The sequence below is a fragment of the Bradyrhizobium shewense genome (assembly GCF_900094605.1).
In the GTDB taxonomy this organism is placed as follows: domain Bacteria; phylum Pseudomonadota; class Alphaproteobacteria; order Rhizobiales; family Xanthobacteraceae; genus Bradyrhizobium; species Bradyrhizobium shewense.
Genome location: NZ_FMAI01000002.1, coordinates 1 through 55,807, shown reverse-complemented (window position 1 = coordinate 55,807; position 55,807 = coordinate 1). Strand labels below are relative to the sequence as shown.

General features: G+C 64.1%; 57 protein-coding genes and 1 pseudogene (1 of these 58 cut by a window edge). 25 read left to right on the top strand and 33 right to left on the bottom strand.

The features are described 5' to 3' along the window. From GA0061098_RS04430 to GA0061098_RS04410, 5 genes are all read left to right on the top strand, one after another. Positions 1-206: the 3' portion of an acyl carrier protein gene (locus GA0061098_RS04430; protein WP_007592476.1), read on the top strand. Its footprint begins 82 nt before the window's first position; the window shows 206 of its 288 coding nt (coding positions 83-288); its start codon lies beyond the left edge, outside the window; the stop codon is at positions 204-206. A 10-nt stretch (positions 207-216) separates the two neighbouring features. Then, positions 217-687, top strand: coding sequence for a 3-hydroxyacyl-ACP dehydratase FabZ family protein (locus GA0061098_RS04425; RefSeq protein ID WP_091954096.1), 471 nt, complete (start codon positions 217-219; stop codon positions 685-687). Then, positions 684-1,889, top strand: a complete 1,206-nt coding sequence (locus GA0061098_RS04420; RefSeq protein ID WP_091954093.1) for a beta-ketoacyl-ACP synthase — start codon at positions 684-686, stop codon at positions 1,887-1,889. The genes GA0061098_RS04425 and GA0061098_RS04420 overlap by 4 nt, the downstream gene beginning before the upstream one ends. 101 nt (positions 1,890-1,990) lie before the next feature. Further along, entirely contained in the window at positions 1,991-3,268 is a 1,278-nt protein-coding gene (locus tag GA0061098_RS04415) for a beta-ketoacyl-ACP synthase (RefSeq protein ID WP_091954090.1), read from the top strand. Between the two features lie 8 nt (positions 3,269-3,276). Further along, positions 3,277-4,209: a lipid A biosynthesis lauroyl acyltransferase gene (locus tag GA0061098_RS04410; RefSeq protein ID WP_091954087.1), complete on the top strand. Its 933-nt coding sequence runs from the start codon at positions 3,277-3,279 to the stop codon at positions 4,207-4,209. A 39-nt stretch (positions 4,210-4,248) separates the two neighbouring features. Here GA0061098_RS04410 and GA0061098_RS04405 read toward each other — a convergent pair whose 3' ends face one another. The 8 genes from GA0061098_RS04405 to GA0061098_RS04370 form a co-directional block, all read right to left on the bottom strand. Continuing rightward, a complete protein-coding gene (locus GA0061098_RS04405) occupies positions 4,249-5,373 on the bottom strand; it encodes a polyamine ABC transporter substrate-binding protein (RefSeq protein ID WP_091954084.1) in 1,125 nt (374 codons plus the stop codon). A 2-nt stretch (positions 5,374-5,375) separates the two neighbouring features. Further along, positions 5,376-6,557, bottom strand: a complete 1,182-nt coding sequence (locus tag GA0061098_RS04400; protein ID WP_091954081.1) for an aminotransferase — start codon at positions 6,555-6,557, stop codon at positions 5,376-5,378. A 7-nt stretch (positions 6,558-6,564) separates the two neighbouring features. Continuing rightward, positions 6,565-6,891 carry a rhodanese-like domain-containing protein gene (locus GA0061098_RS04395; protein WP_026202463.1) on the bottom strand — a complete coding sequence of 109 codons (327 nt, stop codon included), beginning with the start codon at positions 6,889-6,891 and terminating at the stop codon, positions 6,565-6,567. A gap of 157 nt (positions 6,892-7,048) precedes the next feature. Next, on the bottom strand, positions 7,049-8,977 hold the full coding sequence (locus GA0061098_RS04390; RefSeq protein ID WP_091954077.1) for a potassium transporter Kup: 1,929 nt from the start codon (positions 8,975-8,977) through the stop codon (positions 7,049-7,051). Positions 8,978-9,117: 140 nt separating this feature from the next. Next, complete coding sequence (locus GA0061098_RS04385; protein WP_165637159.1) at positions 9,118-11,016, bottom strand: potassium transporter Kup; 1,899 nt, start codon at positions 11,014-11,016, stop codon at positions 9,118-9,120. A gap of 173 nt (positions 11,017-11,189) precedes the next feature. Beyond that, complete coding sequence (locus tag GA0061098_RS04380) at positions 11,190-12,020, bottom strand: OmpA/MotB family protein (RefSeq protein WP_018320942.1); 831 nt, start codon at positions 12,018-12,020, stop codon at positions 11,190-11,192. Positions 12,021-12,043: 23 nt separating this feature from the next. Beyond that, positions 12,044-12,817, bottom strand: coding sequence for a motility protein A (locus GA0061098_RS04375; RefSeq protein WP_091954071.1), 774 nt, complete (start codon positions 12,815-12,817; stop codon positions 12,044-12,046). 213 nt (positions 12,818-13,030) lie between these two features. Continuing rightward, positions 13,031-13,855: an SDR family NAD(P)-dependent oxidoreductase gene (locus tag GA0061098_RS04370; RefSeq protein ID WP_091954068.1), complete on the bottom strand. Its 825-nt coding sequence runs from the start codon at positions 13,853-13,855 to the stop codon at positions 13,031-13,033. Positions 13,856-13,956: 101 nt separating this feature from the next. Between GA0061098_RS04370 and GA0061098_RS04365 the strand changes: the two genes are divergently transcribed. Next, entirely contained in the window at positions 13,957-14,250 is a 294-nt protein-coding gene (locus GA0061098_RS04365; RefSeq protein WP_018320938.1) for a hypothetical protein, read from the top strand. Positions 14,251-14,266: 16 nt separating this feature from the next. Here the strand turns inward: GA0061098_RS04365 and GA0061098_RS04360 are convergent, their stop codons facing one another. From GA0061098_RS04360 to GA0061098_RS04345, 4 genes are all read right to left on the bottom strand, one after another. Continuing rightward, the gene (locus tag GA0061098_RS04360) at positions 14,267-14,986 is read right to left on the bottom strand and encodes an RraA family protein (RefSeq protein WP_091954065.1); all 720 of its coding nucleotides are present in this window, start codon (positions 14,984-14,986) and stop codon (positions 14,267-14,269) included. Between the two features lie 122 nt (positions 14,987-15,108). Beyond that, on the bottom strand, positions 15,109-15,993 hold the full coding sequence (locus GA0061098_RS04355; protein WP_091954062.1) for a CDP-alcohol phosphatidyltransferase family protein: 885 nt from the start codon (positions 15,991-15,993) through the stop codon (positions 15,109-15,111). Positions 15,994-16,080: 87 nt separating this feature from the next. Continuing rightward, complete coding sequence (locus GA0061098_RS04350) at positions 16,081-16,803, bottom strand: phosphatidylserine decarboxylase (protein WP_283807982.1); 723 nt, start codon at positions 16,801-16,803, stop codon at positions 16,081-16,083. Positions 16,804-16,857: 54 nt separating this feature from the next. Beyond that, the gene (locus GA0061098_RS04345; RefSeq protein WP_091954056.1) at positions 16,858-18,816 is read right to left on the bottom strand and encodes an ABCB family ABC transporter ATP-binding protein/permease; all 1,959 of its coding nucleotides are present in this window, start codon (positions 18,814-18,816) and stop codon (positions 16,858-16,860) included. A 201-nt stretch (positions 18,817-19,017) separates the two neighbouring features. On the opposite strand from GA0061098_RS04345, the gene GA0061098_RS04340 reads away from it, so the two are divergent. After that, complete coding sequence (locus GA0061098_RS04340; protein WP_165637158.1) at positions 19,018-19,623, top strand: LOG family protein; 606 nt, start codon at positions 19,018-19,020, stop codon at positions 19,621-19,623. Positions 19,624-19,627: 4 nt separating this feature from the next. Here the strand turns inward: GA0061098_RS04340 and GA0061098_RS04335 are convergent, their stop codons facing one another. The 4 genes from GA0061098_RS04335 to cysS form a co-directional block, all read right to left on the bottom strand. Continuing rightward, positions 19,628-20,005, bottom strand: a complete 378-nt coding sequence (locus GA0061098_RS04335) for a VOC family protein (RefSeq protein ID WP_028145268.1) — start codon at positions 20,003-20,005, stop codon at positions 19,628-19,630. Between the two features lie 112 nt (positions 20,006-20,117). Further along, entirely contained in the window at positions 20,118-21,716 is a 1,599-nt protein-coding gene (cimA, locus tag GA0061098_RS04330; RefSeq protein ID WP_091954050.1) for a citramalate synthase, read from the bottom strand. Next, positions 21,713-22,204: a GNAT family N-acetyltransferase gene (locus tag GA0061098_RS04325; protein WP_165637157.1), complete on the bottom strand. Its 492-nt coding sequence runs from the start codon at positions 22,202-22,204 to the stop codon at positions 21,713-21,715. Before GA0061098_RS04325 ends, cimA begins: the two co-directional genes overlap by 4 nt. 115 nt (positions 22,205-22,319) lie before the next feature. Next, positions 22,320-23,702: a cysteine--tRNA ligase gene (gene cysS / locus GA0061098_RS04320; protein ID WP_091954044.1), complete on the bottom strand. Its 1,383-nt coding sequence runs from the start codon at positions 23,700-23,702 to the stop codon at positions 22,320-22,322. Positions 23,703-23,993: 291 nt separating this feature from the next. Here cysS and GA0061098_RS04315 point away from each other — a divergent pair, with 291 nt between their 5' ends. Next, complete coding sequence (locus GA0061098_RS04315) at positions 23,994-24,299, top strand: hypothetical protein (protein ID WP_165637156.1); 306 nt, start codon at positions 23,994-23,996, stop codon at positions 24,297-24,299. A 162-nt stretch (positions 24,300-24,461) separates the two neighbouring features. Continuing rightward, entirely contained in the window at positions 24,462-25,646 is a 1,185-nt protein-coding gene (locus tag GA0061098_RS04310; RefSeq protein WP_091954037.1) for a DUF2865 domain-containing protein, read from the top strand. A 215-nt stretch (positions 25,647-25,861) separates the two neighbouring features. On the opposite strand, the gene GA0061098_RS04305 is transcribed toward GA0061098_RS04310, so the two are convergent. Further along, entirely contained in the window at positions 25,862-26,767 is a 906-nt protein-coding gene (locus GA0061098_RS04305; protein ID WP_091954034.1) for a DUF2189 domain-containing protein, read from the bottom strand. A gap of 532 nt (positions 26,768-27,299) precedes the next feature. Between GA0061098_RS04305 and GA0061098_RS04300 the strand changes: the two genes are divergently transcribed. The 5 genes from GA0061098_RS04300 (at position 27,300) to GA0061098_RS04280 (ending at position 31,831) form a co-directional block, all read left to right on the top strand. Next, positions 27,300-28,133, top strand: a complete 834-nt coding sequence (locus GA0061098_RS04300; RefSeq protein ID WP_091954031.1) for a cytochrome c oxidase subunit II — start codon at positions 27,300-27,302, stop codon at positions 28,131-28,133. A gap of 79 nt (positions 28,134-28,212) precedes the next feature. Continuing rightward, positions 28,213-29,991 carry a cbb3-type cytochrome c oxidase subunit I gene (locus tag GA0061098_RS04295; RefSeq protein ID WP_091954028.1) on the top strand — a complete coding sequence of 593 codons (1,779 nt, stop codon included), beginning with the start codon at positions 28,213-28,215 and terminating at the stop codon, positions 29,989-29,991. After that, positions 29,988-30,692, top strand: a complete 705-nt coding sequence (locus tag GA0061098_RS04290) for a cytochrome c oxidase subunit 3 (RefSeq protein ID WP_091954025.1) — start codon at positions 29,988-29,990, stop codon at positions 30,690-30,692. Before GA0061098_RS04295 ends, GA0061098_RS04290 begins: the two co-directional genes overlap by 4 nt. Positions 30,693-30,706: 14 nt before the next feature. Further along, complete coding sequence (locus GA0061098_RS04285; protein ID WP_091954023.1) at positions 30,707-31,429, top strand: heme-copper oxidase subunit III family protein; 723 nt, start codon at positions 30,707-30,709, stop codon at positions 31,427-31,429. A gap of 9 nt (positions 31,430-31,438) precedes the next feature. Beyond that, positions 31,439-31,831, top strand: coding sequence for a cytochrome C oxidase subunit IV family protein (locus tag GA0061098_RS04280; RefSeq protein ID WP_165637155.1), 393 nt, complete (start codon positions 31,439-31,441; stop codon positions 31,829-31,831). Positions 31,832-31,879: 48 nt separating this feature from the next. On the opposite strand, the gene GA0061098_RS04275 is transcribed toward GA0061098_RS04280, so the two are convergent. From GA0061098_RS04275 to GA0061098_RS04260, 4 genes are all read right to left on the bottom strand, one after another. Further along, the gene (locus GA0061098_RS04275) at positions 31,880-32,413 is read right to left on the bottom strand and encodes a putative immunity protein (protein WP_091954017.1); all 534 of its coding nucleotides are present in this window, start codon (positions 32,411-32,413) and stop codon (positions 31,880-31,882) included. Positions 32,414-32,565: 152 nt separating this feature from the next. Next, on the bottom strand, positions 32,566-34,323 hold the full coding sequence (locus tag GA0061098_RS04270; RefSeq protein WP_091954014.1) for an NAD+ synthase: 1,758 nt from the start codon (positions 34,321-34,323) through the stop codon (positions 32,566-32,568). A gap of 16 nt (positions 34,324-34,339) precedes the next feature. Further along, positions 34,340-34,693 (bottom strand): diacylglycerol kinase, encoded by a 354-nt coding sequence (locus GA0061098_RS04265; protein WP_028145281.1) that lies wholly within the window; start codon positions 34,691-34,693, stop codon positions 34,340-34,342. A gap of 4 nt (positions 34,694-34,697) precedes the next feature. Then, positions 34,698-36,086 carry a class II 3-deoxy-7-phosphoheptulonate synthase gene (locus tag GA0061098_RS04260; RefSeq protein WP_091954011.1) on the bottom strand — a complete coding sequence of 463 codons (1,389 nt, stop codon included), beginning with the start codon at positions 36,084-36,086 and terminating at the stop codon, positions 34,698-34,700. 179 nt (positions 36,087-36,265) lie between these two features. Here GA0061098_RS04260 and GA0061098_RS04255 point away from each other — a divergent pair, with 179 nt between their 5' ends. Next, positions 36,266-37,162, top strand: a complete 897-nt coding sequence (locus tag GA0061098_RS04255; RefSeq protein ID WP_091954008.1) for an alpha/beta hydrolase family protein — start codon at positions 36,266-36,268, stop codon at positions 37,160-37,162. Positions 37,163-38,006: 844 nt separating this feature from the next. Here GA0061098_RS04255 and GA0061098_RS04245 read toward each other — a convergent pair. From GA0061098_RS04245 to GA0061098_RS04215, 7 genes and pseudogenes are all read right to left on the bottom strand, one after another. Then, complete coding sequence (locus GA0061098_RS04245) at positions 38,007-38,423, bottom strand: RidA family protein (protein ID WP_091955146.1); 417 nt, start codon at positions 38,421-38,423, stop codon at positions 38,007-38,009. A gap of 178 nt (positions 38,424-38,601) precedes the next feature. After that, complete coding sequence (locus tag GA0061098_RS04240; protein WP_091954003.1) at positions 38,602-38,865, bottom strand: hypothetical protein; 264 nt, start codon at positions 38,863-38,865, stop codon at positions 38,602-38,604. A 202-nt stretch (positions 38,866-39,067) separates the two neighbouring features. Further along, entirely contained in the window at positions 39,068-39,649 is a 582-nt protein-coding gene (locus GA0061098_RS04235; protein WP_091954000.1) for a TIGR00645 family protein, read from the bottom strand. Between the two features lie 33 nt (positions 39,650-39,682). Further along, positions 39,683-40,315 carry a TerC family protein gene (locus tag GA0061098_RS04230; RefSeq protein WP_091953997.1) on the bottom strand — a complete coding sequence of 211 codons (633 nt, stop codon included), beginning with the start codon at positions 40,313-40,315 and terminating at the stop codon, positions 39,683-39,685. Further along, complete coding sequence (locus GA0061098_RS04225) at positions 40,312-40,674, bottom strand: hypothetical protein (RefSeq protein WP_091953994.1); 363 nt, start codon at positions 40,672-40,674, stop codon at positions 40,312-40,314. The genes GA0061098_RS04230 and GA0061098_RS04225 overlap by 4 nt, the downstream gene beginning before the upstream one ends. Before the next feature lie 2 nt (positions 40,675-40,676). After that, positions 40,677-41,150 carry a tellurite resistance TerB family protein gene (locus GA0061098_RS04220; RefSeq protein ID WP_091955142.1) on the bottom strand — a complete coding sequence of 158 codons (474 nt, stop codon included), beginning with the start codon at positions 41,148-41,150 and terminating at the stop codon, positions 40,677-40,679. A gap of 427 nt (positions 41,151-41,577) precedes the next feature. Then, a pseudogene (locus tag GA0061098_RS04215) lies at positions 41,578-41,957 on the bottom strand (nuclear transport factor 2 family protein). Between the two features lie 137 nt (positions 41,958-42,094). Here GA0061098_RS04215 and GA0061098_RS04210 point away from each other — a divergent pair. From GA0061098_RS04210 to GA0061098_RS04200, 3 genes are all read left to right on the top strand, one after another. Then, positions 42,095-42,922 carry a class II glutamine amidotransferase gene (locus tag GA0061098_RS04210; protein ID WP_091953990.1) on the top strand — a complete coding sequence of 276 codons (828 nt, stop codon included), beginning with the start codon at positions 42,095-42,097 and terminating at the stop codon, positions 42,920-42,922. Between the two features lie 19 nt (positions 42,923-42,941). Next, the gene (locus GA0061098_RS04205; protein ID WP_129590808.1) at positions 42,942-44,171 is read left to right on the top strand and encodes a carboxylate-amine ligase; all 1,230 of its coding nucleotides are present in this window, start codon (positions 42,942-42,944) and stop codon (positions 44,169-44,171) included. Between the two features lie 63 nt (positions 44,172-44,234). After that, complete coding sequence (locus tag GA0061098_RS04200) at positions 44,235-44,420, top strand: hypothetical protein (RefSeq protein WP_091953987.1); 186 nt, start codon at positions 44,235-44,237, stop codon at positions 44,418-44,420. Positions 44,421-44,433: 13 nt separating this feature from the next. On the opposite strand, the gene GA0061098_RS44730 is transcribed toward GA0061098_RS04200, so the two are convergent. Then, positions 44,434-44,742 carry a hypothetical protein gene (locus GA0061098_RS44730; protein WP_245323152.1) on the bottom strand — a complete coding sequence of 103 codons (309 nt, stop codon included), beginning with the start codon at positions 44,740-44,742 and terminating at the stop codon, positions 44,434-44,436. Positions 44,743-45,118: 376 nt separating this feature from the next. On the opposite strand from GA0061098_RS44730, the gene GA0061098_RS04190 reads away from it, so the two are divergent. Then, complete coding sequence (locus tag GA0061098_RS04190) at positions 45,119-46,258, top strand: hypothetical protein (RefSeq protein ID WP_091953984.1); 1,140 nt, start codon at positions 45,119-45,121, stop codon at positions 46,256-46,258. Positions 46,259-46,266: 8 nt separating this feature from the next. On the opposite strand, the gene gor is transcribed toward GA0061098_RS04190, so the two are convergent. Genes gor through rpiA form a run of 3 tightly spaced genes read right to left on the bottom strand, consistent with a single transcriptional unit; the run spans position 46,267 to position 48,972 of the window. Next, positions 46,267-47,655 carry a glutathione-disulfide reductase gene (gene gor, locus GA0061098_RS04185; protein WP_091953981.1) on the bottom strand — a complete coding sequence of 463 codons (1,389 nt, stop codon included), beginning with the start codon at positions 47,653-47,655 and terminating at the stop codon, positions 46,267-46,269. A gap of 46 nt (positions 47,656-47,701) precedes the next feature. Next, entirely contained in the window at positions 47,702-48,244 is a 543-nt protein-coding gene (locus GA0061098_RS04180; protein ID WP_091953978.1) for a DUF2059 domain-containing protein, read from the bottom strand. Between the two features lie 2 nt (positions 48,245-48,246). Continuing rightward, positions 48,247-48,972 carry a ribose-5-phosphate isomerase RpiA gene (gene rpiA / locus GA0061098_RS04175; protein WP_091955138.1) on the bottom strand — a complete coding sequence of 242 codons (726 nt, stop codon included), beginning with the start codon at positions 48,970-48,972 and terminating at the stop codon, positions 48,247-48,249. 168 nt (positions 48,973-49,140) lie between these two features. On the opposite strand from rpiA, the gene GA0061098_RS04170 reads away from it, so the two are divergent. The 6 genes from GA0061098_RS04170 to GA0061098_RS04145 all read left to right on the top strand — a co-directional run bounded on the left by GA0061098_RS04170 (position 49,141) and on the right by GA0061098_RS04145 (position 55,432). Further along, positions 49,141-49,815, top strand: a complete 675-nt coding sequence (locus GA0061098_RS04170) for an HAD family hydrolase (protein ID WP_091953975.1) — start codon at positions 49,141-49,143, stop codon at positions 49,813-49,815. A 155-nt stretch (positions 49,816-49,970) separates the two neighbouring features. After that, complete coding sequence (locus GA0061098_RS04165) at positions 49,971-50,465, top strand: hypothetical protein (RefSeq protein WP_091953971.1); 495 nt, start codon at positions 49,971-49,973, stop codon at positions 50,463-50,465. A gap of 108 nt (positions 50,466-50,573) precedes the next feature. Next, positions 50,574-51,593, top strand: a complete 1,020-nt coding sequence (moaA, locus tag GA0061098_RS04160; protein ID WP_091953967.1) for a GTP 3',8-cyclase MoaA — start codon at positions 50,574-50,576, stop codon at positions 51,591-51,593. 170 nt (positions 51,594-51,763) lie between these two features. After that, positions 51,764-52,345, top strand: a complete 582-nt coding sequence (locus tag GA0061098_RS04155; RefSeq protein ID WP_091953964.1) for a TRAP transporter small permease subunit — start codon at positions 51,764-51,766, stop codon at positions 52,343-52,345. A 26-nt stretch (positions 52,346-52,371) separates the two neighbouring features. Then, a complete protein-coding gene (locus tag GA0061098_RS04150) occupies positions 52,372-54,027 on the top strand; it encodes a TRAP transporter large permease (protein ID WP_091953961.1) in 1,656 nt (551 codons plus the stop codon). Between the two features lie 118 nt (positions 54,028-54,145). Then, a complete protein-coding gene (locus tag GA0061098_RS04145) occupies positions 54,146-55,432 on the top strand; it encodes a M20/M25/M40 family metallo-hydrolase (RefSeq protein WP_091953958.1) in 1,287 nt (428 codons plus the stop codon). Positions 55,433-55,566: 134 nt separating this feature from the next. On the opposite strand, the gene GA0061098_RS04140 is transcribed toward GA0061098_RS04145, so the two are convergent. After that, positions 55,567-55,807: transposase (locus tag GA0061098_RS04140; RefSeq protein ID WP_165637154.1), on the bottom strand; the 241-nt coding region annotated here is incomplete at its 5' end.

The following is a 55,807-nucleotide window of genomic DNA, read 5'->3' as shown; positions in this document are numbered from 1 at the left end:
ATGCCATTGACGATCTCGGCATCGACAGCCTCGATTTCCTTGATATCGCGTTTGCGATCGACAAGCAGTTCGGCATCAAGCTCCCGCTGGAAAAGTGGACCCAGGAGGTCAACGACGGCAAGGCGACCACCGAGCAGTATTTCGTGCTGAAGAATCTGTGCGCCCGCATCGACGAACTGGTTGCGGCCAAGGGCGCGAGCGCCTAAGCGCGCGGTCATGCAACTCGAATACTTCCACATGATCGATCGCATCGTCGACCTCAAGGTCGACGAGAAGACGATCGTCGTCGAAGCGCAGGTCCCGCAGGAGAGCACCATCTTCGAGGGGCACTTCCCGGGTTACCCCTTGATGCCCGGCGTGCTCCTGATCGAATCGATGGCGCAGGCCTCGGGCTGGCTTCAGCTCGGCGTGTTCAAGTTTGAACGCATGCCGATCCTTGCCGCCGTGAAGGAGGCCAAGGTCCGCGGCTCGGTCTTCCCCGGCGATCTCATGAGCATCGAAGCGAGCCTCACCCATGAAGGCTCCGGCTATGCCATGACCGAAGCCAAGATCAGGGTCGGCGGCAAGCTGCGCGCGAATTCGGCGCTGACCTTCACGCTGATCCCCTTCCCCAATGCGGATATGCGCGGCTACATGGCGAAAGTCGCCGAGCGCGTCGGCTTTCCGCAACAGGCCGTATCGCCATGACTGACACTGCTTCGAAGCCCGGCCAGACCGAAGTCTGGATCACCGGCATTGGACTCGCGACCTCGCTCGGCGAGGGCCTGGACGCCAACTGGGGCGCGCTTCAGGAGAAGCGCATCAATGTCGACGAGAAGGGCTTTGCGCCCTACGTCGTGCATCCCTTGACGCCTGTTAGCTTCGACAGCCAGATCCCGAAGAAGGGCGACCAGCGCCAGATGGAAGCCTGGCAGCGCATCGGCACCTATGCCGCCGGCCTTGCGCTCGATTCCGCCGGGATCAAGGGCAACAAGGACATCCTGTCGAAGATCGACATGGTGGTGGCAGCAGGCGGCGGCGAGCGCGATCTCAACGTCGACACCGGCGTCTTGACGGCCGAGGCCAAGGGCGCGAACGCGCCCGGCTTCCTCAACGAGCGCTTGATGAGCGATCTCAGGCCGACGCTGTTCCTGGCGCAGCTCTCCAACCTGCTCGCCGGCAACATCGCCATCGTGCACGGACTTGGCGGCACCTCGCGCACCTTCATGGGCGAAGAGGTTGCCGGCGCCGATGCCGCCCGCATTGCGCTTGCGCGCATCGCCTCGGGCGAGAGCGACATCGCGCTGGTCGGCGGCTCGCACAATGGCGAGCGCAAGGACTTGCTCGTCCTCTACGAATTCGGCGATTTCAACCTCAAGGACAAGTTCACTCCTGTCTGGGCGCGCAAGGACCACGCCGGCTTCGCACTCGGCTCGGCCGGCGCCTTCCTGGTGCTGGAGTCGAAAGCGCATGCGCAAGCGCGCGGGGCAAAGCCGTTCGCAAGACTGTCGAGCGTCGTCGCCGACCTCGCCCGGCGCAAGCAGCCCGGCGACATGGCCGCGACGCTGGAGCAGCTGTGGGCCAAGCTGCCCAGGTGCGAAGGCAAGGGCGCGATCATCTCGGGCGCGACCGGTGCAGAGCCCGCCACAAGCGAAGAGCGCGACTTCCTGAAGGGCCATGCCGACTTCCCGGTGCGTTCGACCGGCACGATGTTCGGCCACACGATGGAGACGCAATTCCCGCTCGGCATCGCGCTCGCCGCGCTCTCGATCTCGCGCGGTGCGCTGTTCCCGCCGAACGATTCCACGGGCACCGAGATTGAAATGCAGGGAGCGCCCACCCAGATTGTGGTGGTGGGGGCCGGACACTGGCGCGGCGAAGGCATGGCGCTGGTCGAGGCAGTTAGCTAAAACGCGTCGCGCTTTAGCGAGTTAATGTTTGGAGCATGATCTTTCCGGAAAACCGCGTCACACTTTTCCGGATCATGCTCTAGGTCTATCGGGGGATCAACATGACTGCACCACGCGACAAACTCGGGCGTCCCGTCGTCGTCGTCACCGGCATGGGCATCATGACCTCGCTCGGTGCCGGCAAGGCCGACAATTGGGCCAAGCTCGTCGCCGGCGAATCCGGCATCCGCACCATCACGCGCTTTCCGGTCGACGGCCTGAAGACCACGATGGCCGGCACCGTCGATTTCGTCAGCGTCGATCCGTTCTCCTCCACCGCCCTGTCCGAGCGGATGGCTGAGCTCGTGACGGAGGAAGCGCTCGAGCAGGCCGGCATCGGCGCCAAGGCCGATTTCCCGGGACCCCTGTTCCTCGCGGTTGCGCCGGTCGAAGTCGAATGGCCGCAGCGCCGCGAGCTCGGCCGCGCCGTCGGTGCGCTCGACTTCAACTATGACGATCTCTTGCGCATCTCCGGCGGCGGCAAGTACAGCGCCTATCATCACCGCTTCATGTTCGGCTCGGTGGCCGCGCATCTCGCCGAGACCTTTGGCACCAAGGGCTCGCCGATCTCGCTGTCGACGGCCTGCGCGTCCGGAGCCACCTCGATCCAGCTCGGCGTCGAGGCGATCCGCCGCGGCGAGACCGATGCTGCGCTGTGCGTCGCGACCGACGGCACCGTGAACCCCGAGGCCCTCGTGCGCTTCTCGCTGCTCTCGGCGCTGTCGACCCAGAACGATCCGCCGCAAGCGGCCTCCCGCCCCTTCTCCAAGAACCGCGACGGCTTCGTCATGGCCGAAGGCGCCGGCGCGCTCGTGCTGGAAAGCTACGAGGCCGCCACCGCGCGCGGCGCAAAGATCCTCGGCGTGATCGCCGGCTGCGGCGAGCTCACCGATTCCTTCCATCGCACCCGCTCTTCGCCCGATGGCAAGCCGATCATCGGCTGCATGAACAAGACGCTGGCCGATGCCGGCATGACGCCGGACCAGATCGACCACATCAACGCGCACGGCACGGCGACGCCCGAGAACGACAAGATGGAGTTCAACACGACATCGGCCGTGTTCGGCGAGCTCGCGCAGAAGATTCCGGTGACCTCCAACAAGTCGATGGTCGGCCACACCATCTCGGCGGCAGGCGCGGTCGAGGCGATCTTCTCGCTGCTCACGCTCGAGCATCAGCGCATCCCGCCGACGATCAATTACGAGACGCCGGATCCCACGATCCTGTTCAACGTCGTCGGCAACAAGGCACGCGACGCCCGCGTCACCGCGGTGATGTCGAACTCGTTCGGCTTCGGCGGCCAGAACGCCTCGCTGATCCTGACCCGCGAACCGGCCTGACCGGACGCATGGCGCTGCTTCCTGCGAGGACGAAGGCCCGCGCGCGGGAGGCTGCGAAATCGATCGGCGGCAGCCTGATCGGCGCCGCTACCGTGGGCATGCTGCGCACCACGCGCTATTTCGATCCGGCCAAGACCTCGGACTTTTTCGCGCGCGTGGTGAAGCTGATCGGCCCGCGCCTGCGCGAGCACCGCATCGGCCGCGCCAACCTCACCGCAGCGTTTCCGGAGAAGTCGCCCGAAGAGATCGAACAGATCCTGATGGGCGTCTGGGACAATCTCGGCCGCGTCGGCGCCGAATTCGCCCATATGGATCAGGTCTGGGATTACGAGCGCGACGATCCCGAAAACAGCCGCATCGAACTCCCGGCGCGCAGCATCGAGCTGTTCGACCAGATCCGCGACGACGGCAAGCCGGCGCTGATCTTCGCCGCGCATCTGGCCAATTGGGAATTGCCGGCGCTCGCCGCCGTCTCGCATGGCCTCGATGCCGCGATCCTCTACCGCCGGCCCAACATTGCCTCTGCCGACCGCATCATCCAGGAGATGCGCCAGGTCAACATGGGCACGTTGATCCCGGCCGGGCGGGACGCGCCGCTGCGCCTCGCGCAGGCGCTGAAGGACGGCAAGCATGTCGCCATGCTGATCGACCAGTATCTGACCGGCGGCGTCGAGGTCACCTTCTTCGGCCGCAAGACCCGCGCCAACCCGATGCTGGCCCGCCTGCTGCGCCAGGTCGAATGCCCGATCCACGGCGTCCGCATCATCCGCCTGCCGGGCGGCCGCTTCACCGCCGAGATCACCGAGGAGATCCAGCCGGTGCGCGATGCCGACGGCAAGATCGACATCCAGGGCACCACCCAGGCGATCACCAGCGTGGTGGAGAGCTGGGTGCGCGAGCATCCCGAGCAGTGGCTCTGGCTGCATCGCAGGTGGCGGTAGTTACGCCGTCATTGCGAAGAGCGGAGCGACGAATGCCCCTCACCGCCCCGTCTTCACCTTGGTCCAGAGCCGGTTGATGATGCGCTGGGTCGCCGGCTCGCGCGCCGTGATGACGAACAGTTTTGAAAGCGTCGCCTCGTCCGGATAGATGTTCTTGTCACCAAGGATCTTTGGATCGACCAGCTTCTGGCTGGCGAGGTTGCCGCTCGCGTAGGACAGGAAGTCCGAGTTCTTGGCGGCGACGTCGGGGCGGTAGAGATAGTTGATCAGCTCGTAGGCTTCCCTCACGTTCTTGGCGTCCGCGGGGATCGCAAGATTGTCGAAGAACATCTGCGCGCCCTCCTTCGGAATGGCGTAGCCGATCTCGACGCCGCTGCTGTTGTCTTTCTTGGCCTCCGCCGCACGGGCGCGGGCCTGCATGATGTCGCCGGACCAGCCGACCACGAAGCAGATCTCGCCGGTCGCGAGCGCGCTGAGATATTCGGAGGAGTGGAATTTGCGCACGGAGGGGCGGACTTTCGCGACGACATCGGCGGCCTTCTCGAGGTCAGCCTGCTTGGTCGAGTTCGGATCGAGCCCCAGATAGTTCAGCGCCGCCGGAAAGATGTCGTCGGCGGAGTCGAGCATGTGGACGCCGCAATCTCTAAATTTGGCCAGGTTCTCCGGCTTGAAGACGATCTCCCAGCTGTCGATCTTGGCATCCGCCCCGAGGATCTGCTTCACCTTGGCGACGTTGTAGCCGATGCCCGTCGTGCCCCACATATAGTTGGCGGCGTAGTTGTTGCCGGGATCGTAGGTCGCAAGGTTCTTGGTCACCATCGGCCAGGCATTTTCCAGATTCGGCAGCTTCGACTTGTCGAGCTTCTGGAAGATGTTGGCCTTGATCTGGCGCTGCAGGAAATAGGCCGTGGGCACCACGACGTCGTAGCCGGACTTGCCGGCCATCAGGCGCGTCTCCAGCGTCTCGTTGGCATCGAAGGTGTCGTAGACCACCTTGATGCCGGTCTCCTTGGTGAAGGCCTCGAGGACGTCTGGCGCCATATAGTTGGACCAGTTGTAGAAATTGACGACCCGCTCCTCGGCCCTGACAGGGGCGGAAAGCAAATTCAGCGCGGCGGCGATCGCAAGGCCAAGGCCAAATCCGCAGCGGCCGACATCCGTCATCTCTACCTCTTGCGTCCGCGCACCGCGTCCGACAGCCGCTCCAGCGCGGTGTCGAGCGTCTCGTCCTTCTTGGCGAAGCAGAAGCGCACCACCGAGGTCACCGGGTCCTGCTCGTAGAAGGCCGACACCGGGATCGCCGCGACCTTGTAGTCCTTCACGATCCGCCAGCAGAACTCGGTATCGCTTTCGTTGAGCCCGAGCGGCGACAGGTCGACGGTGAGGAAGTAGGTGCCTTGCGACTTCAGCACGGGGAAGCCGAGGCTCTCCAGCCCCTTGGTCAGGCGATCCCTGCTCCGCATCAGGTCCTTGCGCATCGACAGGAAATACTCGTCGGGCTTGCCGAGGCCGTAGGCGACGGCGGCCTGCAGGTTCGGCGCCGTGGTGAAGGTCAGGAACTGGTGCACCTTGGCGGCGACGCGCAGGAGCGGCGGCGCGGCGCAGACGAAGCCGATCTTCCAGCCCGTCAGCGAGAAGATCTTGCCGGCCGAGCCGACCTTGATGGTGCGCTCGCGCATGCCGGGAATCGTGATCAGCGGGATGTGCTTGTGCTCGTCGAAGGTGACGTGCTCCCAGACCTCGTCACAGATCGCGATGACGTCGAACTCCTGGCAGTAGCGCGCCAAGAGTTCGAGATCCTCGCGCGGGAAAACCACCGCGCTAGGATTCAAGGGGTTGTTGAACAGCACCGCCTTGGTCTTTGAATTGAAGACGCTTTTCAGCATGTCCTCATTCAAGCGCCAGTGCGGCGGCTCCAGCCGCACGAGGCGCGGAATGCCGCCGGCCTGGCGGATGATCGGCAGATAGGAATCATAGACCGGCTGGAAGCAGACCACCTCGTCGCCGGGCTGGACCACCGCGAGGATCGCGGAGGTCAGCGCCTCGGTACCGCCGGAGGTCACCATCACCTCGCTCATCGGATCGAGCTTGAGGCCGTGCCAATGGCCGTAATGGGTCGCGATCGCCTGGCGCAGCTCCGGCAGGCCCATCATCGAGGGGTATTGGTTGTAGCCGTTCAGCGAGGCCTCGGCCGCGGCGCGGCGGATGTCCTCCGGACCCGGATCGTCGGGAAAGCCCTGGCCGAGATTGATGGCGGCATTGTCGCGCGCGGCCTGCGACATCGCCTCGAAGATGGTAACGGGAAGGTCGGCGAAGACCTTGTTCAGCGAGGAGCTCTTGGACGTCATCGCGGGGTCAGCCACCGACCTTGCTGGGAAGCCCCGCCGCCTTCCAGCCGAGCATGCCGCCGGCCAGATGCTTGTCGTAAGGCAGGCCCGCCGCCTGCGCCGCGAGCGAGGCCGTCACCGAGCGTTTGCCCGAGCGGCAGGCGAACACGACGTCCTTGCCTTGGGGATCGGGGATCGCCTTGGGATCGAAGGTCGAGAGCGGCACCACGACGCCGTAGGGATAGGCCTCGGCTTCGACCTCGTTCGGCTCGCGCACGTCGACGAGGAGATAGCGGCCCTCCGCGACACCCTTGGAGACCTCGTCCGGGGTCAGATCCTGCACCTGGTTTGCCACATCATCCTCCAACGTCGCACGTGCCAGCCGGACCTATCCCGGCCGGCGGCAACCTCGCCTCTCGGCTCACGAAAATCAAGCGCTACAAAGGCTTGAGCCGCGCGGCGCAAGTTAAAGCTAAATCGCAGCGACTTGAAGTGCGGGTTTGGCTGGCCGCCTAGATCGTCACCTGCGTTCCGACCTCGACCACGCGGCCAGAGGGGATCTGGAAATAGTCGGTGGCATCGTTGGCGGAGCGGCTGAGCGAGATGAACAGCCGGTCCTGCCAGCGCGGCATGCCGGAATGGACGGCGGGCTTGAGCGCTCTGCGCGACAGGAAGAACGAGGTCGACATGATGTCGAACTGCCAGCCGAGCTTGCGGGCGATCGCCAGCGCCTTCGGCACGTTGGGCGATTCCATGAAGCCGAACTTCAGCGTCACCTTGGAGAAGGTCGGGCTGATCTGCTCCAGCTTGACGCGCTCGGCTGGATCGATCCGTGGGGTCTGCGCCGTCTCGATGGTGAGAATGACATTCTTCTCATGCAGGACTTTGTAGTGCTTCAGACTATGCATCAGCGCGGTCGGCGCGCTGAGCGGGTCCGAGGTCAGGAACACGGCCGTGCCGGGCACCCGCTGCGGCGGTCGCTTCTCCAGCATCGCCACCAGATCGGCGAGCGGGAACTCGAGCTTGCGCGACTTCTCAAACAGCAGCCGGCTGCCGCGCCGCCACGTGTACATCAGGATGATCATGACCGCGCCGAGCGCCAGCGGCACCCAGCCGCCCTCGAACACCTTGAGCAGGTTGGCGGCCAGGAATGTGAGGTCGAGGAACAGGAATGGCGCAATCAGCGCCCCGGCCGCGAGCGGCGACCAGCGCCAGACCTTCCAGATCACGACGAAGCCCATCATCGCCGTGACCACCATGGTCCCGGTGACGGAGATGCCGTAGGCGGACGCGAGCGCACTGGAGGAGCGGAACAAAAGCACCAGCAGCACCACCGCGACGAGCAGCAGCTGGTTGATGCGCGGGATGAAGATCTGGCCGGAATGGGCTTCCGACGTATGACGAATTTCGAAGCGGGGCAGCAGGCCGAGCTGAATTGCCTGGCGCGTCAGCGAATAGGCGCCGGTAATGACCGCTTGGCTGGCGATGACGGTCGCCATGGTGGCGAGCACGACCATGCAGCCGCGGAAGAAGCCTTGCGGGAAGAGCTGGAAGAAGGGGCTGACGATGGCGCCGGGATCGCCGAGCACGAGCGCGCCCTGCCCGAGATAGTTCAGCGCCAGCGACGGCAGCACGATGAATAGCCACGCGGTCTGGATCGGCCGTTTGCCGAAATGGCCGAGATCGGCATAGAGCGCCTCGGCCCCGGTGACCGCGAGGAACACCGCGCCCAGCGTGACGAAGCCGATGATGCCGTGATGGAACATGAAAGAGACCGCATAGAGCGGGTTCAGCGCATACAGCACTTGCGGCTGCTGGATGATCGGATGGATCGCCGCCGCCGCGAGGACCGCAAACCAGACGCACATGATCGGGCCGAAGAAGGCGGCGACGCGGGCGGTTCCGCGCGACTGCACGGCGAACAGGCAGACCAGGATCACCACGGTCAGCGGCACGATATAGGGCTCGAACCGCAACGTGACGTCCTTCATGCCCTCGATCGCCGACAGCACCGACAGCGCAGGCGTGATCACGGCATCGCCGTAGAACAGCGCGCCGGAAATGATGCCGAGCAGGACGACGGTCGCCCCGCCGGTGCCGACCGCGCGCTGGGCCAGCGCCATCAGCGCCAGCGTGCCGCCCTCGCCATTGTTGTCGGCCCGGAGCAGGATCACGACGTATTTGAGCGTCACCACGACGATGAGTGCCCACAGGATCAGCGAGACCACGCCGAGCACCGCCGCCGGGGTCGGCAGCCCCTCTGCGCCAGAGGCGGCCATCACCGCTTCGCGGAACGCGTAGAGCGGGCTGGTGCCGATATCGCCGTAGACGACGCCGATGCTGCCGAGGGTCAGCGCACCGAAACGGGCGGTGGTATGGGCCTCGCCATGCCCATTGGCCGCCGCCGTTTCCGGGGCGGAAATCACTACATCGCTTGTCATGGGAGAGCCCAGTGGCCTCTAAAATGCTTCACTGCACAACGGCGGAAGAGCGCGCGGCTTATAGTCCTGCGCTGCCGGCATAGCCTAGCCCGATTTCGGGGCTTAGCCATGCAGATTCGCATGGCTATGGCAGATGGGTTCTAGATGGTGACTTGGGTTCCGACTTCAACCACCCGTCCCGTGGGGATCTGGAAATAATCCGTGGCGTCGTTGGCGGACCGGCTGAGCGCAATGAACAAATGGTCCTGCCACAGCGGCATGCCCGACTGCGCCGAAGCCTTCAGCGACCTCCGGGACACGAAGAACGACGTCGACATGATGTCGAACTGCCAGCCCTGCTTGCGCGCGATCGCGAGCGCCTTGGGCACGTTCGGCTGCTCCATGTAGCCGAAGCGCAGGCGGACTTTCGAAAACTTCTCGCTGATCTTCTCCATGCGGAAACGTTCCGCCAGGTCGACCCGGGGCGTATGCGCGGTCTCGATGGTCAGGATCACGTTGTGCTCGTGCAGCACCTTGTTGTGCTTGAGATTGTGCAGCAGCGCGGTCGGCACAAAGGAGGGATCGCTGGTCAGGAACACCGCGGTGCCCTTGACGATGTGCGGGGGCCGCTTCTCCAGGCTGCGGATCAGATCGTCCAGCGGCACCTCGATCCGGCGCGTCTTCTGGATCAGGATTCCGGAGCCCTTCCGCCAGGTCCAGATCGTTCCCGCCATGGCCACGCCGAACAGCAGCGGCACCCAGGCGCCCTCAAGCAGCTTCAAGAGATTGGCGCTGAAGAAGCTCAGATCGACGACGACGAAGGGCATGATCACGGCCGCAGCCGTGGCAGCGCGCCAGTTCCACAATTTCCAGATCACGATGAAGCCCATGATGCCGTCGGCGACCATGGTGGTGGAGACCGCGATGCCGTAGGCCGAGGCCAGATTGCTGGGGGTGTGGAACAACAGCACCAGCAGCATCACGCCGATCAGCAGCAGCCGGTTCACCCGCGGCAGGTAGATCTGCCCGGCGTGAGTCTCGGAGGTGTAGCGGACCTCGAAGCGCGGCAAGAGGCCGAGCTGTACCGCCTGATAGACCAGCGAATAGGCGCCGGTGATCACCGCCTGGCTCGCGATCACGGTCGCGGCGGTCGCAAGCCCGACCAGCGGCAGCACCAGGCTCTCGGGCACCATGCGATAGAACGAGTGTTCGATCGCGCTGGGATCAGACAGCACCAGCGCGCCCTGCCCGAAATAGTTGATCAAGAGCGCGGGCAGCACGAAGAACATCCAGGCCGACTGGATTGGCTTGCGCCCGAAATGGCCGAGATCGGCATAGAGCGCCTCGCCCCCGGTCACCGCCAGGAACACGGCGCCGAGGGTAACAAGACCAATCGTGCCGTGCGACAGCACGAACTGCACGGCGTAATAGGGATTGATCGCCGCCATTACGGACGGATCGTCGGCGATGTGGACGGCTCCCATCACGGCGATGACGGTGAACCAGATCACCATCACCGGCCCGAAGGCCGAGGCCACCAGCGCCGTGCCCTTGCTCTGGACCGCGAACAGCAGCGCCAGGATGAAGACGGTCAGCGGCACGACGTAATGCTCGAGCGCGGGGGTTGCGAGCTTCAGGCCTTCGACCGCCGATAGCACCGAGATCGCCGGCGTGATCATGGAATCGCCGATGAACATGGAGGCACCGACCACGCCGAGTGCGAGCAGGAACCAGCTCCGCCGCCCGAGCGCGCGCTGGCCGAGCGCCATCAGCGAGAGCGTGCCGCCCTCCCCGTTGTTGTCGGCGCGCAGCAGCAGCAGGACGTATTTGGCGGTGACGACGATCAGCAGCGCCCACAGAATCAGCGACAGCACGCCGAGCACCATGACTCGTGAGACCGGCTCGCCATGGGCCGCGCCCTTGACAGCCTCGTGGAATGCGTAGAGCGGCGAAGTGCCGATATCGCCGAAGACGACGCCGATGCTCCCGAGCGTAAGGGACCAAAAGCCCGAGGTGACCGGCCCGTCCTGGGTCTCGGCCTGTGTGATGCTCGCCGTCATGAGGGTGGAAAACGCTTCTTCCCTGGAATTGATCCGGCGCCTTTTGACGCTTCCTGCGCGCCTGTCAATCGGCGCACCACCATAGCAGGCGCCGAGCTGGATGCTGTGACGCCGCAGCCACGCTCATCGCCAGCGCGACGACATGCCTCAGGTAAGATGGTAGCGCAAGAGGGTTAGGGCTTGAGATTCGGCGGCAGCGGCGGATCTTCGCGCATCAGGGTGATGGTCACCCGCCGGTTGGCCGCGAGCGAAGGATCGTCCGGAAACAGCGGCTGGGTGTCCGCCTTGCCGGAGACGGCGAAGATGTGCGACGGCGGCAGGCCCTCGCGTTCGAGGATCTGGCGCACGGCATTGGCACGGTCGGCCGACAGATCGAAGGCGCCGTAGTCGCTGCGGGTCGGCACGAAGCCGGCCGCAGTGTGGCCGGCGATGGAGACGCGCAGCGGCGTGGCCTTGAGCGGGATCGCGAGCTTCTCGACCAGGCGGCGGGTGCGATCATAGGGCACCTTGGAGCCGTCGGCGAACATCGAGCGGCCGTCCTGGTCGACGATCTCCAGATTGAGACCCTGCTTGGTCTCCTCGAACATGATGTGCTTGGACATCTCGGTCAGCTCCGGCATGTCCTGCAACGCCTGGCGCAGCGAGGCTGCGGCGAGCGCGAAATTGCGGTCGACCTTGATCTTCGCGCCCGACGTGCGGTCGCGATCCTCCTGGTCCGGCGTCGGCGTGTTGGAGGCATCCTCGGGCTGGATATGGTCGACGTTCTTCAGCCGCGGGCGGGTCGGCAAACCGTCGGACTCGACGATGCCGGCATACCGCGCCTCGCTCTGCACGCCGAAGGCGTCGCGCATCGATCCCGCGACGATCTTCAGCTTGTTGGCGTCCTGCGTCGAGAACGCCACGAGCATCACGAAGAAGCTCATCATCAGGCCCATGAGGTCGGCGAAGGTCACGAACCAGCCGTGACCGCCTCCATGGGCATCGCCGCGTTTCTTCTTGGCCATGTCTCAAATCCCGGCGGGCGTGCTTACGCCGGCACCGGCTCGCCCTCGGCGTTGCGATGCTTCTCCGGCAGGTAGGCCAGCAGCATTTCGCGCACCAGGGTCGGGCTCTTGGAGTCGCGGATCATCAGGATGCCGTCGATGATCAGCGTGCGGTTGGTCTCCTCGTCCAGCAGCTTGCCGTGCAGCTTGTCGGCGATCGGCAGACAGAACAGGTTCGCGACCAGCGCGCCGTAGAGCGTGGCGAGCAGTGCGGTCGCCATGAACGGGCCGAGCTTGGAAGGGTCGGTCATGTTGGCGAACATCTGCACCATGCCGATCAGGGTGCCGATCATGCCGAAGGCCGGAGCGCAATCGCCGATGGCGCGATAGATCTTGCTACCCTCGTCGAGGTGCATGAGGAAGTTGTCGCGGTCACGCTCGAGATTGTCGCGGATGAAGTCGAGGTCGTAGCCGTCGGCGACGTAGCGGATGCCCTTGGCGAGGAAGGGCTCGTCGGTCTCGACCTTTTCCAGACCCACCGGGCCCTGCTTGCGGGCGATCTCGGCGATGCGGGCGAGCTCGTCGACGAGGTCGTGTGCCGACAGGCGGCTCATGGTGAAGGCGAACTTGGCGCCGAGCGGAAGGCCGTGCAGGAGTGCCGAGAGCGGAAAGCGGATCATGGTGGCGGAGATCGAGCCGCCGAAGATGATGATCATGGCATGTTCGGAGATGAACATGTGAAGGTCGCCGCCCATGAAGATCATCATCGTGATGACGATGATGCCCGCAATGAGCCCGACGCTCGTCATGATATCCATGGGATACTCCAACGCGTACGCAACAACGGCCGTCCTGGCCGCTGGCGCGGCCCAACCCCGAACCGCATCGGAAACCCTAGAGTGCCGCCCTTAAAGCCGCGTAAAGGTTAAGTTGAGCCGGCACGCCAGACCGGCGCAGCGCATCGGGATGAGGCCGGCTTTGCCGATGGCCGACACGAATTTCAACACTTTGCTAACCATGATTGCGGCGCGCTAGCGTGCCAGGCCCGTCAGCTTCAGGCTCAGTTCGCGCAGGCGCTTGCGGGCAACTGCATCGTAGGCCTGCGGATTGGCACGTGCCTCGTTCATGCCGTTGAAGAACAGCCCGCTCTTGCCTGCGACATCATCGCCCTCGACGAGGCGCAGGATCGCCGCGCCGCCCTGCTCCACCGTCGAGATCGGCGTGACGCCGCCGGCACGCACCATCGTGGTGTTCATGTAGGTCGCAGGATGCAGCGAGTTGACCGTGATACCGGCCCCTCTCAGTTCGTCCGCGAAATCGATGGTGAACATGATCTGGGAGAGCTTGCTCTGTGCATAGGCACGCGAGCCGCTGTAGCCCTGCGTGATCATGACGTCGTCGAAGTCGATCGGATGCTGACCGAGGGAGGCGACGTTGACGATCCGCGACGGCGCCGCAGCCTTGAGCAGCGGCAGCAACAGATGGGCCAGCAGGAAACCCGAGAGATAGTTCACGGCAAAGCGCAGCTCGTGACCGTCGGCGCTAACTTGCCGCTGCGGGCCGTCGTTCTGCGAACCGATGCCGGCGTTGCTGACGAAGACGTCGAGACGCTGGTGATCGCGGATGACCGCTTCGGCGAGCGCACGCGTACCCGACATCGACGACAGATCGGCCTGGTAGAAGGTCGGCGCGGCACCGCCGGCCTTCGCGATCTCGTCGCTCAACACCTTCGCACGCGCCGCATCGCGGCCATGGATCAAGACCCTTGCACCGTCTTCGGCCAGTCGGCGCGCAACGTAGCGGCCGACGCCGTCGGTCGAGCCGGTTACCAGGATCGTCTTGCCATTCATCTTCATCGTGCGTCCTCCGGCTGCGGCCCTGCGCCACGGGGGCGGCACGAGGGATGAGTGCTATTCTACGGCCCTGCAGCATGCTCCATCGCGGGAGCCGTTTTGCAATGTTGACGCTGTTCAGTCTTCTCACCGCGCTGCCTGCGGTGTTGGCGCTCCACCTGCTCGAGCCGGAACTCGTTCTGCCCGCCTTCAGCCTCGTGCTCTTTGCCGAGGCCGCCTTCGCGGTGATCGCAGCGCGCTTGATCCACCTTCCGGACAATGCGGAGGACATCACGCTGTGGGACCTTGCAGGCGGCTTCACCCTGATCGGGTGCGCCGCTGCAGTGTTCGGCGAGCCGGATCAGGCCGCCCTGTTTCTGACGGAACAGGGCGGCCCACGGCCGGTGTCGCAGCCTTAGGCCGCCCCATCAACCCTCAGTGAATCTCCGCCGAACGCTTCAGCGCGGCCTTCAGTTTCTCGAGCGAGAAGCCGGGGCTGCGGGCGATCTCCAAGATCGGCGTCTCGCGGCGGCCGCAGAGTTCGGCAGCCTCCGGCAGCTTGGCGGCGATGTCGAGCGGGATCACGATGGCACCGTGCTGGTCGGCGTGGATCAGGTCGTCGGACTTCACGGTCATGCCGGCAACGCGAACCTCGCCGCCAAAGCTTTCCGCATGCACCCAGGCATGCGACGGGCCGATCGAGCCGGCCAGCGCCTGGAAGCCCGGCGCCCATTGCGGGATGTCGCGGATCGAGCCGTCGGTGATGACGCCGAGACAGCCGAGCGCCTTGTGCACGTTGCTTTGCACCTCGCCCCAGAACGCGCCGTAGCCGACGTCGGGACCATCGATGTCCTGGATCACCGAGATGCGCGGACCATGGCCGGTGCCGACATATTCGTAATACTCGATGCGGCGCCTGGACTGCTCTTCGGCCGGAAGCGAGGATTTCAGCACCGAGCGGATCGCGACCGTGCGGGCATAGCCGACGATCGGCGGCAGGTCGGGAAACGGGCAGACCAGTTGCTTGGTGGTGTAGCCGATCAGCCGGCGCTCGGGCGCCACGATCTCCATGGCATTGCAGATCGTCGGCGTGTCGTAGCGGCCCAGCGCTTCGAGGACGGAAGCGGGCAGCGGCCCGGTCGCTTTATCAGTCACGGCGTTCTCTCCCAGATTGGCGGTCGCTGTTGGCGCGATGCCGCCGGCACAGGGCGATATAGCCGAGATCAGGTCTCAACCCAACTCGGGGGGCCTCATGGCAGATATCCGCGCGTGGCCGCTCAGTGCAGCCGTCCGGGCCGGTCGTCGTCGTCGTTGGGCGGCTCCGACAAATTCGCCAGGGTCGGCGCCGACGGCGGTGAGGTGACCTCGCCTCCCGACGGCGCGGAGGCCTCCATCGCGCGGGCCTGGTCGCGATAGGATTTGTAGCCGAGCGGCAAAGCGAGAAGATACAGCACCGTGCCAATCGATAGCACGTGCCAGGGATAGGCGATCAGCAGTGCGATGAAGACGATCACCGCGACGAACGCCGGCAGTACCAGCTCCGGCGGCACGCGCATGCGCTTGGTCTTGCCGGAGAACACCGGCAGGCGCGACACCATCAGGAAGGCGATCAGCAGCGTATAGGCTGCCGTCATCGCGGCGGGCCAGCGGCCGAGATCGAGGAACGCAACATAGATCGGCAGCAGCACGGTGATCGCGCCGGCCGGCGCCGGCACGCCGGTGAAGAAATTGGCAGCGAAGGCCGGCTTGTTCGGATCGTCCATGGTGGCATTGAAGCGCGCCAGGCGCAGGCCGCCGGAAATCGCGAACACCATGGCGGCAATCCAGCCGGCATTGCCGAGCTCGTGCAGCTGCCAGAAATACAGCATCAGCCCGGGCGCGACGCCGAAATTGACGAAATCGGCGAGGCTGTCGAGCTCGGCGCCGAACTTGGATTGCCCCTTGATCATGCGCGCGATGCGGCCGTCGATGCCGTCGAGGGCGGCCGCGAACACGATGGCGTAGACGGCGAGCGACATCCGCCCTTCGATCGACAGCCGGATCGAGGTCAGGCCGGCGCAGATCGCCAGCAGCGTGATGACGTTGGGCACCAGCATCCGCACCGGAATCGGGCGGAACCGCCGGCGGCGCGTATCGGGGTATTTGAAGTCATAGGGCGTCATCGCGGGTCCTCACCTCAAGGCGAGATATAGCAAGCCGCGTCTCCCTCCGCCATTGCGGCGGAAGGCCCCCACAGACCGACTTATTGGTTAATTGGCGCGGTAGGCGCGGCTGGGGTCGTCTCCGGAAAGATCGGCCAAAATCGTCTCGCCGGCGATCGCGGTCTGCCCTTCCGAGACCAGCGCTTTGCACCCCACAGGCAGATAGACATCGAGCCGGGAGCCGAAGCGGATCAGGCCGAAACGCTCGCCGGCGCCGATCGCCTGGCCCTCCCTGACGAAGCAGACGATGCGCTTGGCAACGAGCCCTGCGATCTGCACCACGCCGATCCGCGCTGTCGCCGTCGAGATGACCAGCGAGTTGCGCTCATTGTCCTCGCTGGCCTTGTCGAGCTCGGCATTGATGAAAAGGCCGGGGCGGTAGGCGATGCGGTCCACCCTGCCCGCTACGGGAGCGCGGTTCACGTGGCAGTTGAACACGCTCATGAACACCGAGATGCGCGGCAGCGGCCGGTCGCCGAGCCCGAGCTCGGCCGGCGGCAGCGCCATGGTGATCATCGAGACGCGGCCGTCAGCCGGCGACACCACAAGCCCCTCGCGCACCGGCGTCACACGGACGGGGTCGCGGAAGAACAGCGCGCACCACACGGTCAGGATCGTGCCGATCCACCCCAAAGGCGACCACAGCCAGAACAGGACGAGGCTTGCCAGCGCAAAGCCGCCGATGAAGGGATAGCCCTCCTTGTGGATCGGCGGGATCTGACGCTGGATCGAATCGAGAATGGACATCGGTATCTGCCGCTCGGGGTTAATGGCACGGGTCGTCGCGCGGGCCTGTTTAGGCCAGAGTTGGGACCGGAGACAAGGTCACTCCGCTGCCGCAGACGCCGTCAGGGCGTCATCGACCGGCGGCGGCTCCCGGTTGGGGGCCTCGCTGGTATCGGCCATCTTGGCCAGTTTCTCGCGTGCCGCCTCGGCCTCACGCTGCCTGTTCCACATGCTGGCATAGAGACCGTTATGCGCGAGCAGCTGGGCGTGGGTCCCCCGCTCGGCAATGCGGCCCTGGTCCAGCACGATGATCTCGTCGGCCCCGACGATGGTCGAAAGCCGGTGCGCGATCACCAGCGAGGTGCGGTTCTTCGCCACGCGGTCGAGCGCGCCCTGGATCTCGTGCTCGGTATGGGTATCGAGCGCCGAGGTCGCCTCGTCCAGCACCAGGATCGGCGGCGCCTTCAGGACGGTGCGCGCGATCGCGACGCGCTGCTTCTCACCGCCGGACAGTTTGAGCCCGCGCTCGCCGACCTGGGTCTCGTAGCCCATGGGCGACATGCGGATGAAATGGTCGATCTGCGCCAGCTGCGCCGCCTCTTCGACTTCAGCGTCATCGGCGTCCCAGCGACCGTAGCGGATGTTGTAGCGGATGGTGTCGTTGAACAGCACGGTGTCCTGGGGCACCATGCCGATCGAGGCACGAAGCGAATCCTGCGTCACCGCGCGGATGTCCTGGCCGTCGATCAGGATCTTGCCGCCGGAGACGTCATAGAGGCGAAACAGAAGGCGCGAGATGGTCGACTTGCCCGCGCCCGACGGACCGACGATGGCAACGGTCTTGCCGGCCGGCACCTCGAAGCTGATGCCCTTGAGGATCGGGCGGGTCGGCTCATAGGCAAAGCGCACGTCCTCGAAGCGCACGGTGCCGGCGGAGATGACCAGCGGCGTTGCATCGGGCGCGTCCTTGATCTCGGCCTCGCGGCCGATCACGCCGAACATCTTCTCGATGTCGATGATCGCCTGCTTGATCTCGCGATAGACCATGCCCATGAAGTTCAGCGGCTGGTAGAGCTGGATCATCATGGCGTTGACCAGCACGAAGTCGCCGACCGTGTTGGTGCCGTTGCGCACGCCGATCGCGCACATCAGCATGGTCGCGGTCAGCCCCAGCGTGAAGATCACGGCCTGGCCGGTGTTGAGCACCGCGAGCGAGGTGTAGGTGTGGACGCTCGCCTCCTCGTAGCGCGCGACCGACTTGTCGTAGCGCTGCGCCTCGCGGGCCTCGGCGCCAAAATACTTCACGGTCTCGTAGTTGAGCAGCGAGTCGATCGCCTTGGTGTTCGCCTCCGTGTCGGAATCGTTCATCCTGCGGCGGATGCCGATGCGCCACTCGGTCGCGATGTAGGTGTAGTACATGTAGAGCGTGACCGTGATCAGGGTGGCGACCACGTAGCGCCAGTCGAACTGCCAGAGCAGCACGGCCATCAGCAGCGTGACCTCGACGATGGTCGGGATCAGCTGCAGGATCACCATGCGCACGATGACCTCGATGCCCTCGCGGCCGCGCTCGAGCACGCGCGTCAGACCGCCGGTCTTGCGCTCGAGGTGGAAACGCAACGACAGCTCGTGCATGTGGACGAAGGTGATGGTGGCGAGCTTGCGCACCGCATGCATGGCCACGCGCGCGAAGATGCCGTCGCGCCATTGCGTCAGCAGCGCCATCAAAATGCGCATCGCACCGTAGCTCACGGTCAGCAACAGCGGCGAGGCGATCACCCAGAGGTGCCAATTGTCCGCCTGCACCGGCGCCGTGTTGGCGCCGGTCAGCGCGTCCGTCGCCCATTTAAAGCTGAACGGCACCGTCAGCGTGATCAGCTTGGCAGCGAGGAGCAGCACAAGCGACCAGACCACACGCATCTTCAGGTCAAAGCGGTCGCCCGGCCAGATATAGGGCCACAGATGCGCCAGCGTGCCCATCAGCGTCGCCCGCTCCGGTGCGCCGCCGGGAGGAGGATCGGGAACGTCGGCGCCGTCGAACGATTGAGGTTGGTCCATCAAAAAGCCTGAAAGCCCGCCGGATGCGGGCGTCGCTGCGATTAACGATTTTCGCCCGTCATATAGAGCCTTCCCGATGTCAGCGCACCCCGCCAGATGGCGAATCTTTGATTGTTTGCCGTCATTTACCAGTAGATTTCCGGGAGTATCGAATCACCGATTGGGCTTGACGCCTCTTCGCTGCAATGCATCATGGCACCAATGAGCACTATCAAAACCGTCTGTGTCTATTGCGGCTCCGGCCCCGGAACCAATCCCCGCTTCACCGAAGGCGCCAAAGCGTTCGGCAAGGCGCTCGCCGAGAACAACGTCCGGCTCGTCTATGGCGGCGGCTCGCTCGGCCTGATGGGCTCGGTCGCGACCTCCGTGCTCGATCACGGCGGCTCCGTCACCGGCATCATCCCGGAATTCCTGCGGATGCGCGAGAACGCGCTGACACGCGTGCAGGAGATGATCGTCACCCCCGACATGCACGAGCGCAAGCGCTTGATGTTCGAGCGCTCCGACGCCTTCGTGGCGCTGCCCGGCGGTATCGGCACGCTGGAAGAGCTGGTCGAGCAATTGACCTGGAAACAGCTCGGCCGTCACGCCAAGCCGGTGCTGCTCGCCAACATCGACAATTTCTGGGAGCCGCTGTTCTCGCTGCTGTCGCACATGCGGCAGACCGAGTTCATCCGCGCCGGCCTTTCGGTCGACATCCTCAAGGCCGATCGGGTCGAGGACATCTTGCCGAAGCTGAAGGCGGCCGCAGCCCAGATCGACGAGGCCGAGAAGAAGCTCGCCCCGGAAGTCGCTCGCAAGCTCTGACGTCCTACTCGCTCGGAAACGTCACCGCCTCGATCCGGTTACCATCGGGGTCGGTGACGAAGGCCGCGTAGTAGCGCACGCGATCATGCGGCCGGATGCCGGGCGCACCGTCCGAGGCGCCGCCGGCCGACAGCGCTGCGGCGTGAAACGCATCGACCTCGCTTGTCGTCTTCGCCCGCAGGCAGATATGAACGCCGCTTTCGGGCGGCACGCGCGGCATGGCCTCGCGTAGATTGATCCAGAATTCCGGATAGGCCTTGCCGAAACCGACCGTGCGCGGCCGCGTGACGAGGCGCGAAAGGCCGAGGGCGGCGAGCGTTGCCTCGTAGAATTTCGCGGCACGGTCGAGATCGCTGACGCCGACGGAGATGTGGTCGATCATTGGTCGCGCTACCCTCTCCCACCGTCACTCCGGGGCACGCGGAGCGTGAACCCGGAATCTCGAGATTCCGGGTTCGATGCTCCGCATCGCCCCGGAATGACGAGACAAAACCCTACGCCGGCGCGCCCGACTTCACGAGCTTGTAGATCACCGAATCCATCAGCGCCTGGAACGAGGCGTCGATAATGTTGGGGGAGACGCCGACGGTGGTCCAGCTGTCGCCGTTCTCGTCCTCGCTCTCGATCAGGACGCGCGTGACCGCGCCGGTGCCGCCGTTAAGGATACGCACGCGGTAGTCGATCAGCGTCAAGCCCTCGATGTATTTCTGGTACTTGCCGAGGTCCTTGCGCAGGGCAACGTCGAGCGCGTTGACGGGACCGTTGCCTTCGGCAGCCGAGATCAGGTGCTCGCCGGCGACGTCGACCTTCACCACGGCCAAAGCGACGGTGACACGTTCGCCGTGCGAATTGTAGCGCTGCTCGACATTGACGTCGAACTGCTCGACCTCGAAATAATGCGGTACCTTACCGAGCGTGCGGCGCGCCAGCAGTTCGAACGAGGCGTTGGCGGATTCATAGGCGTAGCCGGCCGCCTCGCGCTCCTTCAATTCCTCGACGAGGCGCGTCAGCTTCGGATCACTCTTCTCGTAGGGAATGCCGGCGCGGTCGAGCTCGGCGATGACGTTGGAACGTCCGGCCTGGTCCGAGACCAGGACCTTGCGGTGGTTGCCGACCGTCTCCGGCAGCACGTGCTCGTAGGTCTGCGGGTCCTTCAGCACCGCGGAAGCATGAATGCCGGTCTTGGTGACGAAGGCACTCTCGCCGACATAGGCCGCATGCCGGTTCGGCACCCGGTTGAGCATGTCGTCGAGCGTGCGCGAGACCTTGACAAGCGTCGCCAGCTTCTCGGCCGTGACGCCGATCTCGAGGGCGTCCGAAAACTCCGGCTTCAGCTTCAGCGTCGGGATCAGTGAGCAGAGATTGGCGTTGCCGCAGCGCTCGCCAAGACCATTCAGCGTGCCCTGGATCTGCCGCGCGCCGGCACGCACCGCAGCGAGCGAATTGGCCACCGCCTGCTCGGTGTCGTTATGGGCGTGGATGCCGACATGGTCGCCGGGGATGTGTTTCGTCACTTCAGTGACGATGGCCTCGACCTCGTGCGGCATGGTGCCGCCATTGGTGTCGCACAGCACCACCCAGCGCGCGCCGGCCTCGAAGGCGGCCTTGGCGCAGGCGAGCGCGAAGCTCGCATCTTCCTTGTAGCCGTCGAAGAAATGCTCGCAGTCGAGCATGACCTCGCGACCGGCGGCCTTCGCGGCCGCGACGCTGTCGCGGATCGAGGCGAGGTTTTCCTCCTTCGTCGTCTCCAGCGCGACGCGCACCTGATAGGCGGATGCCTTGGCGACGAAGCAGATCGCGTCGGCCTTCGCTGCCAAAAGCCCGGCCACGCCGGGATCGTTCGAGACCGAGCGCCCCGCCCGCCGCGTCATGCCGAACGCCGTGAAGCGTGCATGGGCGAGCTTGGGCTTGCTGCCGAAGAACTCGGTGTCGAGCGGATTGGCACCGGGATAGCCGCCTTCGACATAGTCGATGCCGAGGTCATCGAGCATCGCGGCGATGACCTGCTTGTCGGTCAGCGTGAAATCGACGCCGTTGGTCTGCGCGCCGTCGCGCAGCGTGGTGTCGAACAGATAAAGGCGCTCCTTGCTCATTGCCCCGCTCCGAGCGTCTTCTTCATGGTGGTGTTGGCGAGCCACTCGTCGTTGATGGTGATGCTGTTACGCTGCATGGCGACGTAGCCGCGCTTGGCGAAAAAACCCTGTGCGGTGTCGCTGGCATCGACCGAGAGGTTTTGCGCGCCGCGGCCGCCGGCAAGCTTTTCCAAAGCGTCGACCAGCAGGGTTGCGATGCCCTGCCCGCTGACGGCCGGATGCACGTAGAGCATGCGGATGTGGTCGGTGCCGCGCAGCGAGGCAAAGCCAACCGGCGAACCATCGAGCGTCGCGATCAGCGTCAGGTCGGACGCGAGGTGCTTGCCGAACTCTTCGCTGTCCGCCGCCTCCATCCAGGCCTGCTGCTGCGCCTCACTATAGTCGTCGCCAGTCAGCTCCTCGATGCTGGCGGCGAAGATCGCGGCAAGAACCGGCACGTCATCAGGCAGGAACGGCCGTAAGCCGGGCTTTGGCAAAGTCTGTCCCATCGTCCTCACCACATCCCATAAAGCTTGAGCACCAGCGCCACGGCACCCGCGAGCAGCGCGATCTTCAACGCGATGTAATAAATCCAGTGCCGCGGGAAAGGCGTGTCAGGCCGTTTCATCGCGAAAACTCCCAGGTGGTGCCGTCCTTGGAGTCCTTGATCGCGATGCCCATTGCAGCGAGCAGATCGCGAATGCGGTCGGATTCCCTAAAGTCCTTGCGGCTACGGGCCGCCGTCCGCTCCGCAATCAGGCGCTCGACCTCCTTGGCATCGACGCCGCTCGCCTGCTGCTTGCGGCCTTCCCACTGCGCCGCGCTCTCGGAGAAGAAGCCGAGCAGGCGCAACGAGCCCGCCAGGGCACCCACATCACCTCCACGAAGGCTGTGCAGCGCCGCGATCGCCAGCGGCGTGTTGAGATCGTCGAGCAGCGGCTCGACCACGGACGCAGCAGGCTCGCCGGGCGCGACGTCGGCCGCGACACGATACCAGTCGTCGAGCGTCTTGGCGCTCTCCTCCAGCGACTTCATCGTCCAGTCGATCGGCGAACGGTAGTGCGTCTTGAGCATGTTCAGGCGCAGCACCTCGCCGGGCCAATCCGCGAGCAGCTCATGGATGGTGACGAAGTTGCCGAGGCTCTTCGACATCTTCTCGCTTTCGACTTGCAGGAAGCCGTTGTGCATCCAATAGTTCGCCATGCGCTCTCGGTGGAAGGCGCAGCAGGTCTGCGCGACCTCGTTCTCGTGATGCGGAAACACGAGATCGATGCCGCCGCCATGAATGTCGAAATGCTCGCCGAGATGCTTCCAGGCCATGGCCGAGCACTCGATGTGCCAGCCCGGACGCCCCTCGGCCTTGATGCCAGCCGGCGACGGCCAGGACGGCTCGCCCGGCTTGGACGGCTTCCACAGCACGAAATCGGTGGCATCGCGCTTGTAAGGCGCGACATCGACGCGGGCGCCGGCGATCATCTCGTCGAGCGATCGCTTCGACAGCGCACCGTAGGGGGGCAGCGAGGAATTTGCTGCGTTCATCGCCTGCGGCGAGAACAGAACATGGTCCTCGGCGGCATAGGCAAAGCCGCCCTTGATCAGCCGCTCGATGATCTCGCGCATCTCGGCGATATGCTCGGTCGCGCGCGGCTCAACGCTCGGCCGAAGCGCGCCGAGCGCGTCGACGTCGGCGTGAAACTGCTTGCCGGTCTGCTCGGTGACCTTGCGAATGGCCTCGTTCAGCGGCAGACCCGGGAAATCGCGCGCGGCCCGGTCGTTGATCTTGTCGTCGACGTCGGTGATGTTGCGGACATATTTGACGTGCGCCTCGCCATAGAGGTGGCGCAGCAGCCGAAACAGCACGTCGAACACGATCACCGGCCGCGCATTACCGATATGGGCGAAGTCGTAGACGGTCGGCCCGCAGACATACATGCGGACGTTCTCTGCATCGAGCGGCGCGAAGGTGCGTTTTTCCTTCGTCAGCGTATCGTAAAGGCGCAATTCCATATGGATACCCGTCGGCTGTTGGCCGGGCGTCCAGGGCTCTCAATGTTTTTGAGAAAAGACGGCTCCAGCCAGCGAATCGCTAGCTCGTAATCTCGCGGCAAATGGCGCAAATGGCGAGGAGACCGTTCATGCGGCCACATATGGGCTATGAGGCGGCCCCGCGTCAAGGGAGCCGCGGAAATGCCGTTTTATGTCCGCAAAGCGCGCAGCCGCCGGGATGGTTCGTGATCCTTAACTATTTGAGCCCATTCTGGAACCAGATTGTTCCCCTTTTTGCCTCCCGGTATTTTCATGCGATCCTTGCTCGCGCTCGTTTTCAGCGCCTCGATCCTCGCGGCATCCGGCGCCGGCGCCGAGACCCGCGTCTTCATCATCGCCAACCAGGCTGACGGCTACGGCGTCGATCAGTGCCTGGCCAAGGGCGACAAATGCGGCGCCTCCGTCGCCCGCACCTACTGCCAGTCACGAGATTTTGCCCAGGCATCAAGCTATCGCCGGGTCGACCCCGACGAAATTACCGGCTCTGTCCCCAAATCCGGCGCAAACTGCTCCCATGGCCATTGCGACGAATATGTCGCAATCACTTGCCAGCGCTGAATTCGCTCGGAGCTGGCGCAGCTTAGGCCCGGTCCATTGGCCCCCAAAACGACGTGACGATGCCGCAGGAAGCGGCTATTGGGAGGGCGCGCTTCGGCGCCCAATTGCTTCGGCGTCCAAGTCGCTTCAGTCCAAGTCACATTGGGCCATGACCTCGCTAGAATGGCGGATATGCCTGAATTCCTATCCCTCTCTCGTGCTCGCTTGCTTCTTGCCTGCACCGTGCTCTTGAGCACGGCCGTGCTCGCCACCGGCGCTTTCGCGCAGGCCGGTCCGCCCGGACCGCCGCCTCAGCCCGGCCAGAACGGACTTGGGCCCAATCCGATGTGCGTGCGGTTGGAAGGCCAGCTCGCGGCGCTGGACCGCGGCGGCGGTGGTGACCCCGCACGCGAAGACCAGATCCGCCGTTACCAGGATTCCCAGGCCAAGCAGCAGGCCGAGCTCGACCGCGTCACCATGCAGGCCAAGCGCATGGGCTGCGATTCCTCCGGCTTCTTCTCGCTGTTCAACGGCCAGTCGGCCCAATGCGGACCGGTCAACACCCAGATCCAGCAGATGCGCGCCAATCTGGACCAGATCACCGGCAATCTCGAGCGTTTGCGCGGCGGTGGCGGCGGCTTCAGCGCGGAACGCGACAGTCAGCGCCGCTCGGTGCTGGTTGCGCTGGCGCAGAACAATTGCGGCCCGCAATATGCCAACGCCGTGCAGTCGCAAGGCGGCGGCAACTTCCTCAGCAATCTGTTCGGCGGCAACAACGCGGGCAATCCGCAGGGCGTGCCGCCGTCCGATCTCGGCCCGCAATCCGGCACCTACCGCACCGTGTGCGTGCGCACCTGCGACGGCGCCTATTTCCCGGTCTCGTTTGCGACGGTGCCGGCGCGCTTCCCCGACGACGAGAAGACCTGCAAGGCGCTCTGCCCGGCCGCGGAAGCCGTGCTCTACACCCATCGCAATCCCGGCGAGGACATGAACTCCGCGGTCTCGGTCAGCGGCCAGCCCTACACGGCGCTTCCGACCGCTTTCAAATTCCGCAGCGAGTTCAACCCGTCCTGCTCCTGCAAAGCCGCTGGACAGACCTGGGCGGACGCATTGAAATCGGCCGACGACAAGGCGGCAGCCGAGCAGCAGGGCGACATCATCGTCACCGAGGAGAGCGCCAAGAAGATGCAGCAGCAGCGGCTCAACAAGGGCACGCCTGCGAACGCCAAGAAGGGCGCAGCTCCCGCGCCGACGACGGCGAATGCACCGGCCGCTACGCCGCCGGCGGATACCGCCCCCCCTGCGAGCTCCGAGAACAAGCCGATCCGCTCGGTCGGGCCGACCTTCCTGCCGCAGCAGCAGAAGTAAATCACCTTTTGCTCAACTGTCATGCCCCGCGACCCGGCTACGCCAAGGCTTCGCCGGGGTTTGAGGTCTTGGCTCGCCGAAGCTTCAGCGTAGGCGGCAAGCGGGGCATCCAGTACTCCGTGTCGACAGTTGGCGCGCACCGCAGCGCCGCGGAGTACTGGATCATCCGCTTTCGCGGATGATGACAGCTAATCAATGGGGCGCAATCGCCCGTCTCACTCACCCTCGCGGCTCCACGGGAAGAGGTTGGCCGGAAAGTCCGCGGCGTAGCGCCTTCCCTTCGGGGGCGGCGGCGGCGCGTCCGGTGGATTCGGATTCGGCTCGACCACCCGCCGATAGAGGTGCCAGGTGGCATGGCCAAGCACCGGCAGAACGACAGCGAGACCGACGAATAGCGGTACCGAGCCGATCACGAGCAGCGCCGCGACGATGAGGCCCCATCCGGCCATCCCAACCGGGTTCGCCGCTACTGCTCGGAGCGAGGTACGGATCGCGTCGATCGCAGTCGCATGCCGGTCGAGCATCAACGGAAACGACACGACGCTGACACACAAAGCCACAACCGCAAACAGGAAGCCGACACCGCAACCGACGATGATGAGCGACCAGCCTTCCGGTGTCGTCAGCACGCGCGTTGCGAAGTCGGGAATGCTCGCGGCCGCCGCATGACCGAAGATTGAGACATAGATTGCGTTCGCGACACCGATCCAGGCCCCGAACAGGACCAGCAGGAGCACACCGAGTTCGACCATGGCCCCGAACGACGGTGCGCGCAGCACCTTGACCGCATCCCATGCATCGACCTCCTCGCCGCGCTCACGACGCCGGCTGAGTTCGTAGAGACCGATCGCGGCAAACGGGCCAATCAAGGCAAAGCCGGCGGCCAGTGGAAATAGTAGCGGCAGCACCGAATAGCCGAGAACCATCCTGAACAGGACGAGACCGAGAACGGGATAAATCACGCACACGACGATCGCGTGACTCGGCATCGCCTGGAAATCCTCCCAACCCAGGCGCAGGGCCTCGGTCAGATCGGACAGGCTGATCTTGCGAATGGGATAGGAGGCCGCTTCGCCGAATACGTGCCGCCTGATGATGTCGTGGGAGTACAGAGTGGCCATGGACGGACCCTCCCGTGCTGAAAATCGCGGTTTCGATAACACGCGCTTTCCAGCCACGCGTGTCCGCCTGACGAGCAGGAAACGCGATGGGGCGAGTACGGCAACCCAGGTTCAGCGAGCGAGCCTGGCCGGACGGAACCCGTCGCGACCTGCCTCGCAAAGTTTAGCGCTTGCGGCGCAAGGCTGCACTCACGGTTGAGTGAATTGTGCACTGGCACGGATTTGTGCGTTGCATCACCCAGACCCAATATGCGCGCCTGATGCTTGTCGGCTTGCCAGCACGGCCATAACACCACGTCGGGGCACCTACATTGCGCTATTGACGCCGGGTTAGGCTGGTATCATTTTAGACGCAGACGCCCTTAGAGTTGATGGGTCGCGAACATTCTCTTGATTTCGCGGCTAGTGGAATGGGCGAGGCAAGAGGCCGGCGATGGCATAAGTGCCAACCGAGAAAGGCCAGCCATCGCGACAGACATGAGCTCCGCCCTGGATTCGTATCCGTAGCCTTTGATGGCAAGGATGGATCAGGATGGCTGTCGCACTGATACTGCTTCTGGTCGCGATAGGCTCGGTGCTGTTTCACATCTACAGCCCCTGGTGGTGGACGCCGATCGCCACGAACTGGGCCTATATCGATCACACCATCAACATCACGTTCTGGATCACGGGCTTTGTTTTCGTCGCCGTCATCGCCTTCATGGCCTATTGCGTCTTCCGCTTTCACCATAAGGAGGGAAGACGGGCCGACTACAATCCTGAAAACAAAAAGCTCGAATGGTGGCTGAGCGTCGGGACCGGAATCGGCGTCGCGGCCATGCTGGCGCCTGGCCTCGTGGTCTGGCACCAGTTCGTGACCGTGCCTGCGGATGCTACCGAGGTCGAGGTCATGGGCCAGCAATGGCAATGGAGCTTCCGCCTTCCGGGCAAGGACGGGCGGTTGGGCACATCCGATGTCCGCAACATCGCTTCCGACAATCCGATGGGACTCAATCGCGACGATCCGCATGCGCAGGACGACGTCGTGATCGAGAACGGCGACCTGCACCTTCAACTGGGAAAGCCGGTCAAGGTTCTGCTTCGCTCGGTTGATGTCCTGCACGATTTCTACGTGCCCGAATTCCGGGCCAAGATGGACATGGTTCCAGGCATGGTGACTTATTTCTGGATCACGCCGATCCGAACCGGAACGTTCGACGTTCTCTGTGCGGAGCTTTGTGGCGCGGCTCACTATCAGATGCGGGCCAAGGTCATCATCGACGAAGAGCGTGAATATCACGCTTGGCTGGAGCAACAGAAGACGTTTGCAGAATTGTCGCCGGCAAACACCGTCGTGAAGGCGAGATTTCAATCCGGCGGCAAGTAGCAAGGCGCCGCCGCGAATATGAATCGGGTGCGTGAGACCAACTCGTCGCCCCCGATGGAAACGACCGAGGAGGTTTTCTATGGTCGATATTCCATATGAAGGGATCGCTGGCACGCCGCCTGCCGAAGTACCTGACGTCGAGCTCTATCATCCGAGGAGTTGGTGGACACGGTATGTCTTCTCGCAGGACGCCAAGGTGATCGCCATTCAGTACTCGCTGACGGCCTCGGCCATCGGGCTGGTGGCCCTGGTGCTGTCGTGGCTGATGCGACTGCAGCTGGGATTCCCCGGCACGTTCTCTTTCATCGATGCCAACCAGTACCTCCAGTTCATCACCATGCACGGCATGATCATGGTGATCTACCTGCTCACCGCGTTGTTCCTCGGCGGCTTCGGCAACTACCTGATCCCGCTGATGGTTGGCGCCCGGGACATGGTCTTCCCTTATGTGAACATGCTGAGCTACTGGGTCTATCTGCTCGCAGTGCTGGTGCTGGCCTCGACATTCTTCGTGCCCGGCGGCCCCACCGGCGCCGGCTGGACGCTGTACCCGCCGCAAGCAATCCTCTCCGGAACGCCCGGGCAGGATTGGGGCATCATTCTCATGATGTCGTCCCTGATCCTGTTCATCATCGGCTTCACGATGGGCGGACTGAATTATGTGGTCACGGTGCTCCAGGCACGCACCCGCGGCATGACCTTGATGCGCCTGCCCCTGACGGTGTGGGGGATTTTCACGGCGACGGTCATGGCGCTCTTGGCATTCCCTGCGCTCTTCGTTGCCTCGGTCATGCTGCTGCTCGACCGTCTGCTGGGCACCAGCTTCTTCATGCCGTCCCTGGTCGAGATGGGCCAGCAGTCGAAATATGGTGGCGGCAGCCCGCTGCTCTTCCAGCACCTGTTCTGGTTCTTCGGCCACCCCGAGGTCTACATCGTCGCCCTGCCCGCCTTCGGCATCGTCTCCGATCTGATCAGCACGCATGCGCGCAAGAACATCTTCGGCTATCGCATGATGGTCTGGGCGATCGTGGCCATCGGCGCGCTCAGCTTTGTCGTATGGGCGCACCACATGTATGTGAGCGGCATGTTCCCGCAATTCGGGTACTTCTTCGCCACCACGACGCTCATCATCGCCATCCCCACCGCGATCAAGGTCTACAACTGGGTGCTGACCCTGTGGCGCGGCGACATTCATCTCAGGGTGCCGATGCTGTTCGCCCTCGGCTTCATCATCACCTTCGTGAACGGCGGGCTCACCGGCCTCTTCCTCGGCAACGTCGTCGTGGACGTGCCCCTCTCCGATACCATGTTCGTAGTCGCGCATTTCCACATGGTGATGGGCGTGGCGCCGATCATGGTCGTGCTGGGTGCGATCTATCACTGGTACCCCAAGGTCACCGGGCGAATGTACAATGACGCACTCGGCAAGTTTCACTTCTGGGTCACTTTCCTCGGCGCCTACCTGATCTTCTTCCCCATGCACTATCTTGGACTGCTCGGGGTTCCGCGCCGGTATTTCGAACTCGGAGATACGTCGTTCATCCCGTCCTCGGCCCATTCACTGAACGCCTTCATCTCCGTGGTGGCGTTGACCGTCGGCTTCAGCCAGATGGTGTTCCTGTTCAATCTTGCCTGGAGCCTGTTCAAAGGTGAGGCCTCAGGCGGCAATCCGTGGCGGGCGACGACGCTGGAATGGCAGACGCCGGAGACGCCTCCCGGGCACGGCAACTGGGGCAAGGAGCTGCCGGTCGTCTACCGCTGGGCCTATGACTACAGCGTACCCGGCGCCGAGGAGGACTTCATTCCGCAGAACCAGCCGCCGCGCGGGACGCACGTCGTTCAAGGAGCTGCTTCGTGAGTGCCGTCATCCTGTTCGTGGCTGTGATCGCGGTCGTCGCCGGATGGTGGCTGTCGCAGCAGCGGCTGACGGCCAGGCCCTGGCTGGAGGAAGGTCCGGCCGGTGACTTCCCCGGCGGCGACGCCATGACCTGGCCGGCAGCGAAGATCGGACTTGGCGTGTTTCTCGCCGTCGCGAGCGCATTGTTCATCCTCTTCATCAGCGCCTACTCGATGCGCATGGACGTGGCGGACTGGCGGACGCTGCCCGTGCCGCGGCTGCTGTGGTTCAACACGGGCGTCCTGATCCTGAGCAGCGTGGCGCTGCAATGGTCCTACGTGGCCGCGCGCCGAGACGACGCTGAAGGTGTCATGATCGGCCTGCTCGCAGGCGGCGCAGCTGCCGTGATCTTCCTCGGCGGACAGCTTCTGGCCTGGCAACAGCTCGGCGCGGCCGGATATTTCGTGGCGTCCAATCCGGCGAACTCCTTCTTCTACTTATTGACCGCAGTGCACGGGCTGCATCTGACGGGCGGTCTGGTCGCTTTGGGCCGAACCTCGACCAAGATGTGGCGTGGCGCCGGGATCGCCGACATGCGCTTGAGCGTGGAGCTGTGCACCATCTACTGGCACTTCCTGCTGCTGGTCTGGCTTGTGCTGCTCGGGCTTCTCACGGGCTGGACCGACGATTTCGTCAACATCTGTCGCCGATTGCTGAGCTAGGGAGGCGAGACCAGATGGCAGAGACCGTGCTGACAAATCCGGGCCATTCGACTGCGCGGCTTGAAGGCTGGCGCGGCATCGCCGCCGACTGGGCGTCCGATCAGCGCGCCTTCAAGAACGTGTCCTGGGGCAAGGCCATGATGTGGATCTTCCTCCTCAGCGACACCTTCATCTTCAGCTGCTTCCTGCTCTCCTACATGACGGCGCGCATGTCGACGACCGTGCCGTGGCCCAATCCCAGCGAAGTCTTCGCCCTCAACATCGCCGGCAATCACATTCCGCTGATCCTGATCGCCATCATGACCTTTGTCCTGATCAGCAGCAGCGGGACGATGGCGATGGCCGTCAATTTCGGCTACCGCCGCGATCGCGTCAGAACCGCAGCCTTGATGCTGGCCACGGCGGCGTTCGGCGCAACCTTCGTCGGCATGCAGGCCTTCGAATGGACCAAGCTGATCATGGAGGGCGTCCGGCCCTGGGGCAATCCGTGGGGCGCACCGCAGTTTGGTGCGAGCTTCTTCATGATCACCGGATTCCACGGCACCCACGTGACCATCGGCGTGATCTTCCTGATCGCCATTGCGCGGAAGGTCTTGCGCGGAGACTTCGACGTCGAGAGGCGTGGCTTCTTCACGAGCCGCAAGGGGTATTACGAGATCGTCGAGATCATGGGCCTGTACTGGCACTTCGTCGATCTCGTGTGGGTATTCATCTTTGCATTCTTCTATCTTTGGTGAGGTCGGCGCATGACAAACGCGGCGGTACACATGGAAGGACAGCTCCACGCTCCCGCGCATGGCGCAGTCGCAACGGGAGCCGTTCACGCCAGCGGTCAACAGCACCCGATCAAGCTCTACCTCGTGGTCTGGGGCTGGTTGTTCGTCCTCAGCACGTGCTCCTACCTCGTCGACTATTTTGGCCTGCATGGCTACCTGAGGTGGTCGCTGATCCTGCTGTTCATGATGTTGAAGGCAGGCCTGATCGTCGCAGTCTTCATGCACATGGCCTGGGAGCGACTGGCACTGGCCTATGCCATCCTGCTGCCGCCGATCGCGGTATTGGTATTTGTGTCGATCATGGTGCTCGAATCCGAATACACGCACTTCCTGCGGGTGCTGTTTTTCGCAACCCCGTCATAGCGGCAATCTGAGTTCTCACCGCCATTACCTTGCGAGGCGGGCATCTGGTTACGCCAGTTCGCTGCGAAGCCTGCGATCGATTGCGCGCAGCAGTTCGCCAACCCGCCCTCCACCGGACGGTGCGAGCGGGTAGCGGCGCAGAACCTCGACGAGCCCAGGCGTCGCGCGCCGGACGGCGCGCTCAACATAGTCGGCACCAACATCTGCAGCATCGCCCGCTGCAAGTTCAGTGGCCCGGGCTGCATGGGCGGGCGCGCCGAGAATATGCCTGACCTGAGTCGATCGAGCCAAGGGATGGAGATAGGCCGCGGATGAGGCACACATCGCCGCGCGCGCAGCTTGGCTGGCTGCTGCATTTTCGGCTTCCTTTGCTGCCTTCAGCGCGGCCCAGGCAGCATCGCGCAAGGCCTTCACCCGCTTGCCTCCTCTTGCGAACGTCCGGGCGGTTTCGAGCGCATCGCGCGGACGGGAATCTGCGGGATACGATTGCTCGAATATCTCCAGCACGTCCGCGGCATTATCCGCCGCGTAGGCAGCGACCTCACGGAGATCCTCAATATCTAGGATGAACTCGTCTGCCATGCCTCACCTGCTCGACACCAGCGCGGCCATCCCTATTGACGCGCTATGGCCGAAGTCGGTCGTCTCAATATCCGCCGCGGAGTACTGGATCATCCGCCTTCGCGGATGATGACAGCGAACCATGGGGCGCTATTGCCCTCACACCGAAAGCTTCACCCCTCGAACGCGTCGATCGACGCCTTGCTGCCGCGCGAGACCAGCGTCTCGTCCCCGGCGGGCAGCCCCTCGCCCTTGTCGCGAAAGCGGTTGGTGATGGGATAGCGGCGGTCGCGGCCGAAATTCCTGGGCGTCACCTTCACGCCGGGCGCGGCCTGCCGGCGCTTGTATTCGGCGACGTTGAGCAGATGGTCGATGCGGGTGACCGTTTCGCGATCGAAACCGGCGGCGATGATCTGATCCAGCGGCTGCTCACGCTCGACAAGACGCTCCAGGATGGCATCGAGCACCTCATAGGGCGGCAGCGAATCCTGGTCGGTCTGGTTCTCGCGCAGCTCCGCGCTCGGCGGCCGTGTGATGATGTCGGGCGGGATCACCTCGCCCGCCGGCCCGAGCGCGCCATCGGGCTTCCAGCCGTTGCGCAGGCTCGCCAGCCGAAACACCTGCGTTTTGTAGATGTCCTTGATCGGGTTGAAGCCGCCGTTCATGTCGCCATAGAGCGTGGCGTAGCCGACCGACATTTCCGACTTGTTGCCTGTCGTCACCACCATCAACCCGGTCTTGTTGGAGATCGCCATCAAGAGCGTGCCGCGGCTGCGGGCCTGGAGGTTCTCCTCGGTGATATCAGGCGGCAGATTCTTGAAGAGGCCCGAGAGGATGGTCTCGAAGCCGGTCACAGCCTCCGCGATCGGCAGCACCTCATAGCGGATGCCGAGATGGCCGGCGAGCTCGCCCGCATCGGCGATGGAGTGTGCTGCGGTGTAGCGATACGGCAGCATTACGCCGTGCACCTGATCGGCGCCGAGCGCATCGACCGCGATCGCCGCGCAGAGGGCCGAGTCGATGCCGCCGGAAATGCCGAGCAGCACGCCGGGAAAACCGTTCTTGGTGACGTAGTCGCGCAGGCCCAGCACGCAGGCGGCGTAATCGGCCTTGTCGCCCTCGGGTTGCCCGGCGATCGGGCCCGTGCAGCGCCAGTCGTCGCCATTTCTCGCAAAGCGCAGCGTGACGATGCTCTCCTCGAACGCCGGCAATTGCGCAGCAAGCGAAAGATCGCTGTTGAGCGCGAAGGACGCGCCGTCGAACACCAGTTCGTCCTGGCCGCACACCTGGTTGAGATAGACCAGCGGCAGCGCGCTTTCGGTCACGCGCGCCACCGCGACCGACAGGCGCACGTCGCTCTTGTCGCGGGCGTAAGGCGAGCCGTTCGGCACCAGGATGATCTCGGCGCCGGTCTCGGCCAGCGTCTCGACCACGTTCTCGTAGTCCTCGGATTCCTCCAGCCAGATGTCCTCGCAGATCGGCACGCCGATGCGCACGCCGCGCACGGTCACAGGGCCAGCGGCAGGGCCGCGCGAAAACAACCGCTTCTCGTCGAACACGCCGTAGTTCGGCAGATTGCATTTGAAACGCAAACCAGCGATGCGCCCGCCGTCGAGCAGCGCGCAGGCATTGTAGAGCTTGCCGTCCTCGACCCAGGGCGTGCCGATCAGCATGGCCGGCCCGCCATCGGCGGTCTCTCGGGCCAGTGCCTCGATCGCGGCGCGGCAGGCCGCCTGGAAGGCCGGCTTCTGCACGAGGTCTTCCGGCGGATAGCCGGCGATGAACAATTCCGGAAACAGCACGAGATCGGCGCCGTCGGCGATGGCTCTCGCGCGCGCATCGCGCGCCTTCGCGGCGTTACCCTCGATGTCGCCCAGGGTCGGATTGAGCTGGGCGAGCGTGACCGCGAATGCTTTGAGACGTTCGGTCATGGCCGCCGCGCTCCGATCAGATAAATCCCAGTCGCTCGATGATGGCGATGATCCAGAACGCGCCGGCCATCAGCAGCGCGACGCCGACGGCGGCCGAGCCCATGTCCTTGACCCGCCCGATCTGCTTGTCGTGATCCATCGTCAGCCGATCGGCAAGCTTTTCGATCGCGGTGTTGAGCAACTCCACGGTCAGCACGAACGCAACCGAACAGACCAGCTCGACCGCGCGCATCGCGGTCGCGCCGATCAACCAGGCCAGCGGCAGCGAGGCGAGGAGCGCAAAAATCTCCTCGCGGACGGCCTGCTCCGATCGGAACGCAAAGGCCAGACCGTTACGGGAATTGATCGTGGCCTTCCAGATCCGCAGCAAGATCCTAGAGCCCCGCTGCGGCCGGCATCGGCGTGGCCTTGCCGGCGCGTTCCTGCTTGAGGAGCTCGGCGATCAGGAAAGCCATGTCGATGGATTGCTCGGCATTGAGGCGGGGATCGCAGACCGTGTGGTAGCGGTCGTTGAGGTCCTCGTCCGTGATCGCCCGGGCGCCGCCGATACACTCGGTAACGTCCTGCCCGGTCATCTCCAGATGCACGCCGCCGGCATGGGTGCCTTCGGCGGCATGGATCGTGAAGAAAGACTTCACCTCAGACAGAACCCGGTCGAACGGGCGCGTCTTGTAGCCTGAGGTCGAGGTGATGGTGTTGCCGTGCATGGGGTCGCACGACCAGACCACCACTTTGCCCTCGCGCTTCACGGCGCGGATCATGTTCGGCAGGTGCTCGCCGACCTTGTCCGAGCCGAAGCGGCCGATCAGCGTCAACCGGCCCGGCTCGTTGTCGGGGTTGAGCACGTCGATCAGCTTCAAGAGCTCGTCGGATTTGAGCGACGGGCCGCATTTCAGCCCGATCGGGTTCTTGATGCCGCGGAAATATTCGATATGGCCGTGATCGAGCTGGCGGGTGCGGTCGCCGATCCAGATCATGTGGCCCGAGGTCGCGTACCAGTCGCCAGTGGTGGAATCGACGCGGGTCATCGCCTGCTCGTAGCCGAGCAGCAGCGCCTCGTGGCTGGTGTAGAAATCGGTGGCGCGCAGCTCGGGATGGGCTTCGAGATCGAGGCCGCAGGCGCGCATGAAGTTGAGCGCGTCCGAGATGCGATCGGCCAGCTCCTTGTAGCGGCGGGACTGCGGTGAATCCTTGAGGAAGCCCAGCATCCACTGATGCACGCTGCCGAGATTGGCGTAGCCGCCGGTGGCGAAGGCGCGGAGCAGGTTCAGCGTCGCCGCCGACTGGCGATAGGCCATCAGCTGGCGCTGCGGATCCGGCACGCGCGCTTCCTTGGTGAAGGCGATGTCGTTGACGATGTCGCCGCGGTAGCTCGGCAGCTCGATACCATTGAGCTTCTCGGTCGGCGACGACCGCGGCTTTGCAAACTGGCCGGCGACGCGGCCGACCTTCACCACCGGGACGGCGCCGGCGTAGGTCAGCACCACCGCCATCTGCAGCAGCACGCGGAAGAAATCGCGGATGTTGTTGGCGCCGTGCTCGGCAAAGCTCTCGGCGCAGTCGCCGCCCTGCAGCAGGAAGGCCTCGCCGGCCGCAACGCGCCCCAGCGCCTTCTTCAGGTTGCGCGCCTCGCCCGCGAACACCAGCGGCGGAAAGGTCGCAAGCTGCGCCTCCACGTCGGCCAGGGCCTTGGCGTCGGGATAGTCGGGCACCTGTAGCACCGGCTTGCTGCGCCAGGACTCGGGCGTCCACCGCTCGGACATCGCAATCTCTCCGTGAAGCAAAAAGCACAACCTGATCTGTAGGTTGCGAGGGCCGCCTTATACACAGGCTGGCCCCGCCCCGCCAGTTGTAAATCCATTTGGTCCTGCAAACCCTTGCGGGGAAAGCCAAATTCGCATTTGCTGGGAGGGCGAGGCAACTGGCAGGATACCTTGCGCCCATGGACGCGGCACTGGACGACGTTTTCATCGACGAGATCAACTTCCCGGCGACCGACGGGTATGCCCTGGCCGGCACCCTGTTCCTGCCGCGCGGCACCAAACGGCATGCCGTCCTGATCAATTCGGCGACCGCCGTGCCGCGCAAGATCTACCGGGGCTTTGCCTCCTATCTCGCCCATCGCGGCCGCGCGGTGCTCACTTACGACTATCGCGGCATCGGCGATTCCCGGCTGCCGGCGATGGTCGGCTACAACCAGCCGAAATCGCTGGTCGGCTTCAAGGCCTCGATGTCGGACTGGGCCGCGCTCGACGTCACCGCCGCGGTCAGCTGGATGCGGGAGCGGTACAACACCCTGCCGCTGGCCTATGTCGGCCATTCCTTCGGCGGTCAGGCGCTGGGGCTGATCGCCAACAACAGCGAAATCTCGCGCGCCGCCTTCGTGGCCTCGCAGGCCGCGACGTGGCGGCTGATGACCTCGCCGGAGAAATACCGCGTCTTCGCCTTCATGAACCTCATTGGCGTCCCGCTCGCCCATACGCTCGGCTATGCCCCCGGCTGGGCCGGCGTCGGCGAGGATTTGCCCAAGGGCGTCTTCCTGCAATGGGCCGAGTGGGTCTCGAGCCCCCGTTATCTCTTCGATTCCAAGCTGCCGGCGCTGGAGAATTTTGCGAAGTTCAAGGGCGAACTGCGGGCGCTGTGCTTCTCGGACGATCCCTGGGCGACGCGGCCGGCGGTCGAGCTGCTCGCGAGCGGGTTCACCGCGATCAAGCCGGAGGTGCTCAACATCAAGCCGTCCGATGTCGGCGCCAAAGCAATAGGCCATTTCGGCTTCTTCCGCCCCGAGCACCGCGACACGCTGTGGCGAGGCGTCGCCGAATGGATTCAGGGGGACTGAGACACAGCTTCGCGTCCTCGCGGCTTTTCTCGCCCGAGCTTTGCACGATCGCTTCACCCTCTTTTGAATGAGGGCGCAGGGAAGGCCGGGAGCCGGTTGGCTCCCATCGACCGCCATGCCAGAGCAGATTGCGTGTGCTTCATGCATAGCGGGTAACAGGGCAACCGGAGCATCCCGGCCTTCCCTGCGCAGTGGTTTGACGGCTTATGTCGTGCTCTCCCCGGGGAGCGATGCACTATTGCCCCCGTCGACTTGCGGATGGCTGATGCGCGTGCCCGGTTGGACCGCCACATCACCGCAAGACTTGACGCACAGACCCCGGGTGTCAGGACCACACGATTTTGCCGTACGCGGATCACACCGGTCGTGTGCGCCAGGTGTTTCGCTCACGGTTGCCCGCCCTGCGAAATCCTTCGCGCCGATGTCATCTGCGTCCACCGCCACCCGGCCCGCGTTCGTGACGATCGCGATACGCCCCTCTTCGTTGGGCCGGGATGCAGCGACACATACGCGATTTCCGAATTTCGGTAAAGTGGAATATTTTTGGTGGCGGGCGTTGCCCCACCGCTCGCGTGTTTTGCCCGTCGGGCAACACAAGGCCTTGTAGATATCGTTTACGGCCGCAGCCCGGGCGTTCCCGTGGAAACGCTGAAAGGCGTGCGATTCCCGACGCGCAGCCGCGTCTTCACCGACGAGGAAGCCGCCAAGCTGAAGGCCGCGGGACCGCCGGCGTGCGCATTGAACCAGGGCGTATACCCATAAATGTCGGTTCACCATCGTAACGCGGAAGTCAACCACCTTGAGCGTGATCTGCGGCTTGTGACCCACTGCTGCCGTCAGCCATTTACTTGCGCGCAAGAAAAACGTTAGAGGGTTCGACCTCGATCAGGAAAGCGTCGTTGGCGAGGCTCGGCACCCCGATCCAGGTTGCGCAGGGCGGGTTCTCGCCGAACGCCGCCCTGAGAACGCTGGTGATCGCTCCACTTTCATGCATGTGACTTAGCCTGATGTAGAGTCGGAGTGAGCCGACGTCATCGAGCGTCGCGCCAACCGATGCCAATGCGAGAGCTAGGTTTTCTAGGCTCTTTTCAAGTTGACGCCCGATGTCACCGGCACCGACGATGTTTCGATCGGCATCCCAAGCTACCTGGCCGGACACATTTACCACGTCACCGAACGGCGTCCGAATGACTGTAACCTGAGCAAAACCATACGGCCGGCTATGAAAAAGTCCTGCAGCAACATGGACGGATCGGTTCATTGGGGCTCTTTGCTTTTTGCCGCGGTCAACGGCGCAACTACGACGAATAGAGCATACGAAGGCGACAAGCGACACTTCGGCTCCTGACCCATCGGCGACCTCGGAGGCCATCCGCTCTTCGGCCGATGCTGGCGGTAAACCGGACGTCAGGCGGACAGCGGATTAAAGAGCACAGGCCCTACCGGATGATCGTCGTCAGGGACGAGTAGCGCCTGTTGGGCTTGGCCTCGCCCGGCGCGAACTGCGCGAACGCGTCGCTGACGCGGACCGCCGGCGGCGTGTCGCTCGCAAACCGAAACTCCTTCGGCCGCGGCGCGTAGAAGCTGGCGCGGTAATAGGCGTCGTCGAAGCGCGCCTCACCGACCCCGAACAATGCGTCGCAGACGAGCAGGAGCGCGTAGACTCCCGCGACCGATGCGCCGATCTCCCTCAGAATTGACATGCCGATAGCCCTGCCTTTTGCGAGCAGGATGCAGGTCGGTTCCAAAGGTCTGGTTTAAGGCACCACGCTTCTTGTCCGCAGGGTTTGCCGCGGCTGAGCGGATTGCGGACAATTTTATCGATCTCAAAAAAGAGCCCGCCGGATCGGACGATCAGGCGGGCTCAGGATTGGCCGCTCGGGAGGATTCGGACGGCCAGGTTGATCAGCCGTGGCCGGCCTCCTTGCGATGGCCGTTATCGCTGAGGCGGTCGACCCAGGCGATGCCGATCGCCGAGACGATGAAGGTCATGTGGATCAACACCTGCCACATCACGCCGGTCTCGGTGAAATTGCTGCGCGTGGTGCCGAGATTGCCGGCCTCGATGAAGGTCCTGAGCAACGAGATCGAGGAGATGCCGATGATCGCCATCGCGAGCTTGATCTTGAGCACGCTGGCATTGACATGGCTCAGCCATTCCGGCTCGTCGGGATGACCGGTCAGATTCAGGCGGGAAACGAAGGTCTCGTAGCCACCGACGATCACCATGATCAGAAGGTTCGAGATCATGACGACGTCGATCAGCCCGAGCACGACCAGCATGATCTGCTGCTCGCTGGCGTCGAACGAGTGCGCGACCAGATGCCAGAGCTCCTTCAGGAACAGCAGCACATAGACGGCCTGCGCGACGATCAGGCCGACATAGAGCGGCACTTGCAGCCAACGCGAGCCAAAGATGAGCTGCGCAAACAGGCCTAGGCGCGGCGGCTCGACCTGCGCCGAAGGTGCTTTGGGTTCGGACGTCATGAATTACTCCGGATTGCGGAAAGAGTTGTCGCCTCAGAGACTCGCGATGACAGGCGCGAGCTCGAGCGAGCCCCGATAGATCATCTCGAAGGCGACGTAAATGATGATGGCGAGGCCGATATAGGCGACCCAGCGATGCTTCTGGAGCACGCGGCCAAGCAGGTCGGCGGCAACGCCCATCATCGCGACCGACAGCAACAGCCCGAAGACAAGAATGTAGGGATGCTCGCGCGCGGCGCCGGCGACCGCGAGCACGTTGTCGAGCGACATCGAGACGTCGGCGGCAACGATCTGCACCGCAGCCTGACCGAAGGTCTTTCGCTGCACGGTCGCACCATCCGCGCCGCCATGGCTGAACGCCAGATGCCTCGCATGCGCCTGCTCGCGCAGCTCGCGCCACATCTTCCAGCAAACCCAGAGCAGCAATACGCCGCCGGCAAGCAACAGGCCGATGACCTGCAGCAGCTGGGTCGCGACGCCGGCGAAGACGATGCGCAGTACCGTGGCGGCGGCGATACCGACGATGATGGCGCGGCGGCGCTGTTCGGCCGGAAGTCCCGCTGCGGCGAGGCCGATGACGACGGCATTGTCGCCGGCGAGAACGAGGTCGATCAGGACGACTTGAAGGAGGGCAGTGAGCGCTTCGGGTGTGATGAATTCAATCATGTTTGATCATTTTTTGGCGCAGCCGGATCGAGCCAATGCGGCTTCTTCCGCTCGACCCAATCCAGGACCTTCGACCGTGAGGAGCGCAACGCAGGCACGTCCTCGGCAAGCAGCGCGAGACCGAGCGGCAGCATCCAGACGCCGAGGATCGGAAGAAAGGAAAGCACGCCGCCCACAATGAGGAGCGCGCCCGATGGAATTCGGACCCAGCGGTTCGACGGCTTGAGCAGATAGGTGACCGTGTCACCCATACGGGGCGGCAGCCGATCGACGAGCTTTTCGAGGCGCGGGTCGCCGCCGGCCATTTCGCTGGCGGGACCTGCGGCTTCACTCGTACGCTCGTTCGATGCTGCGTTCATGCTTACTCCTCTGTGGCCATCTGCCGTTCGGTGCGCCCTTGACCCGACGTGACCGGCTTCGCGCGCGGCAGCACCAGCGTCAGCAAGCGCAACAATTTGATCGCCTGCACTTCATGGGGATGGACGTCCTCATCCGCCGCCGCCACGCGCTCCGACAGCTCAATCAAATGGGACGACAGCGGCAGGTTCGAAACCGGCCGCAGCGTGTCGATCACGACATTGGCAAAATCCGGCTCCTCGAGCCGTTCGGCGAGTTCATCGAACATCGCATAGAGCCGTTCTTCGGAAATGTGCGGCGCCAGCTTGCGATCCCTGATGAAACGGATCACCTCGTCGCGCTCGACCGGCGAAACCCGCCGGTCGGCAACCGCGACCAGCGCGCCCACGATCACCAGCGCGACCGCGGCCTGCTCGTTCAGGCTGGACGGTTCCGTGATCTCGATCTCGATCGGATTTGAGGATTTGGCGTCAGACATCGTTGCTCCCTTAACTTGCGAAATGACCGCACGGAGCTGCGATGGGGACGAATGGTCGGAGAGAACATACAGAGGCCCGACGATCGGCCGATCCATCGCATTCGCGCGGGACAGGTCATCCGACATCACGAGGTTTGCCGACATCGTCGGCGTCCTCGCCAGAGGGGCCCGGATTCTTGTTCGTGTCAGAGATAAAGGTGGGTCCGTCGGAATCAAGGCGAGATGACTGCGACCAGCCGCCGCATCGGTTCCATGGTCGTGCATTGTTGTCCGGGACGCGTACAACGCTTCAGGCGTTGCTGCGCGGAGCCAGGCCCCGGGAACAACGTTGCATAGGCCCCGGCCCTGCTGCGCACCGCTAAGTCGGCGCTGTGCTGTGTCCGAGGCAAGAGGCCACCATTTCGTCGCGCACCTGCATCAACGCGTCTCACTCCACCGGCTCGACCAGATGCGCACGGGATGGCGCGGGATCGAAGCGGTCGCCGAAATATTGCGTCTCGTGCGTCACCAGCCGTCATGAAATTCCATGATGCTCACGACATAAGACGGCACCCCGTCATAGCTCAGCACGAATTCACTGACCCAGAGATCGCCGCCGCCAACGATCCGCCGAACCGTGAAGCGCTTCTGGTTCGGCTGCACGAACCTGCTCTCCTGAATGTTCCTGCGACCGCGGATGCGCTCGCCTGACTGCGGATAGTCGAGCACTGCGTCCTCGCGATAGATATCACGCTCGACCTCGAAATCATTGGCATCCGAGGCGTCCCAATGTCGCTGAAGCGCGGCCAATACGGCTTGATCGTTCATCTCGGCCTCCAATGTCGACTTACCGCATCGTAACACTGAACTCGGCTCTGGTGATCGCTGCTTGGCGCCGGGAACCACGAGGCCGGCACGTCGGTTAGTGCAGCTCACGACCCATCCGCCGCCTCACAGGAACTCCCATGTGCCGCTGGATCGCATACCGTGGCGAGACCACCTCGTTTGAGCCTTACGTCACCGAGCCCGAACATTCGCTGGTCGCGCAGAGCATCCGCTCGCTGCAATCCACGGCGGGCTCGAATGGCGACGGCTTTGGTCTCGGCTGGTACGGCGAGCATCCGGAGCCCGGCCTTTATCGCGAGACCCGCCCAGCCTGGTCGGACGAAAACCTGCGCTATCTCTGCCGGCATCTGCGCTCGCACTTGTTCTTTGCCCATGTGCGCGCCGCCACCGGCACGGCGGTGACGCGACAGAATTGCCATCCCTTTGCCTGCGGCCACTGGATGTTCATGCACAACGGATTCGTCGGGAGCTGGAATCGGCTGCGGCGCAAGGTCGAGGCGCTGATCCCCGATGCTTATTATCCGTCGCGGCTGGGCACGACCGACTCGGAGGCCGTGTTCCTGGCGATGATGGGTGCCGGGCTCGACAGCGATCCGCTTCAAGCGACGCGGCGCGTGCTGCACGCCCTCGTCGGCCTCGTCAATGAGGGGCAGCTGCGCGAACGACTGCGCTTCACCAGTGCGATCGCCAACGGCCGGGATCTCTATGCATTTCGCGTTGCGGTCAACGACGCCGCAAACACGCTCTATTACCGGGAGGACGGCGGCCAGGTCATCGTCGTGTCCGAACCGTTCGACAAGGAATCGGACTGGACCGAAGTGCCGCCAAATCACGCGCTGATCGCGCGCGCGTCCGAAAACGTGAAGATTGTTCCGTTCGACGTTGCAAGTTCCGGTAGGTGTGACGCGGAACCCGCCCCCGTCAGACGGATTATCGCCCGCAGGTAAGCCTTTGCCGGGTGGCCCAATGACATCTACTTCGGACGTTTTGAAACTGCTGCGCCTCGATTCCTCTCGAGACAAGCAGCATCTCGTGATTCGCTCCGCTGGCGGCGGCGGCAAGGCGGCTGAATATTCCTTCGGGATCGAGGAGGAATACTTCCTGGCCGATCGGCGCACGTTCGACGTTGCGATCGAAACGCCCAACGAGCTGTTCGAATCGGCGAATTGGTCGACCGGCGGTCAGGCCATGCGGGAGATGCTGCAATCCCAGCTCGAGGTCGCCACCAACGTTCACGTCGACGTCAACGATGCCCGCGAAGAGCTTCGCTTCCTGCGGCGCGAAGTCGCCAACGTCGCCGCGCAATATGGTTTCGTGATCATGGCGTGCGGCACGCACCCGACCGCGGTCTGGCGCATGTCGCAGCCGAGCCCGAAACCGCGCTATGAGGAGATGATCGAGGATCTGCGCAGCATCGGCCATCGCAACATGATGTGCGGCATGCATGTGCACGTCCAGCTGCCCGATCCCGAGAAGCGCATGGCGGTGATGCGGGCAATGCTGCCGCATCTGCCGCTGTTCATCGCGCTGTCCGCCTCCTCCCCGTTCTGGAATTCGCACAAGACCGGGCTGAAGGGCTACCGTCTCGCCGCCTATTCAGAGCTGCCGCGCACCGGCCTGCCCGAACTGTTCGAGAGCCGGCAGGACTACGACGACTATGTCGGCGCCTTGCAGCGCTCCGGCGTGATTCCCGACGAGAGCCACATCTGGTGGGCGATGCGCCCGTCAATGCGGCACCCGACCCTCGAGCTTCGGGCGCCCGACACCTGCACCTTCGTCGACGATGCCGTCGCCATCGCCTCGCTCTATCGCTGCCTGACGCGCCACCTCTATCTGCGGCCGGATCTGTCCAAAGGGGTCACCGCCGTCGAACGCGCAATCGCGGTGGAGAATAAATGGCGCGCCCAGCGCTACGGCACCGATTGCATCTTCGCCTCCAGAGACGGACCGGTCACGATCTCGGAGATGCTCACCCGAATCATCGACAACACCGCCGGGGACGCCGACGCGCTGGGCTGCGCCGCCGAGATCGAGCATTGCCGCGTCATCATAGACCGCGGCAGTTCTGCCGAATTCCAGCTTCGCGCCTATCGCGACAACGGCGACGACATCGCAGCCGTGTCACGATGGATCGCTACATCGACGATCTCAGGGACGAGCGCGCCGATCGGGCGCAGTGCTCCAGCGCCGTCATAGCGCCCACGCAAGCTTCGCGGACGAGAACGTCATTTCTGAATTTGCTACGCCGTGGGGGAATGCATGACTGACATCGCCTGGTGCGCCGGTTGCGGCCACAGCCTGGTCCCGATCCTGTCCGAGAACGGCCGCGCGCGGCCAAGCTGCTTCTGGTGCGAGGGCGTCGACGCGCGGACCACGGAGATGGCAAAGTGGGCTGACAGCCCGGCCGGCAAGCCGGATCGGGCCGCGCCTCACGCTTTTGGTTGAGCCGCCCTCCGCGTCAAGCCCGCGCCACCACGCGCGGACGGAACACGGAATCCACGGTCGGGGAAAGAGCCGCGACCGGCTTTCGCGTCGGCCGGCGCCGCGGGATGAAGAAATTGTTCACGACGATCGGCTCGTGATCACCGAGCGCGATCCGCTCCTTCGCGAGCAGGCTCATGACCGAGCGCATCTTGATGACTTCCTGCGCCACGAAGCTGCAGTCCTCGTCGCGGTTGATCTGCTCATGCATGATCGCTTCGGCTTCGCGCATGCTGACGCGGAGCGCTCTGATGGTTCTGCGAATTTCGCTGATACGGTTGTCCATGGGTGCCTCCATCTCGGTCGCAGCATAAGAACAAAACATGAACAATCTGTCAATCGCCGCCCGGCCCGGTCGCGACGTTTTCGCTAAATCCTGAAGGCGCGATCGGACCGATCCGGCACCGCCGCCGCTGCACGCGCACTCGCGGCTTGCCGACAAATTAGACAGCTCCCCTCACTGCGCGGGAAGCGCGCATCCCCAGCACGCGTCCGACCATCAGAACAGGCCGTCGATCTAACCTCCCGTGCAACCACCGGATTTTTCCCGAACGGGCATGCCGGCATCGCGGCGCCAGGCCCGCTTGCTGCTTCGCAAACCAACTGGCCCAAAATTCGCAGTGACGTTGCAAGCGAAGCAACGGCGCAGAGCGGAGAACGTCATGAACGTGCATGCTGCGGGCGATCTCAAGACCACCGGCCTCACCCATCCGAATGGCGCGCCGCTCCGCCTCAACACGCAGGACTTCGTCGCAATCGATCGCGACCGGAATGCGAAGTTCGAGGCAACGTATCGCCCGCAAGCGCTCTACAATCGCGCCGACGAAGGCTTTCGCGCCAACAACGAAACCTTCCTGCTCCACGAAGTCGCGACCAATCTGCCGATCTACCGTCCCGACACCGGTCCCACCGACTTCCATCTGCATCTTCCACCCGGCGGCTTTCAGCTCGTGCTGGTCACTTCGGGGGCTTTCACCTTCGACTATGACGGGCGCTTCTACAATGTCGGCCCGGGCGCGGTGATGCTGCAAAGCGCGATCGTGCATCGCCAGCTGTTCTACACCTGGTCGGGTTTGCCAACCGAAGAGAATTTGAAGACGCCGCAGACGGTGGTGCCGGATCCGGTCTCGATGGGCTATTCGGGCAAATTCCTCGAAGCCTTCATCACCGATCCCACCACCTTTCCGAATCCCACCATTGTCGGTCCCGATCAGATCAACGAAGCCGAAACGCCGCGCGTGGCCTGGAGCCATCCGCTGCACGATCGCCCGGCCAATGCCGGCTTCTGGCTTCAGGATCCCCTGGCGCTGGATGCACTGTTCAAGCCGCTTGGCGACGGCTCGATCAAATCGGCGCTGCCGGTTTACGTGCGCGATATCGGCATCGAGGCGCCGAGCGGCCAGCTCGTCACCGGCCATATCATCGCAACCGATCCGCGCGGCCGGTTGCTTCTGCCGAAGAGTCCGTCGGCATCCGCGAACGCCGCCTCGTTCGCCAAGGGCGAGGTCGTGATCTATCGCGTCATTCGTGGCACGGCCGAATTTAGGAACAAGGCGGGTGAGGCCTTCGAGCTCGCGGCCGGCGACGTCGTGACCGCAGGCAAGCGCTCGATCAGCCTTGTCGCGGTCGGCGAGAACACGCAGGTGCTCCGGCTCGGCCTTCTCAAGGGCATCGACGGCCTTCGCGGCTGGACGCCGACGCAGCGCGACGAGATCGACGGTCTCGCCGGCCAGATCATCACGCAAAAGGACGTTCGTCCGCTGCGCACCGAAGGCAAGCCGGTCGGATATCTCTACGCTTAGGAGACGCCCTACTCCGCGGCCTGGCGCACGTGGCGCGCGGTCGGGGTGCGCATGGTGACGAGCTCTTCGGCCGCGGTCGGATGCAGCGCGATCGTCGCGTCGAAATCAGCCTTGGTCGCCTTCATCTTCACCGCGATGGCAACGGCTTGCGTGATCTCGGCAGCGGCATCGCCGACGATGTGGCAGCCGAGCACGCGATCGGTCGAGCCGTCGACCACGAGCTTCATCAGCACGCGGGTGTCGCGGCCCGACATCGTCGCCTTGATCGGGCGGAACGAGGTCTTGTAGATGTCGACGTGACTGAACTGCGCGCGCGCTTCAGTCTCGGTGAGACCAACGGTGCCGACCTCCGGCTGCGAGAACACGGCGGTCGGGATATTGGCGTGGTCGACCTTCACCTCGCGCTTGCCGAACACGGTGTCGGCGAAGGCGTGGCCTTCGCGGATTGCGACCGGCGTCAGGTTGAAGCGATGGGTGACGTCGCCGATCGCATAGATGCTGTCGACCGAGCTCCTGGAGAAATGATCGACCGCGATACCGCCATTGTTCGGGTTGATGGCAACGCCGGCGTTCTCGAGCCCAAGATTGGCGACGGCCGGATGACGGCCGATCGCGAACATCACCTGCTCCGAAGCGATGCTCGATCCGTTCGACAGATGCGTGGTGAATTCATCGCCGTGGCGATCGACCTTGCTCACCGTGCAGCCGGTGAGAATGGTGATGCCCTGCTTCTCCATCTCGGCACGAACGTGGGTGCGAACATCCTCGTCAAAACCGCGGAGGATGTTGTCGCCGCGATAGATCACGGTGACGTCGGAGCCGAAGCCGGCGAAGATGCCGGCGAATTCCAGCGCGATGTAGCCGCCGCCCTGGATCACGATCCGCTTCGGCAGCTTCTTCAGGTGGAACGCTTCGTTGGAGGAGATCACGTGCTCGATGCCGGGAATCGAGGCGCCGTGGTTGGGCGCGCCGCCGGTAGCGATCAGGATGTACCTTGCGGTGATCTTGCGGTCGTTCTCGAGCAGGCGGACCGTGTGCTTGTCCTCGATCACCGCCCGGCTCTTGACGATTTGCGCGCCTGACTTCTCGACATTGGCGGTGTAGGCCGCCTCCAGCCGCGCGATTTCCTTGTCCTTGTTGGCGATCAGCGTCGGCCAGTCGAAGCTGGCGGACGGAACGGTCCAGCCGTAACCTGCGGCGTCCTCGAGCTCGTGACGAAAATGCGAGCCGATCACGAACAGCTTCTTCGGCACGCAGCCGCGGATCACGCAGGTCCCGCCCATGCGGTACTCTTCCGCAATCGTCACGCGGGCGCCGTAACCGGCCGCGATGCGGGCGGCACGCACGCCGCCCGAGCCGCCACCGATGACGAAGAGGTCGACGTCGAATTCAGCCATTGTCCACTCCGACCCCTGTCAGGAAGTCCTGATCAGATAGTGTCTGTCAGATCTCCTTGCCACGCTTGCGCATCTCGGCGCGGAAGGCTCCCATCACGGTCTCGGCGAAGTTCTGGGCCCAGGAGTTCATGAAGGCCATGGACAGGCCGATGGCGCGCGGCTCGGCATCGATCAGCTTCTTGCCCAGCGGCGACTTGTAGAAGGTGACGAGATCCTTCAGCTCCTGCTCGGTGAACTCGCTGGCATAGATCTGCGCCATGCCTTCGCCGATCTCGTTCTGGCGGCCTTGCAGCTGCTGGGCGACGATCGGGGCGACCTCGTTGAGATCCTTCTGGTAGTTGAGGTTCTGCTGGGTCAGCGCGATCTTGGTCTTCTCGACGAGACCAGGCACGGCGCCCGCGTACATCGCGGTGGCGTTCTTGATCTGCAGGATCTCCCTCGCCGCCGCGATCGCCGCAGGCGAGGCTTTGGGCTGGGCGGGCGCAGCGCCAGCCTTGGGCGCGGCCTGCTGCGCAGCGGCCGGGACGACCGAGAGGGCCAGTCCCACAGCGAGGGTCGCAGCCGGCAAAAATTTCAAAACGCACTTCATTCCTAGTCTCCTTTCGGCTTACGCCGTTCAATCACGCGAATTCCCTCGCCGCCCGCCAGAACAGCCGAGCTGGCCAAGCCAATGAACAACCCGTGCTCGACCACGCCGGGGATCGCGCTCAACGCGCTGGCGAGGCGGGCAGGATCCCCGATCTGTCCGAGCTGGGCATCGACGATCCAGTGGCCGCCGTCGGTGACGAAAACGTGGCCGTCCTTGTCCCCGCCCTTGGCCTTGCGGACCGCCATTTGCCCGGAAACGCCGCATTCGGCAAATGCCTTCTCGATCGCCCGTCGCGTCGCGCCGAGCCCGAACGGGATGACCTCGATCGGCAGCGGAAATTTGCCGAGCGTGGGCACCCATTTGGTGTCATCTGCAATCACGATCATGCGATCCGACGCGGCCGCCACGATCTTCTCACGCAGCAGCGCACCGCCGCCGCCCTTGATCAGGTTGAGTTCGGCATCGATCTCGTCGGCGCCGTCGATGGTGATGTCGAGATGGTCGATCTCGTCGAGCGTGGTCAGCGGCACGCCGCACCGCGTCGCATCGAGGCGCGTCGCCTCGGAGGTCGGCACGCCGATCACCTTGAGCCCGGCGGCGACGCGCTCGCCGAGCAGCTCGACGAAATGCTTGGCGGTCGAGCCGGTGCCGAGCCCGAGCTGCATGCCGTCCCGCACCTCCTCGAGCGCGCGCGCCGCGGCCTGTCGCTTCAACTGGTCCATATTCACGTTTGCGCCCGCCTCTGAAGTCTCGAACATGCCGCCGATCGTGGCCGCTTTCGGCGGCCTGTGTAGCCTCGTTTTCCGCCGGAGAACAGGGTCTGGGGAACAGGCTATAAGCTGATCTTATGGCGCCACCCCTTGCACTGACCTGACCGGGCCGGTAGCGCTTGGACCATGACCTCCCCTCACACCATCGTCTTCGATCTCGACGGCACGCTTGTGGATACGGCGCCCGACCTGATCACCGCGCTGAACCACGTGCTCGACCGCGAAGGGCTGCCGCCCGTGCCGATGGCCTCGGCCCGCAACATGATCGGCGCCGGCGCCCGCAAGCTGATCGAGCGGGGGCTGGAGGCCGAGGGCCGCACGGTCACCCCCGCCGACATGGACCGGATGACCGCGGATTTCATCGCCTATTACGCCGATCATATCGCCGTCGAATCCCGGCCCTTCGAGGGGCTCGAGGCCGCGCTGGACCATTTTTCCGCGCAAGGCCATCGCCTCGCCGTCTGCACCAACAAGCTGGAATGGCTGTCGAAGCGGCTTCTGGACCAGCTCGACCTCAGTCGCCGCTTCGCGGCGATCTGCGGCGCGGACACCTTTGGCGTCCAGAAGCCCGACCCGACTATCTTTCGTGAAACGGTGGCGCGCGCCGGCGGAGCGGTCAAAGCCAGCATCATGGTCGGCGATGCCGGAACCGATGTCGGGGTGGCCCGCCGGGCCGGAGTGCCGGTGATCGGGGTCAGTTTTGGCTACACCGACGTGCCGATCGCCGAGCTGAAGCCGGACCGGCTGATCCATCACATGCGTGACCTGCCGGCCGCCGCCAGCAGCCTAATGACGGCATAGCTCTATCAAACTATTGATATAGCTTCGTTATTCCGCGAATACCCCCTTAACCATTCATTATCTATGCGCAGCCCGCCGGTTGCCTGCCCCGGACGACGCTCCTAAGGTCCGCGCGGGGGTATGTGGCGGTTCGTCGCAGTTGAAGTGGATGGGTCATGCGTCGTGTCATCGCGGTTGCGTTAGCCGGAGCGAGTCTATTGGGAGCGGCAAGTCTTGGTGGCTGCTCCTCGATGTCCTGGGACATGTTCAAATCGGCTCCGCCGACCGTCCAGGTCCGAATCGAATCCAACCCGCCAGGTGCCGACGCCACGACCTCGCTCGGGCCGGGCTGCAAGACACTCTGCTCCGTCTCGGTTCCCGCACCCGAGGCCCCGTTTACGGTCGCTTTCGCGCTGCCCAAGTACCAGCCGGCGAGCGTCCCGGTGAACGTGATCAAGAATCCCGGGGATTTCACCACCCCGGCCGCGGTGGCCACCGACCCCAATCCGGTGTTCGCGGAACTCCAGCCGGCCACTCCGCCGAAACCGATCCGCAAGCCGCACCGGCCCAGGAAGCCCAAACCGGCCGCCGCTGCGCCTGCCGCGGCACCGACTGAGGCCGCAACGGCCGCGGGCTCACCATTCCCCGATCCGAATGCCGGCAGGCGCTGATCTACGTATACCACCCGATTGTCCTCGCCGCGTCCGATGCTTAGATTGGGTGCCGAGCACCGCTGAAGCCAAGGTGCGCCCGTCGCCGCCAGTGACAAGGCCTCTCGCATGAACGGATCCGCCGCGCTGTCCACCCCGATGACCGATCCGTTCGGGCGGACCATCAGCTATTTGCGCGTTTCGGTCACCGACCGCTGCGACCTCCGCTGCTTCTACTGCATGTCGGAAGACATGACGTTCCTGCCCAAAGCGAACCTGTTGACGCTGGAGGAGCTCGACCGGCTCTGCTCGGCCTTCATCGCCAAGGGCGTCAAGAAGCTGCGGCTCACCGGTGGCGAGCCGCTGGTCCGGCGCAACGTGATGACGCTGGTCCGCTCGCTGTCGCGGCATCTGTCGAGCGGCGCCCTGAACGAGCTGACGCTGACCACCAACGGCACCCAGCTTGCGAAACACGCAAGCGAGCTCGCCGATTGTGGCGTGCGCCGCATCAACGTCTCGCTCGATACGCTCGATCCCAAGAAGTTTCGCGAGATCACCCGCTGGGGCGAGATCGACAAGGTGCTGGAAGGCATCGAGGCCGCGCGCGCCGCAGGACTTGCCGTGAAGATCAACGCGGTGGCGCTGAAGAACCTCAACGAGGACGAGCTTCCCGACCTGATGCGCTGGGCCCACGGCAAGGGCATGGGCCTGACGCTGATCGAGGTCATGCCGATGGGCGAGATCGGCTCGGGCCGCATCGACCAGTATCTGCCGCTCTCGCTGGTGCGCGCGCGCCTCGCCCAGCAATTCACGCTGACGGATTTAGCGGAGAGCACCGGAGGTCCGGCCCGCTATGTCAGCGTCAGCGAGACCGGCGGCAAGCTCGGCTTCATCACGCCGATGACCCATAATTTCTGCGAATCCTGCAACCGGGTTCGCATTACCTGTACGGGAACGCTGCACACCTGCCTCGGCCACGAGGATGCCTCCGATCTGCGCAAACCTCTGCGTGCATCCGATGACGACATGCTGCTTGCAGATGCGATCGACCGCGCCATCGGCCTGAAACCCAAGGGCCACGATTTCATCATCGACCGCCGCCACGACCGTCCCAGCGTCTCCAGGCACATGAGCGTCACCGGCGGCTGACACCCTCGGCTGCGGCCTTATTCCCCTTAACTATCAACAAACTTCCAATTGACGGGCGGCACGCCCGCTGGTTTGGTGCGGCAGCCTCATGCCTGCGCGGCGAGATAAGCCACGCGCCCGCTTCGGCGCAGTCAAGACGGCCGGGGCACACCATCGGGGAGGACCTATCGTTGCAAGCGCTCCTGAAGCTGAGCCAAGGGATTGACGCGTTCACACGCTGGACGGGCAAACGCCTGGCGTGGCTGATCGTGGCCGCCGTCATCATCTCGGCGGTCAATGCGATCATCCGCAAGACGTTCGACACCTCCTCCAATTCGTGGCTCGAGTTGCAATGGGTGCTGTTCAGCATCGTGTTTCTGCTGTGCTCGCCCTGGACGCTGCTCGACAACGAGCATATCCGCATCGACATCGTGAACAACACGCTGCCGAAGACGGTCCGTAACCTCATCGATGTGATCGGTCACCTGTTCTTCCTCATTCCGCTGTGCATCGTCATGATCATCACCGGCGTGCCGTTCTTCCAGCGCTCGTTCCATATCAACGAGCAATCCGGCAACGCCGGCGGTCTGCCGCAATGGCCCGCCAAATCCCTGATCATGATCGGGTTCGCCTTCCTGCTCGTTCAAGGCATCTCCGAGCTGATCAAGCGAATTGCCGTCATGCGCGGAATGATTCCGGACCCGCATGAATCCCAGGTGTCGGCGCTGGAGGCGGAAGTCGAGCATCTCGTCGAAGCGATCGAGAAGAAGTAGCCGTTGGCGACGGTTTAGGGGGAATCATGACCGCGTTTATCATCGCCAATATGGCGCCCATCATGTTCGCGTCGCTGGTCGTCATGCTGCTGCTTGGCTATCCCGCGGCATTCTCGCTCGGCGCCGTGGGCCTGTTCTACGCCATCGTCGGCATCCAGCTCGGCGAGTTCCGGCCGGACTTCCTCCAGGCTCTTCCGGAGCGCGTCTACGGCGTGATGAACAACGACACGCTGCTCGCCATTCCCTTCTTCACCTTCATGGGGCTTGTGCTGGAACGATCGGGCATGGCCGAGGATCTGCTCGACACCATCGGCCAATTGTTCGGGACCATCCGCGGCGGCCTTGCCTATGCCGTGATCTTCGTCGGCGCGCTGCTCGCCGCAACGACGGGCGTGGTCGCCGCCTCCGTCATCTCGATGGGCCTGATCTCGCTGCCGATCATGCTGCGCTATGGCTATGACCGCCGCGTGGCCGCCGGCGTCATCGCCGCGTCCGGCACGCTCGCGCAGATCATTCCGCCCTCGCTCGTTCTGATCGTGATGGCCGACCAGCTCGGCAAGTCCGTCGGCGACATGTACGAAGGCGCCTTCATCCCCGGTCTCGTGCTCGCCGGCCTTTACGCCGGTTACGCCTTCCTCGTCAGCATGTTCTTCCCGAAGGCCACCCCGGGCCTGCCGAAGGAAGCCATCGGCTTCCGCGAGGAGAGTGGCAGCCGCGGCCTGGTCTCGCTCGGTATGCTGTTCCTCGCGAGCTGCGTGTTTGGTTGGTTCATGATGCGCAATTCGACCGTGCATGGTGCCGATTACGTCGTGCTCAGCATGTTCTGCGGCATCATCTTCGCCTTCGCCGTCGCCGTGGTGAACTGGGTCATCGACAAGCTCACCGGCTTCCGTTTCCTCTCGAAGATGGCGCAGCAGACCACCTTCGTCATGGTGCCCCCGCTGTTCCTGATCTTCCTGGTGCTGGGTACGATCTTCATCGGCATCGCGACCCCGACCGAAGGCGGCGCGATGGGTGCCGCCGGCGCCCTCATCCTCGGTGCCGCGAAGCGGCGGCTGAGCTGGGACCTGATCCGGCAAGCCACGGAATCGACCGCCAAGCTGTCCGCTTTCGTCGTGTTCATCCTGGTCGGCGCCCGCGTGTTCTCGCTCACCTTCTACGGCGTCAACGGCCACGTCTGGGTCGAGCACCTGCTCACCTCCCTGCCCGGCGGCCAGGTCGGCTTCCTGATCTTCGTCAACGTCTTCGTGTTCGTGCTGGCGTTCTTCCTCGACTTCTTCGAGCTGGCCTTCATCGTGATCCCGTTGCTCGGGCCTGCCGCCGAGCATCTCGGCATCGACCTGATCTGGTTCGGCGTCATCCTCGGCGTCAACATGCAGACGTCGTTCATGCATCCGCCGTTCGGCTTCGCCTTGTTCTATCTCCGCTCGGTCGCGCCGAAGGAGCGCTACACCGATCGGCTCACCGGCAAGCGGATGGAACCGGTCACCACAGGCCAGATTTATTGGGGCGCGGTGCCATTCGTCGTCATCCAGATGATCATGGTCGGTCTGGTGATCGCGTTCCCGTCGATGGTCATGCATTACAAGGGCGTGCAGACCAACATCGATCCCAACACGATCAAGATCGAGGTGCCGCAGATCGAGCTGCCGCCGCTGGATCTCGGACCGCCATCGAAGTAGCGGCGGACGCCCCTCGCCGTCGTGCTCCGCTCAAGCGGCGCATGACGCGCGACGGCGCGTGACAAGCACCGGAAACGGAGGCATACCGGGCCATCCTCAGCCCTAAGGATGGCCGCTCATGCCTCGATTTCGCCCTGCTCCATTCGTTGCCCCGTTGATCGCCTCACTCTGGCTGACCTGTGCCGCAACGATGGTGCGGGCCGAGCCGGTCGCCGATGTTCACGCGCTGGCGCAGAAAGAGCAGCAGCCGCTGCTCGATACGCTGCGTGATCTCGTCTCCATCGAATCCGGCAGCAAGGACATCGAAGGCCTGAACCAGATCGCCGAGCGCGTTGCCGGTCAGCTCAAGCAGCTCGGCGGCACGGTGGAGATCCTGCAACCCACCGACATCTATCGCCTCGACGACACGCCCGAGAAGATCGGGCCGGCCGTGCACGCCGTGTTCAAGGGCACGGGAACTAAAAAGATCATGCTGATCGCCCATATGGACACGGTGTACCTGAAGGGCATGCTGAAGGATCAGCCGTTCCGCATCGACGGCGACAAGGCCTATGGCCTCGGCATTGCCGACGACAAGCAGGGCGTCGCGCTCATTCTCCACACCGTGGCCTTGCTGCAGAAGCTGGCCTTCAGGGATTACGGCACGCTCACGGTGCTCACGAACGGCGACGAGGAGATCTCCTCCCCCGGCTGGCGCAGCACCATCACCAAATTCGCCTCTGATCAGGACGCGGTGTTCTCGTTCGAAGGCGGCGGCACCGACGGCACGCTGCGCCTGGCCACCAGCGGCATCGGCTCGGCCTATCTCACGGTGCAGGGCAAGTCCTCCCATGCGGGCGCACGGCCGGAAGGCGGCGTGAATGCGCTGTACGAGCTCTCGCACCAGGTTCTGCAGATGAAGGACCTGTCCAAGCCGGAGCAGGGCCTGAAGCTGAACTGGACGGTCTCCAAATCAGGCACCAACCGCAACGTGATCCCTGCCGACGCCACCGCCCAGGCCGATGCGCGCGCGCTCAAGGTGTCCGACTTCGACGAGTTGGAGAAGGCGCTGCAGGACAAGATCAAGAATCGCCTGCTGCAGGACTCCAAGGTCAATTTGAAGTTCGAGGTGCGTCGCCCGCCGTTAGAGGCCAACGAGGCCTCACGCCGCGTGGCGGCCTACGGCAAGACGATCTATCAGGAGCTCGGAATGTCCCTCAAGGTCGACGAGAAGGCGACCGGGGGCGGCACAGACGCAGCGTTTGCCGCGCTGAAGACCAGTGGAGCCGTAGTGGAGGGCATGGGCCTGTCGGGCTTCGGTGCGCACTCCAACGACGCCGAATATGTGCAGGTGGGCAGCATCGTGCCGCGGTTGTATCTGGCCACACGCATGATCATGGATCTGTCCACGGGTAAACTGAAATAGGGGCGGCGCTTTTCTTCCTTCTCCCCTTGTGGGCCTGTTGCGTTATCGGCTTTTGAAGTTGAGGACGGCAGGAGAAGGGCCGTGGTTACGGCAATTGCCAGCCAAGTCTGTAGTGGTCGCCCTCGGCGGGCGGCTCAGGCCGCGATCGTGGCCCACCGCCTCATGTTGAAGGCGATCGAGGCGAGCAGGACCTGCCCGCTTGCCTTCATCAGACCAACGTAGCGGATGCAAGTCAGTCGCATGCGGCGTTTGAGAGTGGCGAAGGTGGTCTCAACCTGGGCTCGTCGGCGCGCGATGAGGCGGTTGTAGTGTTTGAGCCTTGGCGGCAGTTCCGGATGATGTCTGTTGGGACGGAACGCGATGCGGGGCTTTTTG

Coding starts and splice junctions, on each gene's coding strand:
- GA0061098_RS04295 (WP_091954028.1), top strand. CDS start 28,213: ATGGTCGATATTCCATATGAAGGGATCGCTGGCACGCCGCCTGCCGAA.
- GA0061098_RS44730 (WP_245323152.1), bottom strand. CDS start 44,742: ATGGACAACCGTATCAGCGAAATTCGCAGAACCATCAGAGCGCTCCGC.
- GA0061098_RS04285 (WP_091954023.1), top strand. CDS start 30,707: ATGGCAGAGACCGTGCTGACAAATCCGGGCCATTCGACTGCGCGGCTT.
- GA0061098_RS04220 (WP_091955142.1), bottom strand. CDS start 41,150: ATGTCTGACGCCAAATCCTCAAATCCGATCGAGATCGAGATCACGGAA.
- GA0061098_RS04340 (WP_165637158.1), top strand. CDS start 19,018: ATGAGCACTATCAAAACCGTCTGTGTCTATTGCGGCTCCGGCCCCGGA.
- GA0061098_RS04145 (WP_091953958.1), top strand. CDS start 54,146: ATGCCTCGATTTCGCCCTGCTCCATTCGTTGCCCCGTTGATCGCCTCA.
- GA0061098_RS04390 (WP_091954077.1), bottom strand. CDS start 8,977: ATGACAAGCGATGTAGTGATTTCCGCCCCGGAAACGGCGGCGGCCAAT.
- GA0061098_RS04240 (WP_091954003.1), bottom strand. CDS start 38,865: ATGTCAATTCTGAGGGAGATCGGCGCATCGGTCGCGGGAGTCTACGCG.
- GA0061098_RS04165 (WP_091953971.1), top strand. CDS start 49,971: ATGCGTCGTGTCATCGCGGTTGCGTTAGCCGGAGCGAGTCTATTGGGA.
- moaA (WP_091953967.1), top strand. CDS start 50,574: ATGAACGGATCCGCCGCGCTGTCCACCCCGATGACCGATCCGTTCGGG.
- gor (WP_091953981.1), bottom strand. CDS start 47,655: ATGGCTGAATTCGACGTCGACCTCTTCGTCATCGGTGGCGGCTCGGGC.
- GA0061098_RS04335 (WP_028145268.1), bottom strand. CDS start 20,005: ATGATCGACCACATCTCCGTCGGCGTCAGCGATCTCGACCGTGCCGCG.
- GA0061098_RS04260 (WP_091954011.1), bottom strand. CDS start 36,086: ATGTCCGAGCGGTGGACGCCCGAGTCCTGGCGCAGCAAGCCGGTGCTA.
- GA0061098_RS04315 (WP_165637156.1), top strand. CDS start 23,994: ATGCGATCCTTGCTCGCGCTCGTTTTCAGCGCCTCGATCCTCGCGGCA.
- GA0061098_RS04425 (WP_091954096.1), top strand. CDS start 217: ATGCAACTCGAATACTTCCACATGATCGATCGCATCGTCGACCTCAAG.
- GA0061098_RS04370 (WP_091954068.1), bottom strand. CDS start 13,855: ATGAAGATGAATGGCAAGACGATCCTGGTAACCGGCTCGACCGACGGC.
- GA0061098_RS04225 (WP_091953994.1), bottom strand. CDS start 40,674: ATGAACGCAGCATCGAACGAGCGTACGAGTGAAGCCGCAGGTCCCGCC.
- GA0061098_RS04200 (WP_091953987.1), top strand. CDS start 44,235: ATGACTGACATCGCCTGGTGCGCCGGTTGCGGCCACAGCCTGGTCCCG.
- GA0061098_RS04280 (WP_165637155.1), top strand. CDS start 31,439: ATGACAAACGCGGCGGTACACATGGAAGGACAGCTCCACGCTCCCGCG.
- GA0061098_RS04230 (WP_091953997.1), bottom strand. CDS start 40,315: ATGATTGAATTCATCACACCCGAAGCGCTCACTGCCCTCCTTCAAGTC.
- GA0061098_RS04405 (WP_091954084.1), bottom strand. CDS start 5,373: ATGACGGATGTCGGCCGCTGCGGATTTGGCCTTGGCCTTGCGATCGCC.
- GA0061098_RS04420 (WP_091954093.1), top strand. CDS start 684: ATGACTGACACTGCTTCGAAGCCCGGCCAGACCGAAGTCTGGATCACC.
- GA0061098_RS04275 (WP_091954017.1), bottom strand. CDS start 32,413: ATGGCAGACGAGTTCATCCTAGATATTGAGGATCTCCGTGAGGTCGCT.
- GA0061098_RS04310 (WP_091954037.1), top strand. CDS start 24,462: ATGGCGGATATGCCTGAATTCCTATCCCTCTCTCGTGCTCGCTTGCTT.
- GA0061098_RS04345 (WP_091954056.1), bottom strand. CDS start 18,816: ATGGACCAACCTCAATCGTTCGACGGCGCCGACGTTCCCGATCCTCCT.
- GA0061098_RS04385 (WP_165637159.1), bottom strand. CDS start 11,016: ATGACGGCGAGCATCACACAGGCCGAGACCCAGGACGGGCCGGTCACC.
- GA0061098_RS04190 (WP_091953984.1), top strand. CDS start 45,119: ATGAACGTGCATGCTGCGGGCGATCTCAAGACCACCGGCCTCACCCAT.
- GA0061098_RS04180 (WP_091953978.1), bottom strand. CDS start 48,244: ATGAAGTGCGTTTTGAAATTTTTGCCGGCTGCGACCCTCGCTGTGGGA.
- GA0061098_RS04150 (WP_091953961.1), top strand. CDS start 52,372: ATGACCGCGTTTATCATCGCCAATATGGCGCCCATCATGTTCGCGTCG.
- GA0061098_RS04415 (WP_091954090.1), top strand. CDS start 1,991: ATGACTGCACCACGCGACAAACTCGGGCGTCCCGTCGTCGTCGTCACC.
- cysS (WP_091954044.1), bottom strand. CDS start 23,702: ATGGAATTGCGCCTTTACGATACGCTGACGAAGGAAAAACGCACCTTC.
- GA0061098_RS04365 (WP_018320938.1), top strand. CDS start 13,957: ATGTTGACGCTGTTCAGTCTTCTCACCGCGCTGCCTGCGGTGTTGGCG.
- GA0061098_RS04270 (WP_091954014.1), bottom strand. CDS start 34,323: ATGACCGAACGTCTCAAAGCATTCGCGGTCACGCTCGCCCAGCTCAAT.
- GA0061098_RS04380 (WP_018320942.1), bottom strand. CDS start 12,020: ATGGCCAAGAAGAAACGCGGCGATGCCCATGGAGGCGGTCACGGCTGG.
- GA0061098_RS04245 (WP_091955146.1), bottom strand. CDS start 38,423: ATGAACCGATCCGTCCATGTTGCTGCAGGACTTTTTCATAGCCGGCCG.
- GA0061098_RS04210 (WP_091953990.1), top strand. CDS start 42,095: ATGTGCCGCTGGATCGCATACCGTGGCGAGACCACCTCGTTTGAGCCT.
- cimA (WP_091954050.1), bottom strand. CDS start 21,716: ATGAGCAAGGAGCGCCTTTATCTGTTCGACACCACGCTGCGCGACGGC.
- GA0061098_RS04400 (WP_091954081.1), bottom strand. CDS start 6,557: ATGACGTCCAAGAGCTCCTCGCTGAACAAGGTCTTCGCCGACCTTCCC.
- GA0061098_RS04410 (WP_091954087.1), top strand. CDS start 3,277: ATGGCGCTGCTTCCTGCGAGGACGAAGGCCCGCGCGCGGGAGGCTGCG.
- GA0061098_RS04170 (WP_091953975.1), top strand. CDS start 49,141: ATGACCTCCCCTCACACCATCGTCTTCGATCTCGACGGCACGCTTGTG.
- GA0061098_RS04375 (WP_091954071.1), bottom strand. CDS start 12,817: ATGGATATCATGACGAGCGTCGGGCTCATTGCGGGCATCATCGTCATC.
- GA0061098_RS04255 (WP_091954008.1), top strand. CDS start 36,266: ATGGACGCGGCACTGGACGACGTTTTCATCGACGAGATCAACTTCCCG.
- GA0061098_RS04325 (WP_165637157.1), bottom strand. CDS start 22,204: ATGGGACAGACTTTGCCAAAGCCCGGCTTACGGCCGTTCCTGCCTGAT.
- GA0061098_RS04205 (WP_129590808.1), top strand. CDS start 42,942: ATGACATCTACTTCGGACGTTTTGAAACTGCTGCGCCTCGATTCCTCT.
- GA0061098_RS04235 (WP_091954000.1), bottom strand. CDS start 39,649: ATGACGTCCGAACCCAAAGCACCTTCGGCGCAGGTCGAGCCGCCGCGC.
- GA0061098_RS04300 (WP_091954031.1), top strand. CDS start 27,300: ATGGCTGTCGCACTGATACTGCTTCTGGTCGCGATAGGCTCGGTGCTG.
- GA0061098_RS04305 (WP_091954034.1), bottom strand. CDS start 26,767: ATGGCCACTCTGTACTCCCACGACATCATCAGGCGGCACGTATTCGGC.
- GA0061098_RS04355 (WP_091954062.1), bottom strand. CDS start 15,993: ATGACGCCCTATGACTTCAAATACCCCGATACGCGCCGCCGGCGGTTC.